General features: G+C 58.6%; 58 protein-coding genes (2 of these 58 running past the window's edge). 27 read left to right on the top strand and 31 right to left on the bottom strand.

Annotated elements, in window-relative coordinates; all coding sequences use genetic code 11:
- Positions 1-299: the 5' portion of a glutathione peroxidase gene (locus OZ656_RS01535; RefSeq protein WP_041654477.1), read on the bottom strand. 250 nt of this gene lie to the left of the window's left edge; the window shows 299 of its 549 coding nt (coding positions 1-299); the start codon lies at positions 297-299; the stop codon falls past the left edge of the window.
- Between the two features lie 185 nt (positions 300-484).
- Here OZ656_RS01535 and OZ656_RS01530 point away from each other — a divergent pair, with 185 nt between their 5' ends.
- The 9 genes from OZ656_RS01530 (at position 485) to OZ656_RS01490 (ending at position 11,738) form a co-directional block, all read left to right on the top strand.
- Complete coding sequence (locus tag OZ656_RS01530; protein ID WP_228285617.1) at positions 485-2,959, top strand: ExeM/NucH family extracellular endonuclease; 2,475 nt, start codon at positions 485-487, stop codon at positions 2,957-2,959.
- 22 nt (positions 2,960-2,981) lie between these two features.
- Positions 2,982-4,805 carry an NAD nucleotidase gene (gene nadN / locus OZ656_RS01525; protein WP_199453664.1) on the top strand — a complete coding sequence of 608 codons (1,824 nt, stop codon included), beginning with the start codon at positions 2,982-2,984 and terminating at the stop codon, positions 4,803-4,805.
- A 131-nt stretch (positions 4,806-4,936) separates the two neighbouring features.
- Positions 4,937-5,956, top strand: coding sequence for an LLM class flavin-dependent oxidoreductase (locus tag OZ656_RS01520; RefSeq protein ID WP_278349842.1), 1,020 nt, complete (start codon positions 4,937-4,939; stop codon positions 5,954-5,956).
- 13 nt (positions 5,957-5,969) lie between these two features.
- Entirely contained in the window at positions 5,970-6,509 is a 540-nt protein-coding gene (locus OZ656_RS01515; RefSeq protein ID WP_278349841.1) for a YqiA/YcfP family alpha/beta fold hydrolase, read from the top strand.
- Positions 6,510-6,650: 141 nt separating this feature from the next.
- Positions 6,651-7,679, top strand: a complete 1,029-nt coding sequence (gene dctP, locus OZ656_RS01510; RefSeq protein WP_014420276.1) for a TRAP transporter substrate-binding protein DctP — start codon at positions 6,651-6,653, stop codon at positions 7,677-7,679.
- 106 nt (positions 7,680-7,785) lie between these two features.
- Positions 7,786-8,379, top strand: coding sequence for a TRAP transporter small permease (locus OZ656_RS01505; protein WP_011783906.1), 594 nt, complete (start codon positions 7,786-7,788; stop codon positions 8,377-8,379).
- Between the two features lie 36 nt (positions 8,380-8,415).
- Positions 8,416-9,702, top strand: coding sequence for a TRAP transporter large permease (locus OZ656_RS01500; RefSeq protein ID WP_011783905.1), 1,287 nt, complete (start codon positions 8,416-8,418; stop codon positions 9,700-9,702).
- A 30-nt stretch (positions 9,703-9,732) separates the two neighbouring features.
- The gene (locus OZ656_RS01495; RefSeq protein WP_011783904.1) at positions 9,733-10,176 is read left to right on the top strand and encodes a universal stress protein; all 444 of its coding nucleotides are present in this window, start codon (positions 9,733-9,735) and stop codon (positions 10,174-10,176) included.
- 149 nt (positions 10,177-10,325) lie between these two features.
- Positions 10,326-11,738, top strand: coding sequence for a sodium:alanine symporter family protein (locus OZ656_RS01490; RefSeq protein ID WP_153739835.1), 1,413 nt, complete (start codon positions 10,326-10,328; stop codon positions 11,736-11,738).
- Positions 11,739-11,740: 2 nt separating this feature from the next.
- Here OZ656_RS01490 and OZ656_RS01485 read toward each other — a convergent pair whose 3' ends face one another.
- The 11 genes from OZ656_RS01485 to OZ656_RS01435 all read right to left on the bottom strand — a co-directional run bounded on the left by OZ656_RS01485 (position 11,741) and on the right by OZ656_RS01435 (position 24,845).
- Complete coding sequence (locus tag OZ656_RS01485; protein ID WP_379944905.1) at positions 11,741-13,942, bottom strand: diguanylate cyclase; 2,202 nt, start codon at positions 13,940-13,942, stop codon at positions 11,741-11,743.
- A 101-nt stretch (positions 13,943-14,043) separates the two neighbouring features.
- Complete coding sequence (locus OZ656_RS01480; protein ID WP_011783901.1) at positions 14,044-14,892, bottom strand: ABC transporter permease; 849 nt, start codon at positions 14,890-14,892, stop codon at positions 14,044-14,046.
- 4 nt (positions 14,893-14,896) lie between these two features.
- Positions 14,897-15,757, bottom strand: coding sequence for an ABC transporter permease (locus OZ656_RS01475; protein ID WP_278349840.1), 861 nt, complete (start codon positions 15,755-15,757; stop codon positions 14,897-14,899).
- A complete protein-coding gene (locus tag OZ656_RS01470) occupies positions 15,754-16,848 on the bottom strand; it encodes an ABC transporter ATP-binding protein (protein ID WP_278349839.1) in 1,095 nt (364 codons plus the stop codon). Before OZ656_RS01470 ends, OZ656_RS01475 begins: the two co-directional genes overlap by 4 nt.
- A gap of 5 nt (positions 16,849-16,853) precedes the next feature.
- A complete protein-coding gene (locus tag OZ656_RS01465; RefSeq protein WP_278349838.1) occupies positions 16,854-17,927 on the bottom strand; it encodes an extracellular solute-binding protein in 1,074 nt (357 codons plus the stop codon).
- Positions 17,928-18,078: 151 nt separating this feature from the next.
- Positions 18,079-19,119, bottom strand: a complete 1,041-nt coding sequence (locus OZ656_RS01460; RefSeq protein WP_153739830.1) for an extracellular solute-binding protein — start codon at positions 19,117-19,119, stop codon at positions 18,079-18,081.
- Entirely contained in the window at positions 19,116-19,886 is a 771-nt protein-coding gene (potC, locus tag OZ656_RS01455) for a spermidine/putrescine ABC transporter permease PotC (RefSeq protein ID WP_011783896.1), read from the bottom strand. The genes OZ656_RS01460 and potC overlap by 4 nt, the downstream gene beginning before the upstream one ends.
- Positions 19,883-20,740, bottom strand: coding sequence for a spermidine/putrescine ABC transporter permease PotB (potB, locus tag OZ656_RS01450; RefSeq protein ID WP_379944904.1), 858 nt, complete (start codon positions 20,738-20,740; stop codon positions 19,883-19,885). The genes potC and potB overlap by 4 nt, the downstream gene beginning before the upstream one ends.
- The gene (gene potA, locus OZ656_RS01445; RefSeq protein WP_153739829.1) at positions 20,733-21,854 is read right to left on the bottom strand and encodes a spermidine/putrescine ABC transporter ATP-binding protein PotA; all 1,122 of its coding nucleotides are present in this window, start codon (positions 21,852-21,854) and stop codon (positions 20,733-20,735) included. Before potA ends, potB begins: the two co-directional genes overlap by 8 nt.
- A 131-nt stretch (positions 21,855-21,985) precedes the next feature.
- Positions 21,986-23,056, bottom strand: a complete 1,071-nt coding sequence (locus tag OZ656_RS01440; RefSeq protein ID WP_197535988.1) for a TRAP transporter substrate-binding protein — start codon at positions 23,054-23,056, stop codon at positions 21,986-21,988.
- A gap of 112 nt (positions 23,057-23,168) precedes the next feature.
- Positions 23,169-24,845: a methyl-accepting chemotaxis protein gene (locus OZ656_RS01435; protein WP_379944903.1), complete on the bottom strand. Its 1,677-nt coding sequence runs from the start codon at positions 24,843-24,845 to the stop codon at positions 23,169-23,171.
- Positions 24,846-25,077: 232 nt separating this feature from the next.
- Between OZ656_RS01435 and OZ656_RS01430 the strand changes: the two genes are divergently transcribed.
- Positions 25,078-26,415, top strand: a complete 1,338-nt coding sequence (locus tag OZ656_RS01430; RefSeq protein WP_379944902.1) for a CHAD domain-containing protein — start codon at positions 25,078-25,080, stop codon at positions 26,413-26,415.
- Here OZ656_RS01430 and OZ656_RS01425 read toward each other — a convergent pair.
- Positions 26,338-27,171 (bottom strand): cation diffusion facilitator family transporter, encoded by an 834-nt coding sequence (locus OZ656_RS01425; protein ID WP_228285611.1) that lies wholly within the window; start codon positions 27,169-27,171, stop codon positions 26,338-26,340. The two genes, OZ656_RS01430 and OZ656_RS01425, sit on opposite strands and share 78 nt — an antisense overlap.
- Positions 27,172-27,263: 92 nt before the next feature.
- On the opposite strand from OZ656_RS01425, the gene OZ656_RS01420 reads away from it, so the two are divergent.
- Positions 27,264-28,145 (top strand): LysR family transcriptional regulator, encoded by an 882-nt coding sequence (locus OZ656_RS01420; protein ID WP_022993354.1) that lies wholly within the window; start codon positions 27,264-27,266, stop codon positions 28,143-28,145.
- Here OZ656_RS01420 and OZ656_RS01415 read toward each other — a convergent pair.
- Positions 28,124-28,381: a DUF3565 domain-containing protein gene (locus OZ656_RS01415; protein ID WP_041654470.1), complete on the bottom strand. Its 258-nt coding sequence runs from the start codon at positions 28,379-28,381 to the stop codon at positions 28,124-28,126. The two genes, OZ656_RS01420 and OZ656_RS01415, sit on opposite strands and share 22 nt — an antisense overlap.
- A complete protein-coding gene (rarD, locus tag OZ656_RS01410) occupies positions 28,378-29,274 on the bottom strand; it encodes an EamA family transporter RarD (RefSeq protein WP_011783887.1) in 897 nt (298 codons plus the stop codon). The genes OZ656_RS01415 and rarD overlap by 4 nt, the downstream gene beginning before the upstream one ends.
- A gap of 144 nt (positions 29,275-29,418) precedes the next feature.
- Here rarD and OZ656_RS01405 point away from each other — a divergent pair, with 144 nt between their 5' ends.
- Positions 29,419-29,799: a rhodanese-like domain-containing protein gene (locus OZ656_RS01405; RefSeq protein WP_014420261.1), complete on the top strand. Its 381-nt coding sequence runs from the start codon at positions 29,419-29,421 to the stop codon at positions 29,797-29,799.
- 5 nt (positions 29,800-29,804) lie between these two features.
- On the opposite strand, the gene OZ656_RS01400 is transcribed toward OZ656_RS01405, so the two are convergent.
- Positions 29,805-30,257, bottom strand: coding sequence for a YchJ family protein (locus tag OZ656_RS01400; protein ID WP_379944901.1), 453 nt, complete (start codon positions 30,255-30,257; stop codon positions 29,805-29,807).
- A gap of 154 nt (positions 30,258-30,411) precedes the next feature.
- On the opposite strand from OZ656_RS01400, the gene OZ656_RS01395 reads away from it, so the two are divergent.
- A complete protein-coding gene (locus OZ656_RS01395; RefSeq protein ID WP_278349832.1) occupies positions 30,412-31,368 on the top strand; it encodes a GGDEF domain-containing protein in 957 nt (318 codons plus the stop codon).
- Positions 31,369-31,384: 16 nt separating this feature from the next.
- Here the strand turns inward: OZ656_RS01395 and OZ656_RS01390 are convergent, their stop codons facing one another.
- Positions 31,385-31,930, bottom strand: coding sequence for an ABC transporter substrate-binding protein (locus OZ656_RS01390; protein WP_278349831.1), 546 nt, complete (start codon positions 31,928-31,930; stop codon positions 31,385-31,387).
- 465 nt (positions 31,931-32,395) lie between these two features.
- On the bottom strand, positions 32,396-32,821 hold the full coding sequence (locus tag OZ656_RS01385) for a hotdog fold thioesterase (protein WP_014420257.1): 426 nt from the start codon (positions 32,819-32,821) through the stop codon (positions 32,396-32,398).
- A gap of 134 nt (positions 32,822-32,955) precedes the next feature.
- Here OZ656_RS01385 and OZ656_RS01380 point away from each other — a divergent pair, with 134 nt between their 5' ends.
- Positions 32,956-33,417 carry a c-type cytochrome gene (locus tag OZ656_RS01380; RefSeq protein ID WP_379944900.1) on the top strand — a complete coding sequence of 154 codons (462 nt, stop codon included), beginning with the start codon at positions 32,956-32,958 and terminating at the stop codon, positions 33,415-33,417.
- Positions 33,418-33,427: 10 nt separating this feature from the next.
- Here OZ656_RS01380 and OZ656_RS01375 read toward each other — a convergent pair whose 3' ends face one another.
- Together OZ656_RS01375 and OZ656_RS01370 are read right to left on the bottom strand one after the other, a co-directional pair.
- Positions 33,428-34,111 carry a cytochrome b/b6 domain-containing protein gene (locus OZ656_RS01375; protein WP_278349829.1) on the bottom strand — a complete coding sequence of 228 codons (684 nt, stop codon included), beginning with the start codon at positions 34,109-34,111 and terminating at the stop codon, positions 33,428-33,430.
- A gap of 100 nt (positions 34,112-34,211) precedes the next feature.
- Positions 34,212-34,982 (bottom strand): ABC transporter substrate-binding protein, encoded by a 771-nt coding sequence (locus OZ656_RS01370; protein WP_023007752.1) that lies wholly within the window; start codon positions 34,980-34,982, stop codon positions 34,212-34,214.
- Positions 34,983-35,163: 181 nt separating this feature from the next.
- Between OZ656_RS01370 and OZ656_RS01365 the strand changes: the two genes are divergently transcribed.
- Complete coding sequence (locus tag OZ656_RS01365; protein WP_011783877.1) at positions 35,164-35,847, top strand: type 1 glutamine amidotransferase domain-containing protein; 684 nt, start codon at positions 35,164-35,166, stop codon at positions 35,845-35,847.
- 34 nt (positions 35,848-35,881) lie between these two features.
- Here the strand turns inward: OZ656_RS01365 and OZ656_RS01360 are convergent, their stop codons facing one another.
- The 9 genes from OZ656_RS01360 to OZ656_RS01320 form a co-directional block, all read right to left on the bottom strand.
- Positions 35,882-37,048, bottom strand: coding sequence for a benzoate/H(+) symporter BenE family transporter (locus OZ656_RS01360; RefSeq protein WP_278349828.1), 1,167 nt, complete (start codon positions 37,046-37,048; stop codon positions 35,882-35,884).
- A 129-nt stretch (positions 37,049-37,177) separates the two neighbouring features.
- Positions 37,178-38,524 carry an aromatic acid/H+ symport family MFS transporter gene (locus tag OZ656_RS01355; protein ID WP_278349827.1) on the bottom strand — a complete coding sequence of 449 codons (1,347 nt, stop codon included), beginning with the start codon at positions 38,522-38,524 and terminating at the stop codon, positions 37,178-37,180.
- 51 nt (positions 38,525-38,575) lie between these two features.
- Complete coding sequence (gene benD / locus OZ656_RS01350) at positions 38,576-39,355, bottom strand: benzoate diol dehydrogenase BenD (RefSeq protein ID WP_278349826.1); 780 nt, start codon at positions 39,353-39,355, stop codon at positions 38,576-38,578.
- Positions 39,352-40,383 carry a benzoate 1,2-dioxygenase electron transfer component BenC gene (gene benC, locus OZ656_RS01345; protein WP_278349825.1) on the bottom strand — a complete coding sequence of 344 codons (1,032 nt, stop codon included), beginning with the start codon at positions 40,381-40,383 and terminating at the stop codon, positions 39,352-39,354. Before benC ends, benD begins: the two co-directional genes overlap by 4 nt.
- Before the next feature lie 20 nt (positions 40,384-40,403).
- Entirely contained in the window at positions 40,404-40,895 is a 492-nt protein-coding gene (gene benB / locus OZ656_RS01340) for a benzoate 1,2-dioxygenase small subunit (RefSeq protein ID WP_222562761.1), read from the bottom strand.
- Complete coding sequence (locus OZ656_RS01335; RefSeq protein ID WP_278349824.1) at positions 40,892-42,265, bottom strand: Rieske 2Fe-2S domain-containing protein; 1,374 nt, start codon at positions 42,263-42,265, stop codon at positions 40,892-40,894. The genes benB and OZ656_RS01335 overlap by 4 nt, the downstream gene beginning before the upstream one ends.
- A gap of 118 nt (positions 42,266-42,383) precedes the next feature.
- A complete protein-coding gene (gene catA, locus OZ656_RS01330) occupies positions 42,384-43,325 on the bottom strand; it encodes a catechol 1,2-dioxygenase (RefSeq protein ID WP_278349823.1) in 942 nt (313 codons plus the stop codon).
- A 68-nt stretch (positions 43,326-43,393) separates the two neighbouring features.
- Entirely contained in the window at positions 43,394-43,684 is a 291-nt protein-coding gene (catC, locus tag OZ656_RS01325) for a muconolactone Delta-isomerase (RefSeq protein ID WP_041654465.1), read from the bottom strand.
- Between the two features lie 33 nt (positions 43,685-43,717).
- Positions 43,718-44,839, bottom strand: coding sequence for a muconate/chloromuconate family cycloisomerase (locus tag OZ656_RS01320; protein WP_278349822.1), 1,122 nt, complete (start codon positions 44,837-44,839; stop codon positions 43,718-43,720).
- Positions 44,840-44,945: 106 nt separating this feature from the next.
- Between OZ656_RS01320 and OZ656_RS01315 the strand changes: the two genes are divergently transcribed.
- The gene (locus tag OZ656_RS01315; RefSeq protein ID WP_113879552.1) at positions 44,946-45,848 is read left to right on the top strand and encodes a LysR family transcriptional regulator; all 903 of its coding nucleotides are present in this window, start codon (positions 44,946-44,948) and stop codon (positions 45,846-45,848) included.
- Here the strand turns inward: OZ656_RS01315 and OZ656_RS01310 are convergent, their stop codons facing one another.
- Positions 45,849-46,628 (bottom strand): IclR family transcriptional regulator C-terminal domain-containing protein, encoded by a 780-nt coding sequence (locus OZ656_RS01310; RefSeq protein ID WP_023007760.1) that lies wholly within the window; start codon positions 46,626-46,628, stop codon positions 45,849-45,851.
- Positions 46,629-46,824: 196 nt separating this feature from the next.
- Here OZ656_RS01310 and OZ656_RS01305 point away from each other — a divergent pair, with 196 nt between their 5' ends.
- The 4 genes from OZ656_RS01305 to OZ656_RS01290 are packed head-to-tail and all read left to right on the top strand — an operon-like array spanning position 46,825 to position 50,452.
- The gene (locus tag OZ656_RS01305) at positions 46,825-47,640 is read left to right on the top strand and encodes a CoA transferase subunit A (protein WP_113879553.1); all 816 of its coding nucleotides are present in this window, start codon (positions 46,825-46,827) and stop codon (positions 47,638-47,640) included.
- A complete protein-coding gene (locus tag OZ656_RS01300; RefSeq protein WP_278349821.1) occupies positions 47,640-48,428 on the top strand; it encodes a CoA-transferase subunit beta in 789 nt (262 codons plus the stop codon). Before OZ656_RS01305 ends, OZ656_RS01300 begins: the two co-directional genes overlap by 1 nt.
- Before the next feature lie 8 nt (positions 48,429-48,436).
- A complete protein-coding gene (pcaF, locus tag OZ656_RS01295; protein ID WP_014420239.1) occupies positions 48,437-49,639 on the top strand; it encodes a 3-oxoadipyl-CoA thiolase in 1,203 nt (400 codons plus the stop codon).
- Positions 49,640-49,663: 24 nt separating this feature from the next.
- Positions 49,664-50,452, top strand: coding sequence for an alpha/beta fold hydrolase (locus OZ656_RS01290; protein ID WP_379944899.1), 789 nt, complete (start codon positions 49,664-49,666; stop codon positions 50,450-50,452).
- A gap of 63 nt (positions 50,453-50,515) precedes the next feature.
- Here OZ656_RS01290 and OZ656_RS01285 read toward each other — a convergent pair whose 3' ends face one another.
- Positions 50,516-51,628 carry an S-(hydroxymethyl)glutathione dehydrogenase/class III alcohol dehydrogenase gene (locus OZ656_RS01285; protein WP_379944898.1) on the bottom strand — a complete coding sequence of 371 codons (1,113 nt, stop codon included), beginning with the start codon at positions 51,626-51,628 and terminating at the stop codon, positions 50,516-50,518.
- A 152-nt stretch (positions 51,629-51,780) separates the two neighbouring features.
- On the opposite strand from OZ656_RS01285, the gene OZ656_RS01280 reads away from it, so the two are divergent.
- The 7 genes from OZ656_RS01280 to OZ656_RS01250 all read left to right on the top strand — a co-directional run.
- Positions 51,781-53,103, top strand: coding sequence for a DASH family cryptochrome (locus tag OZ656_RS01280; protein ID WP_379944897.1), 1,323 nt, complete (start codon positions 51,781-51,783; stop codon positions 53,101-53,103).
- Positions 53,100-53,591, top strand: coding sequence for a DUF6231 family protein (locus OZ656_RS01275; RefSeq protein WP_379944896.1), 492 nt, complete (start codon positions 53,100-53,102; stop codon positions 53,589-53,591). The genes OZ656_RS01280 and OZ656_RS01275 overlap by 4 nt, the downstream gene beginning before the upstream one ends.
- Positions 53,582-55,225: a phytoene desaturase family protein gene (locus OZ656_RS01270; protein WP_379944895.1), complete on the top strand. Its 1,644-nt coding sequence runs from the start codon at positions 53,582-53,584 to the stop codon at positions 55,223-55,225. Before OZ656_RS01275 ends, OZ656_RS01270 begins: the two co-directional genes overlap by 10 nt.
- A 2-nt stretch (positions 55,226-55,227) precedes the next feature.
- Positions 55,228-55,863 (top strand): tRNA-uridine aminocarboxypropyltransferase, encoded by a 636-nt coding sequence (locus OZ656_RS01265; RefSeq protein ID WP_379944894.1) that lies wholly within the window; start codon positions 55,228-55,230, stop codon positions 55,861-55,863.
- A gap of 75 nt (positions 55,864-55,938) precedes the next feature.
- Positions 55,939-56,334, top strand: coding sequence for a YkvA family protein (locus tag OZ656_RS01260; protein ID WP_023010703.1), 396 nt, complete (start codon positions 55,939-55,941; stop codon positions 56,332-56,334).
- 90 nt (positions 56,335-56,424) lie between these two features.
- Entirely contained in the window at positions 56,425-57,201 is a 777-nt protein-coding gene (gene pomA, locus OZ656_RS01255; RefSeq protein WP_014420230.1) for a flagellar motor protein PomA, read from the top strand.
- Positions 57,202-57,203: 2 nt separating this feature from the next.
- Positions 57,204-57,325 carry the 5' portion of a flagellar motor protein MotB gene (locus OZ656_RS01250; protein WP_379944893.1) on the top strand. Its footprint extends 796 nt past the window's final position, so 122 of the gene's 918 nt are visible here — the first part of the coding sequence; the start codon lies at positions 57,204-57,206; its stop codon lies beyond the right edge, outside the window.

Below are 57,325 nucleotides of genomic sequence, written 5' to 3'. Positions count from 1 at the left end.
TCCGCCTCTTGCCGGAAGTCATCACTGGCAAATCCCACGACCGTCAGCCCCCGATCCTTGTACCGCTGGTGCAGGGCCTCCAGGCCTTCAAACTGACCGGTATAACCACAACGGCTGGCTGTGTTCACCACCAGCATCGGCTTGCCAGCAGCCACCTCGCACAGATTCACCGAATCCCGGGAGTGCAGCTTGCGCTGCTCGTGGTCCAGGAAATCCGGGCAATCCCGGGCAACGGCAGGCACCGTCAACCCTAGCAGTAAAAGCACACTCACACACTTCAAGACTGTCCAACGCATCATCGGCCCTCCTGTCGACAGATCCCCTGTATACGCACTGGATTACCAAACTGCTCAGGCGCGTTGTCCACATTGACACAAACCGGCAAAGCATCCTTCACAAAACTCTCATGTCATCGTCACACAGCACGGTCAGATTGTGGTGTCAAAACACACAACATAACCGAAACAAGGACAGTACCATGACGATGAAACCAACGCTGCTGGCAGCCGCCATCGGCGGCCTTCTGGCATCGACAACACAGGCATCGCTGGTCATCAGCGAGTATGTCGAAGGCTCCAGCAACAACAAAGCCATTGAACTGCTCAACACCGGCAATGCGGTGGTGGATCTTGCTCCCTGGGAGCTGCAGGTTTTCTTCAACGGCAGCGCCACCCCCGGGCAAACCTTCAACCTGGAGGGTTCGATTGCTCCGGGCAGCAACTTCGTTTTCGCGCATAGCGCTGCTGACCCGGCCATTCTCGCTGTGGCGGATCAAACCACCGGAGCCGGGCTGTTCAACGGTGATGACGCTGTCCTGCTCCTGAACGGCGGCACGGTTGCCGACAGTATCGGCCAGGTCGGCACAGACCCCGGCAGCTACTGGGGCTCCGGGGATACCCGCACTCAGGATCGCACTCTGCGCCGCCGTGCAGGCACCCTGGCCGATACCGATGCCTACGATGATTACGACCCGGCCACAGTCTTTGACGGCTTTCCCCAGAACAGCTTCGACGATCTCGGCGTCGCCGGCAACGATGACGATAACCCGGACCAGCCACCGACTGCGCCGGATCTGACCTGTGGTGCTCCCGCCACCCGCATTTCGGACATTCAGGGCGAAGGCGATATCAGCCCGGTTGCCGGCCAGCACGTGGTGATCGAAGCCGTAGTTACGGCCGCCTTCAACACCAACGATGGCCTTGGCGGCGTCTTTGTGGAGGAAGAAGCCTCAGACCGCGACGACAACCCTGCAACCTCCGAAGGCCTGTTTGTCTATGCGCCAACTCTGAACGCCGAGCCCGGCCAGCGCCTGCGGCTTGCCGGTGAAGTGACCGAATACGACGGCCTGACCGAATTGACCAACCTGAGCGGTACCGAAAACTGTGGTAATGCGGAGCTTCCACCGGCGGCGCAGATCTCCCTGCCCTGGGCCGATGCCACTGCTCCGGAAGCCTTTGAAGCCATGCGGGTACAATTCAGCGCGCCTCTTGTGGTGAACGACAACTACGACCTGGGCCGTTACGGCAGCCTGACCCTCGGGAGCGGTCGCCACTTTATCCCCACCAGTATCGCTGAGCCCGGAGCGGATGCCGCACTGGTGGCTGATCTGAATGCGCTGGACCGGATTATCCTGGACGACGCCAGTAACCGCCAGAACCCGGCCATCGTGCCCTACCCGACACCGCAACTGAGCGCCAGCCAGACCGTGCGCGCTGGCGACACCGTTCAGGATCTTGCCGGCGTTCTCGACTACCGTTTTTCGGAATGGCGTCTGCAGCCGACCGCGAGCCCGTCCTTCAGCCAGGCAAATGCACGTGTAACCGAGCCCGGCCTTGAGGATCGCGGTAACCTGGTGGTGGCTTCTTTCAACGTGCTGAACTTCTTCAACGGTGACGGCATGGGTGGCGGATTCCCGACGGCGCGGGGCGCAGACAACCCGGAAGAACTGGCCCGCCAGACCGAGAAGCTGGTCAGTGCCCTGGTCGCCCTTGATGCCGACATCATCGGCCTGATGGAAATCGAGAATGACGGCTACGGCCAGACCAGTGCCATTGCCGAACTTGCCGGGGCCCTGGGTTCCGAATGGCAGTGGGTCGATCCCGGCCTGGCACAACTGGGCAATGATGACATTGCCGTTGGCCTGCTGTATCGCGCCGACCGTGTCGAGATCGTTGGCACCGCCGCCACTCTGAGCGCGGCTCCTTTTGATCAGTTGAACCGCCAGCCCCTGGCACAGACCTTTCGGCTGAAGGATTCAGACGATGGCGTCACCATTGCCGTCAACCACTTCAAGTCCAAAGGCTGCGGCAGTGCCGAAGGCAGCAACGCTGACCAGAACGATGGTCAGGGCTGCTGGAATCCAGTACGGACCCAGGCCGCCCAGGCGCTGGCATCCTGGCTGGCAGACGATGCCACCGGAACCGGCGAACCGGATGTGTTAATCATCGGCGATCTCAACGCCTACGCGAAAGAAGACCCCATTCGCGCCCTGGCCAGTGCCGGCTATACCGATCTACTGGCGGCCTACGTTGGCGAGCAGGCGTATTCCTACGTGTTCTATGGCCAGGCAGGCTACCTGGACCACGCTCTGGCCAATACCGCCCTGGCCGGCAAAATTGCCGATACCACCGTCTGGCCGATCAATGCCGATGAGCCCCGAGCCCTGGACTACAACACCGAGTTCAAGACGCCGGAGCAGCAGGCCAGCTTCTACGCACCGGACGCTTACCGGGCCTCTGACCATGACCCTGTGATCGTTGCCCTGAATCTCGATACCAGAACCCCCGCAGACCGCGCCGACCTGAACGGCGATGGCCGCGTTAACGGCCGGGACCTGTCCCGCCTGGTGCTGGCGATGCTGTTCGGCAAAGCCACAGCTCCGGCTTACGACATTGACGGTGACGGGCGCATTAACCATTACGACCTGATCGCCCTGATTCGCGTGCTGACCAGCCGCTAACCCCCACAACGGAGATAGAGTAATGATTCGGCAAGGACTCTGGCTGGCAATCCCGCTGATTGCCCTGACCGGCTGTAACAGTGATAACGACGACGCGCCCGCCACGGAAACCGAGCGCTTTACCGTTAACATCTTGCATATCAACGACCACCACTCCCATCTGGAAGCGGGCTCACAGTCCCTGGATATCGCTGGTGAAGAAACCGAATTCAGCGCCGGCGGCTTCCCCCGGGTGATCGCCAAGATCAACGAACGAACCGCCGAACTGGACAACGTGCTGAAACTGCATGCCGGAGATGCCATGACCGGCACCCTGTACTTCACCTCCTTCGAAGGTGAGGCCGATGCCGAGCTGATGAACCAGGTTTGTTTTGATGCCTTTGCACTGGGCAATCACGAGTTTGATCGTGGTGACGAAGGGCTGGTGAAATTCCTCGACTACCTGGCGGCAGGCAGCTGTAACACGACGGTTCTCGCGGCCAACGTCAAACCGGCCATCGGCACCCCTTTGGCCCCGGTGGCCCAGGACGATTACATCCAGCCGTACACCATCAAGAACATTGATGGCCAGCAGGTGGCCATCATCGGCATCGACATCGCCACCAAAACCCGCAACAGCTCAAGCCCGCTGGCAAGCACTGAGTTTCTGGACGAAACCGAAACCGCCCAGGCCATGATTGATGAGCTGAACGACCAGGGCATCGACAAGATCATCCTGCTGACCCACTACCAGTATGCCAACGATCTGGCACTGGCCGAGCGCCTGTCTGGAGTGGATGTCATTATCGGCGGAGATTCCCACACCCTGCTTGGCAACTTTGACGCCTACGGCCTGAGTGCCTCCGGCCCCTACCCCACCGAAGTGACCAATGCCGACGGCGACAAAGTGTGCGTGGCCCAGGCCTGGCAGTATTCGCGTGTGCTGGGTGAACTGAGCGTGACCTGGGAGAACAATGGCACTGTTTCCTCCTGCTCCGGAACGCCACACCTGCTCCTGGGCAACCCCATCATCCGTGATGACGGCACCGACGATGGCTACCAACCCCAAGGCGAGGAACTGGCCGCCATTCGGGCAGCCATCGAGGCGGACCCGCAACTCAGCCTTGTGACGGACGACCCGACCGGCGCTCAAACCCTGGCCACGTACGCCAACCAGTTGGACAGCTTCCGCAATCAGGTCATCGGTACCGCATCCGAGGACCTGTGCCTGGCCCGAATTCCCGGCCGGCCATACGGCGATGACACCTGCGCCAACGAAGACCCGAACCGTGGGGGGGATATCCCGAACCTGGTGGCTCAGGCCTTCCTGTTCCAGAGCAAGAATGCCGATGTTTCGATCCAGAACGCCGGCGGCGTTCGCACCGACATTCTGGCCGGCGATATCACCATTGGTGATGCCTACAACCTGCTGCCGTTTGCCAATACCCTTACCGATCTGCCCATGACCGGAGCAGAAATCAGACAGGTGCTGAATGAAGCAGTGGATTTCGCCCACGTTGAAGGCGGCTCCACGGGTGCCTACCCCTATGCCGCCGGTCTGCGCTGGACCGTCGACATGACCAGGCCTGCTGGCGAACGCCTTTACGACATCGAAGTTCGGCCCCGGAGTGAAACCACCTGGCGCGCTCTGACCGACGCTGAAACCCTGAACGTCGTCACCAACAGCTTCACCGCGGCTGGCCGTGACGGCTACCTGACCTTCGGAACCGTCAGCGAGGATGGCCGAGCCACGGATACCTTTCTGGACTATGCCCAATCCTTCGTCGATTACGTCAAGGAAGAGGTAACCCTCAGCAAGCCCGTCCAGGGCGAGTACTCCACTCAGATGTACACGCCAGCACCGTAACGAGTGCTTGCAGGAGCATCCGGCACTAACGGATGCTCCTGCCCCTCCTGTCATTACCCTTGAAGAAACCGTCCGCTGGCGTCATTGTGAAACGCTGAACACCGTTGTTTCTTCACAGGTACCGGAACCCCATGTCCAGAACACCCGATTACTCCCTGCTCGAACTGGCCTCCGTGCGCGAGGGCGACTCCGTAGCAACGACACTGGCCAACAGCGTGCGTTACGCCCAGCATGCGGAGGCACTTGGCTTCAAGCGTTTCTGGCTGGCAGAGCACCACAATATGGAAGGGATTTCCAGTTCCGCCACCTCGGTATTGGTGGGGCACATCGCTGGCAAAACCGGGAGTATCCGGGTGGGCTCCGGCGGTGTCATGCTGCCGAACCATCCACCGCTGGTGATTGCCGAGCAATTCGGCACCCTGGAATGTCTCTATCCGGGCCGAATCGATCTCGGCCTTGGCCGCGCGCCGGGCACCGATCCAGTCACCGCCCGGGCACTGCGACGGGATGGTCTGGGCGCCGAGCAATTCCCGGAAGACGTAGCCCGTCTGCAGAACCTGCTGGGGCCGCTGCAACCGGGCCAGCCGGTGAAAGCCATTCCCGGTGCTGGCACCAATGTTCCCATCTGGCTGCTGGGCTCCAGCCTTTACAGCGCGCAACTGGCGGCGATGCGGGGCCTTCCTTATGCCTTCGCCGGCCACTTCGCACCGCGTCTCTACCGGGAAGCCCTGAAGGTCTATCGCGAGAACTTCGAGCCCTCAGAACAGCTGCGACAGCCCTATGCCATGCTGGCCATTCCCGCTATCCCGGCGGCCTCAAAGGACGAAGCGCGGCATCTGGCCACCACCAGCTACCAGCGCATTCTGGCCCTGTTTCGCGGGCAGCCCCTGTGGATGCGACCGCCGGTAGAATCCATGGACGGACTCTGGAATCCGGCCGAGGAGGCCGGTGTGCGGGACTTCCTGAAACTGCAGATCATGGGCAACAGTGAAGACCTGCGCCGGCAACTCGACGACCTGCTGGCCGACATTCAGGTGGACGAACTGATGTTCACCATTGATATCCACGACCCGGACAAACGCCGACAGGCCCTGGATATCCTGGCCGAAACCCGTTCCCCGCGAACCGACTCCGACGCAACCATCAACTAGGCAGAACCTGATCATGGCTCAACCGGCATTCTATGTTTTTCTCTCCCACGGTCTGGAAAGTGGCCCCGGCAGTACCAAGATCCAGGCCCTGAAAACGGTGGCTGAAACGTTTTCAGGCGTTTATGCCGAGGCGGTGGATCATCGCAGCACCAAAGATCCTGCCGAACGCCTGGAGCAGATGCGCCACGCCATGGCATCTGTCGGTGCAAGGCCCGAACAGACCATCCTGGCAGGCTCCAGCATGGGCGGCTGGGTCTGCGCCCGGACCAGCGAACAGGCTCCGGTCAGGGGCTGCTTTATGCTGGCACCGGCACTGGCGCTACCGGATTATCCGGAGTCCAACCCGGTGATTGGCGCCCGCCACGCTCGCATTATCCACGGCTGGAACGACGATGTGGTACCGGTAATGCCGGTTCTGGAGCTGGCCCGGAGGCAGCAGATTGAAGCCCTGGTTCTACCCGACGGACATCGGCTGGAAAACAGTGTCCAGCGGGTGGCAGAGGAGTTCAGAAGGTTCCTGTTCCTGTGTGTTGAAAACCCGAATCCATCCTGAATTCATGCACTTGCAATTTGGCTTAATCGGCTATTTGCGTGCAGCTTATTTCCCCGGTTTCCTTGCGAAAACCGCTTTGATTTGCCAGTCTTTAATAATGTAACAATGGATTAACGTAAAATAACGAGCGGAGACAACCCGATGAGCAGCACAAGTAAATTCAGGAAACTGGCTGGTATTTCAGCGCTGGCATTTGCCGGCCTGACCGCGGCAAATGCCGTGAATGCCGCCAACTGGCGCTACGCCCATGAAGAATACGAAGGCGACGTTCAGGACGTATTCGCGTACAAGTTCAAGGAATACATTGAAGAGAATTCCGACCACACCCTGCAGATTTACCGTTTCGGTGAGCTGGGTGAGTCTGACGACATCATGGAACAAACCCAGGCCGGTATCCTGAACTTTGTAAACCAGTCTCCTGGCTTTACCGGCTCTCTGATCCCGGAAGCGCAGATCTTCTTTATCCCGTACCTCATGCCCACCGACATGGATACCGTGATCGAGTTCTTCCGCGAGAGCGAGGCCATCAATGAGGACTTCCCGGAGCTGTATTCTGAAAAAGGTCTTGAGCTGCTGAAGATGTACCCGGAAGGGGAAATGGTAGTGACCGTTGATGAGCCGGTGACCTCTCCGGAAGACTTCAACAACAAGAAGATCCGGGTAATGACCAACCCGCTTCTGTCCGAGACCTACTCTGCGTTTGGTGCTACCCCAACCCCGCTGCCATGGGGTGAAGTATACGGTGCGTTGCAGACCAACATGATCCAGGGTCAGGAGAACCCGATTTTCTGGATTGAGTCAGGTGGTCTGTATGAGGTTTCCCCGAACCTGGTATTCACCGGCCACGGCTGGTTCACCACCGCCATGATGGCGAACCAGAACTTCTACGAAGGCCTGTCTGATGAAGACAAGAAGCTGGTTCAGGATGCCGCGGATTACGCCTTCGAGGAAATCATCGTACACATCGATGGTCTGGCGGACGAGGCCCTGGAAAAGATCCAGTCCAACAGCGACGAAGTTACCGTGACCCGTCTGACTGACGAACAGATTGAAGCCTTCAAGGCCCGCGCGCCACAGGTGGAAGAGAAGTTCATCGAAATGACCGGTGAGCGTGGTAAAGAGCTGCTGGAGCAGTTCAAGGAAGATCTGAAAGAAGTTCAGAACGACTGAACCTCGCCAAACGGTTGCCCCCGCTCCGGCGGGTGGCAACCCAGCTTTAACCCCGCCCCGCCGGGGATTCTTCCCGCCGGGAGCGACATGTTCTGGAGCAGAATCCATGTCCGAGAATTCCCCGGAGATCGAAGACGATACCGGTCACTATGAGTCCGGCTTGCCTGGCTTTCTGGGCACGATTGACGTCTGGATTTCAAAAATCGAAGCCGTCATGCTCGCCGCTGGCGTGATTCTGATGGCGGTAAACACCTGCGCCAATGTTATTGCCCGTTTCGTGTTCAGCGAGGGCCTGTTTTTCTCCGGTGAAATCAACCGGATTCTGATCATTCTGATTACCTTTGCCGGCATTGGCTACGCCGCCCGGCACGGCCGCCATATCCGCATGTCCGCCATGTACGATGCCTTCCCGACCAAGGGCCGCAAGGTACTGATGATCATCATCGCCCTGTTTACCTCCGTGGTCATGTTTTTCCTGTGCTATCACTCCTTCGAGTATATCCAGACCCTGTACAGCCGAGGTCGGATTTTGCCAGCGCTTGGTTTTGAGATCTGGTGGATTTACATCTGGGCCCCTGTCGGTTTCGCCATTACCGGCATCCAGTACCTGCTGACCGCCATCAAGAACTTCACTACCAAAGACGTGTACCTGTCGACGGGTGTGGTGGATGGCTACGCCGATACCGAAACCGAAGTCTGAAGCAGCGTGAACCCATAGGTTAAGGAAAGACACACCATGGCAACTATTATGATGATCGTCATGATCGGGCTGCTGCTTCTGGGCTTCCCGATGATGATTCCGCTAACCACTGCTGCCGTCATCGGCTTCGTTATGATGTTCGATGGCTTCGGGCAGATGGGCACATTCATCCAGCAGATGATGGGTGGCATCCGGCCAGCGTCGTTGATTGCGGTACCCATGTTCATTCTGGCGGCCGATATCATGACCCGGGGCCAGTCTGCGGACCGCCTGATCAATATGGTCATGGCCTTTATCGGCCACATCAAAGGTGGCCTCGCCATCAGTACCGCCACCTCTTGCACCCTGTTCGGGGCGGTGTCTGGCTCAACCCAGGCCACCGTGGTCGCAGTGGGCTCACCGCTGCGCCCGAAAATGCTCAAGGCTGGCTACTCCGATCCCTTCACGTTGGCTCTGATTATCAACGCCAGTGATATCGCCTTCCTGATCCCTCCCAGCATCGGCATGATCATCTACGGGGTCATCTCGGAAACCTCCATTGCCGAACTGTTCATTGCGGGCATCGGCCCGGGCATCCTGATTTTGTTCATGTTCTCGATCTACTGCCTGATCTACGCCTACAAGAACGATGTTCCAACTGAAGCCAAGGCCAGCTGGAAAGAACGGGCGATGTCAGTCAGGGATGCCTCCTGGCCCCTGATGTTCCCGGTGATCATTGTCGGTGGTATCTACGGTGGTATTTTCAGTCCCACCGAGGCAGCTGCAGTCTGCGTGCTCTACGCCTTCCTGCTGGAATTTGTGGTCTTCCGGTCGCTGAAACTGAACGACATTTACAAGATTGCCAAATCCACCGGGCTGATCACGGCTGTGGTGTTCATTCTGGTGGCCGTGGGTAATGGCTTCTCCTGGATCATTTCCTTTGCCCAGATTCCCCAGGCCATCCTGGAAGCGGTGGGCGTCAACGAGGCCGGGCCTGTGGGCGTGCTGATTGCCATCTGTGTGGCCTTCTTCATCGCCTGTATGTTCGTCGATCCCATCGTGGTTATCCTGGTGCTGACACCGATCTTTGCGCCCGCCATTCAGGCCACCGGGCTGGATCCGGTGCTTGTCGGTGTGCTGATTACCCTGCAGGTGGCCATCGGTTCTGCCACGCCACCCTTTGGCTGCGACATTTTCACCGCCATTGCCATCTTCAAACGGCCCTACATGGAAGTTATCCGGGGTACGCCTCCGTTCATATTCATGCTGGTGGCGGCTGCCGGCCTGATCATCGCCTTCCCGGATATTGCCCTGTTCCTGCGTGACATCGCGTTCAGGGACTAGATCCACAGCCACTGATCAAAGGAGAACAACATGTTTAAACGGATTCTGGCCGCTGTGGATGGTTCCAAAACCTCACTCAAGGCACTGGATAAAGCCATTGAACTGCAGAAACTGATCCCGGACGCCGAGATCTACATCCTCTGTGTGTACAAGCATCACAGCCTGTTTGAGGCGTCGTTGTCTATCGGAAGGCCCGACGACATGGACATCCCGGACAAGGTGCTGTCTGAGTATGCCAAAGGCGTAGTGAACCACGCCAAGGAGCTGGCCAAGGAGCATGGCGCCACCAAGGTACGCGGTTTCGTCAAAGCCGGCCGGCCCTCGAAGGTGATTGTGAAATTTGCCCAGGACAAGGAGGCCGACCTGATTGTAGTGGGCACCAAGGGCACCAACAGCGACAAGGATGGCACCTTTCTGGGCAGCGTCTCGCACCGGGTTGCCTCCCAGGCCAAGTGCCCGGTGCTGGTGGTCTGAACCGGCGAAACCCTCCCCGCAGTACCGCCGGACAGCATATTCCTTGCTGTCCGGCAATCACGGATTTCCGCAGTCTGCTTGATTTTTCACCGTGCTAGACTGCCTCGCCTCGGATTACTTCTCATTCACAAATCACAAGGCGTCTAGCCATGACTGCAATTGTTGATTTTCTCAACTCGATCCTCTGGGGCTATGTCCTCGTCTATGGCCTGCTTGCCGTCGGTGTATTCTTTACCATCCGTCTGGGCTTCCTTCAGTTCGTCAATTTCGGCGAAATGGTCCGCGCCATCCGTGGCTCCCGGGAAAGCGATGTACACGGGATTTCTCCGTTCCAGGCCCTGTGCACCAGCCTGGCTTCCCGGGTGGGTACCGGTAACCTTGCCGGGGTTGCGGTTGCCCTGTACCTGGGCGGCGCCGGTGCCATTTTCTGGATGTGGATGGTAGCCCTCGTCGGTATGGCCACCGGTTACGCTGAAAGCACTCTGGCCCAGCTGTACAAGGTTCGCGACGGCAAGGGCCAGTACCGGGGAGGCCCGGCGGTGTACATTGCCAAAGGCCTGAAAGCGCCCTGGGCCGCGGCCATTTTCGCGGTCTGCCTGATTATCTCCTTCGGCCTGGTTTTCAACGCCGTACAGGCCAACTCCATTGCCGATGCCATGCAGGGCGCCTTTGGTGCGCCCAAGCTGGGTGTCGGCGTGGTCATCGCGGCTTTTGCCGGCATTGTCATCTTTGGCGGTCTGCGCAAGATCGTTCGCTTCGCTGAGTTTGTCGTGCCGTTCATGGCCGGCGCCTACGTACTCCTGGCGCTGGGCGTGATGGCCCTGAACATTACCGAAGTCCCGGGCATTCTGGCGCTGATCGTAAAAAGTGCTTTTGGCCTGGAAGAGGCCGCCGGCGGCGCGGCAGGCTCCGTTACCGCTGCCATGCTGAATGGCATCAAACGCGGCCTGTTCTCCAACGAAGCCGGTATGGGCTCGGCACCCAACATTGCCGCGACCGCAACCCCGGCTCCGCACCATCCCTCTTCACAGGGTCTGGTTCAGGCATTCGGTGTCTTTATCGATACCATCATTGTCTGTACGGCGACCGCCGTGATGATCCTGTTGGCAGGCGTTCTGGAGCCGGGTTCCGGTGTGACCGGCACCCAGTTGACCCAACAGGCCATGGAAGTACACCTGGGTGAGTTCGGGGGCTACTTTATCGCCATCGCGATTCTGTTCTTCGCCTTCACCTCCATTGTCGCCAACTACACCTACGCCGAGAACGCTTTGATCTACCTGCGCGGTGGCAACACTCTGGGCTTGACCCTGTTGCGGCTCGCTGCGCTGGGCATGGTGATCTGGGGTGGCTACGAAGCGGTGGTCACGGTATTCAATGCGGCGGACGCATCCATGGGGCTGATGGCCACCATCAACCTGATTGCTATCGTTCTGTTGTCCGGCACGGTTGTGAAACTGACCAAAGACTACCTGGCTCAGCGCAAGGAAGGCCTGGTGCCGCACTTCAAGTCCAAGGACTATCCTGAGCTGCACGAAAAGATCGACAGCAATATCTGGCATTGATGTCAGAGCGTGGCCGCAACTACTCGGTTGCGGCCCGCTTCCTTGGCCTGATAGAGCGCCTTGTCGGCGGCCCGGAACAGCTCGTCATACTCCGCGCAGTTTTCCGGCCAGCAGGCAATACCGGCTGAAATGGTCAGGCTGCCCAGGTTTTCATTCCGATGCTCCACCTGCTCGGCTGCAATGGCCGCCCGCAACTGCTCGGCCCGCTGACGGGCTTCCTCAAGGGATGCCCCCGGCATCAGCACCGCAAACTCCTCACCGCCGTAACGACATACGGTATCACTGCCGCGAAAGTAGGTACCGAGCACGTCACCGACCATTCTTAGCGCCTGATCGCCGGCCTCGTGGCCGTGGCAGTCATTGAACTGTTTGAAGTGGTCGATATCGAAGATCAGCAGGCAAAGCGGCCTGTCGGATCTGGCCGACACTTCCCGCTCATGGCGAAAGAGTTCATCAAAGTAGCGACGATTTTTCAGGCCGGTCAGACTGTCCTCATAGGAGAATCGTTGCAATTCAGCCCGCAAGGCCAGACCAGACAAGGTAATGCCAATTTTCTCAACCGACTGGTATACCCAGGCAATCACCCGTGCGATGCCATAGTCTTTCACCACTGGCGGCAGATCCGGGCGCTCCAGCATCAACACCCCTTCAGGCCGATTGCCGGAGCGGGCAGACTCTACCCGCAGGAAGAAACACATTTGAGCCGGTAAATCGTAGCTACGCACCGGCAGTACGGTTTCAGTCAGGGCAGAAAGATTCGACCCCAGTGACGCCGGGAACACGTCCTCCGGGGCGCTGCCCCAGTGAACCACGCGGTCGTAATGCCCATCGACGCCTCTTCGATAAAAGCAACCGGTCATGGGCAGGTAGAGTTCCGGCATGGCTCTTAACAGGGGCTCGAAGGCTTCCTCAATGCCGGCGCAATCCTGCAGGGCAGCAATGACATCCGCCAGCTTCTGGCTTTTCTTGCTTTCCAGTGCCAGCAACCGGGCCCGGGCAACTTCCCTTTCTGCCAGTGACTCAGCGCGGGCGGTGCGCTCCTGAACCTTCTGTTCCAGCCGGATGTTCAGTTGCTGGAGCTCTTTCTGGGTCTTGCCGTAGTGCCAGACCGAAATGCTGACCACCGCCAGCGAGAAACCCAGCGCGCCCCAGCTCACCGGCACCCGGCCCCAGGGCAGGAACCCGTGAGCAACGGCCATATCGACGATCAGCAGCACGGCCAGCACACCACAGGCCACCACCAGCACCTGCTGCTCCCGGAACAGCACGCAGAAGCGAGGCAATACAGCCCCAGCCATCAACACCAGGGAGACCAGAAGCAACACATCAAACACCGGGAAGGTCGACGAAAGGTCGACCGCGCCGACCAACGCCAGGGCCAGGGCGCTCACCGCCAATCCAAGATGAATCCACACCAGCCAGCTGATCAGCGCCGGGCGCGCAGCGCCCAGCCATTGCCGCAACAACAAGGCCAACGCCATAGGAATCAGGTAGTAAGAGCCGGCCGCGAGGTAGTCCCACAACAAAGGTTTGTAAGCAATCAACAAGCTCGCCTGGCTCTCAGCCAACAGCATCACCGAGGTCAGGAATGAAAACAGAGCAATGCTGGCGAAACTGCGCTGGCCCCTTTGGATTACGGCGAACACCAGAGCCAGAAAAGCTATCAGAGCCGACAATGCCGAGACTACCAGTTCCTCAGCAGCTCCCCCGAGGAGGTATACCGTCAGATCGGCATGATCGGTAATCCCGACCTCCCCCCATAACCCTATGTCGGTGTAATTCGAGAATATCCGGAAATAGAGCGTCTCTCCCTGATAATCCTCGGGTAGCCGTATTTCATGCCAGGGCCATCCCTCAAAACGGCCCCTTCCCTCTTGGTCAAAGGTGCCATATTGATAGAGCAATTCACCCCGAAACCAGGCCTGCACAATGATGTCGACGCTATAAACATAAAGGACAGGCTGGTACCAGCTACCTTCCGGCAATTGCACCCTGAACCAGGCATGCTCACGACCATCGCGGCCAGGAGGGTTCGATGGAAAACCAATGTCGTGCCAGTGTTGTGGAGAGTCTTCAAGGATCCACAATGGCGTGCCATCAGGCAAAAACGGGGAATCTCCCCAGCGATACTGCCACCCTTCATCCACCGGCTGGATAGCGGCAAATCCAGGCTGGGACAGACAGACCCCGAGGGCGATGATCACCAGCAGAAATCTGATGCGACAAGTGGACGCGTGCAAAGCAGAACCCGCTTTCAGGAGTGATCGTTCCAGTATAAACCGTAAACGCCAGATACAGAACTTTCTCAACTTTTTTGTCGGAGGGTAAACAGCGCAAGCAACGCAGACACCAGCATCAGAAACAGCGCCACCGCGTTCAACACCGGCGTTGAGCCTTCCCGCAGACGATTGAACAGGGCCACGGTGAGCGGGGTATCACTACCGGTGAGCATGACCGTGGTATTGAAGTTCTCGAAGGACATCAAAAACGCCATTGCCGCGGCCCCGAGGATGGAGGGAAGCAGCCACGGCAGGGTAACCGTGAACCACGCCACAAGCGGCGTGGCACCCAGATTGAGGGCAGCCTCTTCCAGCTGTCGGTCGAATTTGCGCAGCCTGGCCGCAATCACCAGAGTAGCCAGGGTGGTAATGAAGGTGACCTGCCCCATCACCACCAATGTCAGCCCCGGCCGAAACAAGTCCAGCTCGATACCCCACAAGCGGGAGACATCGTTGGCCATGCCACTGTAGAACACCAGAATGGATACCCCGAGAATCACGCCCGGAATCACCAGCGGCAGCAGCATCAACAGATACAGCAGCTCCTTGCCACGAAACTCCACCCGCTCGAACAATACTGCATTCACGCAGCCAAGCCCCACACTGACCAGCGTCACCCAGAACGCAATTTTGGTACTGACCCAGAGCGCACTGAGCAATCCGTCGTCGTGAAACAACCCGGTACGCCCGTCGGTTCCGTCGGCCAGATACCAGTCCAGGGTAAAACCCTGCCACGGTAATGACGGGAACGGCGAGTCGTTGAATGCGAACACGGCCGTCACCAGCAAAGGCAACGCCAGGTACAGGAAGAAGGCCAACAGATAGCTCAGGTAAAGGGCATCAAACAACCGGGAACGGGGTACAGAACGGATCATGACATCACCCCATAACCTTGCGCAGGGATTGGCCGGTCAGCTTCAGGCCCAGCCAGACCAGCAGCGACGACAATACCAGTAGCAAGACCCCCAAAGCCGCCCCCTGCTCCCAGTTAAACCGGGTGATGAACTGGGTGAAAATCTGCTGGGTAAACCAGGCACTGTCTTTGCCCCCCATCAGAATCGGCGTGAGGTAACTGCCCAGGGTGAGCATGAACACCACAATACAGCCGGAAACAATGCCCGGCATGGCCCAGGGAATCACCACCTCACGCAGCACGGTAGCGTGGCCGCCGCCCAGATCGTAGCCGGCCTCAACCAGGTTCTCGTCCATGCCGTCAAGCGTGGTCACCAGCGGCACCACCATAAACAGCAGGCCGTTGTAGACCAGGCCGATGATCACCGCGACATCGTTGTAGAGCATCTCCACCGGGCCATCCACCCAGCCCAGCGCCTGCAGCCAGGAACTGAACAGGCCGCTCTCCCGCAACAGGATCATCCAGCCGTAAGTACGCACCAACTCGCTGGCCCAGAACGGGATCAGGCAAGCCAGGAATAGAATACCCTTGCTCCTCCCTCGGGCCAGGCGGGCAATGTACCAGGCAATGGGAAAGGCAATCAGCAGGGTGAGGAAGGTGGTGAACAGGGACATGAGCCCGGTACGCACGAAGGTACGCCAGTAGTAGGATTCACTGAAGAAATTCTGGTACTGCTCCAGCCCCCAGGCCAGGGTATCCCAGCTTTCCCGTACCTGGAACGACACCCGCAACATCTGCAGATGGGGCACCAGCACCAATAGCACTATCCAGAGCAGGAAAGGCGCCAGTAACAGCCACAGCGAGAAACGGCTAACCGAGCTATTCACTGGTGCGCAGCTCCAAATACCCGGGCCAGGTCCGGATCCCACGACAGCTCAAGGTGGCCGTCCTGCGTCAGCGCCGGCGCCGAGCCGTCCTGGGGGAGTCGTGCAAATAGTGCCTGGCCATTGCTTTCGACTTCAACCCGGCTGTTGGCGCCATCAAACAGCGTGGTCCGGACTCGGGTCTGCAGTGAGGAGGAACCCGCGACCGCAGCCGTTTGCGAAAACGACAATGATTCCGGCCGAATGTACAATTCTGCCTGGGCACCAGGTGCCAGGCCCGCCGATGCAGCCCGACCGCGTACCACCGCACCATCGCTCAGACGAACAGCCGCCACATCATCGGCCACGGACACCACCGTCCCCGCCAGGCGATTGTTGTCGCCGACAAACCCCGCGACAAACGGCGTTGCCGGCTGCCGGTAAAGCTCCTCCGGCGGCGCCACCTGCTCGAAGCGGCCATTTTTCATCACCGCCACCTGATCCGACATCACCATGGCTTCGGACTGGTCATGGGTGATGTACACAAAGGTGGTGCCAAATTGCTTTTGCAGGTGTTTGAGCTCCACCTTCATCTGCTCCCGAAGTTTCAGATCCAGGGCACCGAGAGGCTCATCCAGCAACAACAAGGTGGGTTCGAGCACCAGGCAGCGGGCCAGGGCCACGCGCTGGCGCTGGCCACCCGACAATTCCTGGGGATTGCGATTCTCCAGTTCCGGCAGCCCCACCTGTTCCAGCACCCGTGCAATCCGCTTGCGGCGCTCGGCCGCGGGCACCTTCTTGCGTTTCAGGCCATAGCCAATGTTGTCACCGACGGACATGGTGGGGAACAGCGCCAGGTGCTGGAACACCATGTTCACCGGGCGCTTGTTAGGCGGCACCTCATTCATGCGCTGGCCGCGAATGAAGATATCCCCTTCATCCGGCTTGTCGAAGCCTGCCAGCAGCCGCAGCAGGGTGGTCTTGCCACACCCCGACGGCCCCAGAATGGAAAAAAAGGTGCCCGCAGGAACATCCAGCGACACATGGTCCACCGCCGCGTTATTACCAAAGCGGCGGACCAGTCCGCTGCAGGACAGGTCAGACTCTGTTGCCATAAGGATCAGTTGGCTGCCTGGACGCGATCCAGCACCTGCCCTTCCATGGCTTCCAGCCCCGGCGGTACCGGCGGATACCATTTGATGTTGTTGATGGCTTCTTCATCGAAGCTCAGGCGATAGGCATCCCGCAGCTCAGCGCTCACAAACTCATCGGCGCCTTTGGAGGCCGTGAAGTTGCCGGAGGCATTGGTGATTTTGGCCGCAATTTCCGGCTGCATCACAAAGTTGATCCACTTGTAGGCGGCTTCTTCGTTCTCGCTGCGGCGCGGGATGGCAAAGGTATCAATCCAGCCCAGGGCTCCGGATTCCGGCGCCACAAAGCGGATGTCCGGGTTCTCCGCATTCAGCTTCCAGCCGCCGGCATCCCAGGCCATGGCAGCGGTCACTTCTCCGGTACGAAGCAGCGACAGCAGTTGGTCGCCACCGGTCCAGTAGGTTTTCACGTTGTCTTTGCAGTCGATCAGTTTGTCTTCCACTTTCGCCAGGATGGACTGGTACTCGTCCCGGTCTTCATAGGCCGCAAATGGATCCATGCCCATGGCGAAGGCAAAGCCGATCAGCGTCGGCCGCTTCAGGCGGTAACTCACTTTGCCAGCCACTGCCGGGTCACACAGGTCGGTGTAATCGGTAACGGTGTCCGCGACGGAACTGTGCACAATCAGGCCACTGGTCCCCCAGACCGAGGGCACACCGTAAGATTGACCATCCAGAGCCGTCGACTCCTGAGTCGCCTTCACCATCGACGCCTGCAACTGGCCGGTATTGATGCGGCTATAATCAATGGGCTTGTAGATGTTGAACTGGCGCTGTACGCCCACGATACGATCCTGGCTCGGCTGGGCCAGATCAAAACCGGCGCCGCCGGTGGCCCGAAGCTTGGAGATCATGTCCTCGTTGTTGGACAAGGTGATCTTTACATCAATTCCGGTTTCTTCCTCGAACTGGGCGACCACCTCATCCGGGGCGTAGCCTCCCCAGGTAATCAGGCGAAGTTCTTCCGCCAACAGGTTGCCGGAAGCTGTGGTTGCGGCCAGCAGGGTGGCCAGTGCTGATATCCGTGTCTTGCGCAGTGCCATGGTCGTTCATTCCCCTGAAACGGTGTTATGCGAACTCGCTAAGGTTTTGTTATCAGGAAGTTATAGACCATGTATTTCAGTTTAGTGAAACCTGGACAATAAAAAACGGAGGCCGAAGCCTCCGTTTTCCAGGTTCATGATGCTCTTCCGGTTACTGACCGGACTTCAACATTTCCCAGTATTTGGCATACACCTGCAGCGCCTCGTCGCCAATGTCGGTCTGGAACTCGGCATTGATCATGTCGGTGGCGTTGGGGTAGCTGGCCCGGTCGTTCGCAACGGCGTCATCCAGCAGATCCCGGGCCGCCAGGTTGGGTGTGGCGTAGCCGATCTCTTCGCTGATCAGGGCCGAGATTTCCGGCTGCAGCACAAAGCTGATGAACTGGTGAGCGGCTTCCGGGTTCTTGGCGTTCTTGGGAATCACGAAGCTGTCCAGCCAGGCGATGATGCCTTCTTCCGGATACACGTATTCCAGGGAATCCAGAGTATCGCGGCCCATGACGGCTTCGCCGTTCCAGATCATGCCCACGTCGGTTTCACCTTCCAGGTACGGCATGCGGGGGGCATCCGAATTGAAGGTGCGCACAGAGGGCATCAGCTCGGTCAGCTTCTCGTAGGCTTCCTCGATTTCCTTCGGGTCAGTGCTGTTACCGGAGTAACCCAGCACCCGCAGGCCAACGTGGAACACTTCACGCATGTCGTTGGTCAGCATGACCCGGCCTTCAAAGCGCTCATCCCACAGGTCCGCCCAGGCTGTCACTTCGCCTTCCACATCGGCGGTGTCCACGGCAATGCCGGTAGTACCCCACAGGTATGGCACGCTGTACTGGTTGTCCGGGTCGATATCCAGGTTCACCAGTTCCGGGTCCAGCTGGTCAAAGCCTTCGATCTTGCTGCGATCGATGGGCATCAGCAGGTCTTCCTGCCGCATCTTGCTCACGTAGTAGGTGGAGGGCACGGCCAGGTCGTAGGCGGCGCTCTCATCCAGCAGTTTCAGCCGGGCATACATGGCTTCGTTGCTGTCGTAGGTGGTGTAGACCACCTGGATACCAGTTTCCTCAGTAAAGCGATCCAGAACTTCCTGGGGCATGTACTCAGACCAGTTGTACAGGTTCAGAACCTTGGGCTCCTCAGAACCACTGCAGCCAGTCAGGCCCACCGCCAGCAGGCCGGCCAGTGCCAGTTTCTTCATCGTTTGCTCCTTAACAGTATCCATTGAGACAAGATCAACATGACCAGTGAGAATACCAGTAGCAGGGTGCCAAGGGCATTCACTTCGGGCTTCAGGCCCACCCGCACCATGGAATAGATGCGCAACGGCAGAATTTCATAACTCGGGCCACTGACAAACGTACTGACCACCACGTCGTCCAGTGACAGTGTAAACCCCAGCAGCCAGCCCGCCAGCAGGGCCGGCATGATCACCGGAATCAGGACCGTGCGGGTCATGGTGAAATCGTTGGCGCCCAGATCCCGGGCCGCCTCCGGCAGGCGTTCGTCAAACCCGCTGAGCCGAGCCATCACGGTGATGACCACAAACGGCAGGCAGAAGGTAACGTGAGCCAGCAACAGGGATACATACCCCAGCTGCAGCCCCACCAGCAGAAACAGCGCCAGCAGCGAAATCGCCAGGACAATTTCCGGCGACATCATCACTACAAACAGCATGCCATTGAGAACTTTCTTGCCCCGGAACCGGTATCGGTGCAGTGCCAGTGCGGTGAGCGCGCCGATCAACGTCGACACAGTGGCCGCGGAGAGCGCCAGCCAAAGGGAATTCCACATGGCCTGCACCATGGCCCGGTTGTTCAACAGGGCTTCGTACCAGCGCAGGCTCAGGCCACCCCATTCGTAACCGGTGCGGGAATCGTTGAAGGAGAATACCACCAGTACCACGATAGGCACGTAAAGCAGCAGATACACCAGCGTCAGGTAGGTGCGGGGCAGCCAGCGATTCATACACAGTCCTCCCCGATCCGCCGTTTACTCAGGCGGTGGGCGAACATCAGGAACGCCATGGCCAGGGTCAGCAGGATGCTGGCAGCGGCACCAAAGGGCCAGTTGCGGGCATCCAGAAACTGGTTCTTGATGACGTTACCCACCAGCAGGTTGCGGGAACCGCCCAGAATATCAGGCACAAAGAACAACCCCATGGCCGGCAACAGCACCAGCATGATGCCCGCCAGCACCCCCGGCAGGGTCAGCGGCACGATCACATGGATAAACGTGGACAGGCGCCCCGCGCCCAGATCGTGCGACGCCCTCAGGTAGTCCTCCCGCAGGTCTTCAAACACCGAGTAGAGCGGCAGGATCATGAACGGCAACAACAGATACACCAGCCCGATAATCACGGCTCCTTCGGTATACAGCAGCTGCATGGGCTCCTCGATCACCCCGAGCGACATCAGCGCGTTGTTGAGCAGGCCATTGGTGGCCAGGATCAACTTCAGGGCGTAGGTTCGCACCAGGGAATTGGTCCAGAACGGCACGATAAGCAGGAAGATCAGCAGCACCTGATTGCGTTTGCCGACCTTGGACAACGCCCACGCAAACGGGTAGCCGATCAGCAGACACACCAGCGTCGTCATGGCCGCCATATACAGGGAGTGCAGGAACACTTCCAGGTACAGCGGATTGAGCAGTTGCCGGTAGGCATCCAGGGTCAGCGGCAGCGAAATGAAGGAGCCCGGGTCCCGGGTCATTACACTGGCACCGACCACCAGCAGGTTGGGGGTCAGCACCAGAAACAGCAACCAGCCCCAAACCAGCACCAGCACCGCCGTACGGAACGGCTGCTGTGTCAGGCTACGCATCGGTGCCTTCTTCCTCTGGCAGAGCTTCCGGCTCTGTGGGTAACAGCCATTCCCAGCCATCAACCCAGCTCACTTTGACCGGCTCGCCAAGGCGATAGTCGAAGGTAGGGTCGTCTTCGTCGAAGAATTCCGACGCCAGCACCTCGGTGCCATCCTCAAGATGAATCACCGAATCCAGGGTACTGCCCTTGTAGTTACGCTCTACAATCTTGCCAGCCACACCATCCTCATCGTCCGGCGCCAGTACCCGGATATCCTCGGGGCGCAACAGCACATGCAGAGACTGGCCACCGGAGACCGGGAAATCCGGCTTGCGGAAGGTACGTTTCAGGCCGAACACATCCACGGTGATCGTGTCGTCGCCGTTGGCTTTGTCCACCCGGCCCGGGAAGAAGTTGGTTTCACCGACAAAGCGGGCGGTAAACAGGTTAGCCGGTCGCTCGTAGACTTCCCGCGGCGTCCCCAGTTGCTGGATCAGGCCATCTTTCAGCACCACCACCCGGTCAGACATGGACAGGGCTTCTTCCTGATCGTGGGTGACAAACACAAAGGTGATGCCCAGCTCCCGCTGCAGGCGTTTGAGCTCCACCTGCATGGTGCGGCGCAATTTGTAGTCCAGCGCCGACAACGGCTCATCCAGCAGCAGTACCTTCGGGCGCTTGACCACCGCACGGGCAATGGCCACCCGCTGTTGCTGGCCACCGGACAACTGATGCGGCTTGCGCCGGGCGAAGTCCTCAAGCTGGACCATGGCCAGGGCATCCTCGACCCGATCCCGGATTTCCTGCTTTGGCCGTTTCTCCATTTTCAGGCCATAGGCCACGTTGTCGAAGACCGACATGTGAGGAAACAGCGCGTAGTTCTGGAAGACCGTGTTCAGCGGCCGGTGTTCCGGCGGGGTGTGAGTCAAGTCCTGATCGCCCAGCGCGATGGTGCCGTCATCCGGATGCTCGAAACCCGCCATCATCCGCAACAAGGTGGTCTTGCCGCAACCGGAAGGTCCCAGGAGGGTAATGAACTCGCCGTCAAAAATGTCCAGATTCAGTGAATCCAGCACTTTTTTGCCGTCGAACTGTTTGGTGAGATTGCTCAGAGATAGCAGTGTCTGTTTCATCGGCCCTGCCCAAAGTTTGAGCGGCGTATTTTTCCAGAAACAGACGCAAACAAAAAGGGGCGTCGGGATATTCCCTGACCACGCCCCTCCTGTTTTCCAGCCTTATCAGGCCCGATTGTCACGCAGCGTTTTTACTGCTCCGCGACACTGTTCAGATACGCCTTGTCCGAAATATTGGTCCAGGGGCGCACCTGCTTAAGGTATTCACGCTGTGAGGTGATGATTTCGTTCGCCAGTTCGTCTTTCTCGGCAAATTCATCCAACAGGCGATTGGTGGTTTCTCGCAGGGCAGTAATAACTTCCGGTGGAAACACCTTGTGGGTCACATCCGGGTATTCCTGCTTCATCTTCTCCCACGCCACACCGCTTTCGTGGGTGCTCTGGATATACATGTCATACGCTGCGGTACGCATGGAGACCCGCAGGATGGCCTGCAGATCAGCCGGCAGCTTGTCCCAGGTTTTCTTGTTGATCAGGAACTGCACTTCGGCATTGGGCTCCTGCCAGCCGGAGTAGTAATACTTGGCAATCTGATGAAAGCCCATCTGCAGATCCAGCGCCGGGCCAACCCATTCAACGGCATCGATGGTGTTGCGCTCAAGCGCGGTATACAGCTCGCCCGGCGGCAGGTTGGTGACCGCCACGCCCACTTCCGACATAACCTCGCCGGCAAAGCCGGGGGTGCGCATTTTCAGGCCTTTCAGGTCCTCCAGAGACTTGATCTCTTTCCGGAACCAGCCACCCATCTGATTGGCCGTGTTGCCACCCGGGAAGGACAGCAGCCCGAAGGGTTCATATACCTTCTGCATCAACTCCATGCCGTCGTCGTGGTAGAACCAGGCATACATCTCCGGTGCAATCATGCCGAAGGGTATGGTGGTGAAGTACATGGCGTTGGGAATGGTGCCCTTGTAGTAATAAGAGGCGGTGTGGCCCATGTCGTACTGGCCGTTACGGACCAGATCGAAAATACCGAAAGGGGCCTTGTGCTTGTTGGAGGAATCAATCCGGATCTTCAGGCGGCCGCCCGACATTTCCTCGGCCATGGCCGCCATGTTGCGGGGCGCATCCCCCAGCAGGCCAGAATTGGGACCCCAGGTTTCCGCGAGACGCAGGGTATAGGTTTCTTCAGAGACCGCGAAAGGACTGGCCAGCAGGCCAAGAGTGCTGACCGCCGCCAGCAGGGTTTTACGCAGGGACATAGTGTTGGCTTCCATTGTTATCGATTTTTGATTCAAACATGCCGGAATGAACCATCATAACGACGAAAGCCGACCGCGCCAATGTGGCGGGCCGGCTTTCTTATGAGGGTAATCAGACCTTGAACTGGCCAACCAGCTCGCGCAGATTCTCCCCCAGCCGGGCCAGTTCGTGGCTGGCCTCATTGGTCTGGGTCACGCCGGTGTCACTGCGCTGGGCCGCGTCGACAATCCGCACCACGTTCTGATTGATCTCTTCTGCCACCTGGCTCTGCTGTTCAGCGGCCGTCGCAATCTGAGTCACCTGATCGTGGATCTGGGTCACTGACGTCACGATGGTGTTCAGTGCACTGGTGGCGTGATTGATGCGCTCAACGGTCGCTTCTGAACTCTTGCGGGAGTTGTTCATGCGCTCCACCGAAGCTTTGGACTCCGCCACAAAGCCATCAATCATTTCCCGGATCTGATCAGCCGATTCCGCTGACCGCTTGGCCAGCTGGCGCACTTCGTCGGCAACCACCGAGAAGCCGCGACCGTGCTCGCCGGCCCGGGCTGCCTCAATGGCAGCGTTCAGGGCCAGCAGGTTGGTCTGCTCGGTAACCGCGTGAATCACATCCAGCACCTGCTGAATATCGTTCGACTTCTCGGCCAGGGCATTGATGCTGCGGGCGGTATCTTCCATTTCCTGGGACAGCTGATTGACCGCGCCCTGGGCACTGTTGATGGTCTCGCCACCCTCTTTGGCCATGCGGTCCGCATCGGAAGCTGCGCCTTCCACCTCATTGGCGTTGCCGGAAATCTGCTGAATCGTTGCCGCCATTTCGTTGATGGCCGAAGCAATCTGGTCGGTTTCTGAACCCTGTTCCTGAACCGATTGACGGGTTTCATTCGCCACCCTGCTGAGTTCTTCAGCTGCCGACGCCACCTGGTCGGTGGTTGAGCCGACCTCACGGATGGTGTCCTGAATCTTGATGACAAAATGGTTGAAGCGGCGACCCAGAACGGCCAGCTCATCTTTACCATCTTCCGGCAGGCGCTGGCGCAGGTCGCCCTCTCCGTCGGCAATCTCCCGCATCATGTCGCTGACCTTGTTCAGCGGCGCAGTCACGGTGCGGCCAATGACCAACCCGATTACCAGTGAAATCACCACCACCACAATGGTCAGCAGTAAAATGAAGCCCATAGCAGATGTCATGGTTGCATCAATTTCTTGCCGGGCAGCGGCCACCGCTCTCTGAACATCGGTTACATACACGCCGGAACCTATCATCCAGTCCCAGCCCTGAATGATAGTGGAGTAGGAGACTTTCGGTTCCACCTGGCCGGTAGCAGGGTTGGTCCACTCATAAGGCATGAAGCCATCGTCACCTGCCGCGTCAAACAACCCGCGAACCAGCTTTTGGGTGTTCGGATTGGTAGTCGGGCCTTCCTTGGAGGGGTCCGGTGCATAGGCGAGATTGAACAGACTGCGATCGTAGGCGAAGACATAGTTATTCTGACCGAACTTGATTGACCGCAACCGCTCTCGCGCCTCTTCCTGCGTCTCCTGCTCCGAAAAACCGGGAGTGGACTTGGCCTCAAGCACCACGGATTTCGCGGTTTCAACCAGATTTTTCAAACCTTCCTTGCGCGCTTCCAACAGTTCCTGCTCGAGGCGTTGCAACTCTGCCTCTCCATTGGCCCGGATCTGGTTCGCCGTAATCCATGCAATTGTTCCAGCCGTAATCAGTACAGGCACCAATACACCAATCAGAAGCCGTGTTCTGATGGTCAGGTTGCTCATGAAGGTCATGGTCTTCGCTCCGGGGTCATTTCTTGTAATCCTTTGATTATGCACAAACGCAGCCCGCACTCCGTTGCAGTTTGTTAAAAGCTGTATACCAAACGCAGGTCAGGAACAGGTTTTTATGTAAACAAGCCCGTCATATCAGCGTCATACGTCTAAATACGTATCGGCCGTCATGTAAACGACTTGAGGCTGTGTCAGACTAAGGTCTGAACATTCAGCTCATGAGCAAGCATGCATGAAACGGCTTTTTCTTATCCGCCACGCCAAATCGAGCTGGAACGACGACAGCCTCTGCGACCAGGAACGCCCACTGAATGACAGAGGCCAAAGCCAGCTTGCGCCGCTCGCGCGGGCAATGAAATGCCTGGGCGCGCTGTCCGGTGCCATTTATGCAAGCCCCGCTGTGCGAGCCCAGCAAACGCTGGCAGGTGCACTCAGCGTCAACGACCAGCCGGCCCATGTCCGCACCGAAGATGAGCTTTACACCTTCGACTTCCGGCGTCTATTACGCTGGCTGCAGAATCTGGATAACGCTCAGAACCGCATCACCCTCATCGGCCACAACCCGGCATTACTCGAACTGGCCGCCTTTCTGGTACCCCAGGCTCCGTTCGAATTGCCAACCGCCAGTATCCTGGAGATCCGGCTGCCGGTAAGGCACTGGAAGAAAGTGGACAAAAACAAGGGTGCACTGGAAACCTTCCTGACGCCTCGTGATTTCAGTTACAACGAATTCCGGCGCAAGAACCGAAAAGCCAGTCCCGGCGCCACTGATCTGGACCAGAACACACTCCCGGAGGTTTTGCAGCAGCTGAACAATCAGTTGGAACTGCTGACCCCGGGGGTCATTCTGGGGCTGGATGACGAATTTCTGCACCAGTACCGCATTGCCCTTCGCCGCAGCCGGGCCATTGCCGAACCCCTGGCCGAGATTACCGGCGATCGCCAACTACAGGAGCATATTCGCGAACTGAAGCGACATGCCCGTGCCACCAGCGCCCTGCGGGATCTGCACGTATTTCTTCAGGATATCCCCGAGCTGTGCCACGACAACCCACAACTCTGCACCACGCTGACCGACTCGGCGCGGCTCAGGGCATCTAAAGCACAACGCAAACTGGCCAAACGCCTTGGCCAGAAACGCTACCAGCAAAGCCTGTCGCGCTGGCGAGACTATATTGAGTCAAAATCTTTTCATAAGCTGGCTGCAAACCTGCGGAAAAAAGACATCCATGCCGCGACAAACCGGCGCATGAAGCAGTTCAACCGGAAAACCGCAGAACTGCTGCACACCGCTCCGGATGAAGCCCTGCACCAGCTGCGCAAGAACCTCAAGCGTATCCGCTATCTTCTGGAACTGGATGCCCGGTACAGCAAGCCATTCCGGAAAGAGCTACGCCAGCGACAGGATCTGTACGGCCGTTTCCAGGATCTGCATGTCCAGATCGAGCTGACCCGGCGATTCCTCGCCGACCATCCGGAGTGCGACGGGGTGTCACTGACTGGCAAACTTGAGCAAGAGAAAGCCAATACCCGCAGGCAAATACTGGCTATGGGAGGGCTGAACGTCTGAGGCCTCAAGAAGAAGGTTCGGGCCGAGCTTGGCCACCCGGACCTGTTCCGGATTCAGACCCAGATCTTCCAGCGTTTCATGGATGTCTTCGAGCGCATCCTCTTTGGGCGCCGCCAGCAACAGCTCCCGAACTGATTCCAGAACCATCTTCACAGGCACCGTCATGAAGTAGACCGAAATCACCAGCATCATTACCGGGTCGGCATACACGGCCAGCTCCGCCCAATGACTGCGTTCCAGCAGCCAGGCCGCGCCAAAACCAATCATTACGGCAGCGCTTAGGGCACTGTCCATCAGCCACTGGCGCTGTTCCGCCTGCACCAGCCCCGAACCATTGCGCAGAGTTGACCACCGTAGATACGCCCAGACCGCCAGGCACCCCACCACGTTCACCGCACCAAAGATCATTGCCATGTCCGCCGCCACGGCACGACCACCCTGAAGCAGCGACACCACCGCCGATACCAGCGACAAGATACACACCACCGCAATCACCAGACCTTTCACGGCGATCACCAAAGGCTCCACGGCCCCCATCCCGAATGGGTAATCGTCATTGGCCGGCCTGCGCACCAGACGGGCGGCATAGAGTGACAGGAGCGACAACCCGAGGCTGATCAGGGAATAGGCACCATCGAAGAGAATAACCAGGGAATCGACCCAAAGACCCCAGGTAATACCGGCGAGCGCAAACAGGCCCGCGCCCACTGCTGATAATGTCAGCGCCAGGTTTTCCCGCGCCAGAGAAGTAAACATTTTGACCTCCTGAGAATTGCTGCCATATTAGCGGCATCATTCAACAGGTGTGAGTCGCTGAGCGACGGAAAATCCGTCGCAAAGAGCAAACCATGAAAACGTCACAGATCAAGACCTTCCTCTCGGTTGTGCGCAACGGCAGCGTGGCCGCGGCAGCCCGGGAGCTGAACCGCAGCCGCACCACCGTCAGTACCGTGCTGGCGTCCCTGGAGGATGAACTGGGGGTGGAGCTGTTTGAACGCAGCGGCAATCAACTGCACCTGACGGCCATCGGCCAGTCCATCCTGACCGACTGCCGCCGATTCGACCAGGTTGCCAGCCAGATCAGGGCTCGCTGCCAGCACCACCTGAGTGGTGCCGAATCGGTCCTGCGCATTGCCCGGGACGATGCCATTCCGGAAGATATCTGGCGCGACATTCTGCGCCGGCTGAAACAACGCTTCCCCCAGACCAGCCTGTCGGTTTACCTGGCCTCGCCCCGGGAACTGGCGCCGCTGGTTCGCAACCAGTCCGTGGATGTGGCCTATGGCCTGATGCCGGAATTGCTGAACGAAGGTTATCAATGGTTTCGGGAACTGGCTGATGTGCGCATGCTCACCGTGGCAGCTCCGGACCACCCCCTGAGCCAACTGAAAAGGGTCACTCAGGACGACCTGGTCAGCCACACGGAAATCACCCTGGCCTACATGCTCGATGCCCAACTGGTGGCCGAATCCCCGGAAACCGCCAACTACCTCGCCTTTACTCAATACGAACTGATGCGTGATGCGGTGATTGATGGCGCCGGCTGGGCGGATTTACCCTTACCCCTGATTGCTGAGGCATTGCGCAAGGAACAGCTGAAAACCATCCACCACCGCAGCGCCCGCTGGTGGAAAGTGTTCAGTGCGCTGGAGTCGGAGCAGGCGCAAGGGGGCGCCGTGGTGGGCTGGCTCGCCAACGAACTGGAAGCCTATCTGGAAACCCTGGCCTGATTGGGAGACTGAGGTCCTTCCGGACTATCCGGACGGACATCCGCTGGCGCATGGTCATCGCATTTCCGGCAATCCAGCTCAACTCCCAACATGGATTGCCGGCCTTCCACCGTGACAACCCAGGGCCGGTTTACCCAGGGCGGATCATGGCGCACGTGCTGGTTATGACCGCACGCCAGCTGCGCTACCCAGTGGTTTTCATCGTCTTTGTGATAGCCGCTGATGGGGTGTTTCATGCCGAAGCCTCTCTGTTCGATCGGCCCACCCAGGCCGACCACGAGTATATCGCCAACGCCACCCAGATCATCACAAAGCTCACCAGTTTGGCCGTGCTGAGCGGCTCATGGAAGATATACAGCGCGATCAGGAACTGGATTGTGGGGTTGATGTACATAAGAAAGCCCACGGTTGACAGCTTCAAACGGCGCGCAGCCCCGGCAAAGGCCAGCAGCGGGATGGCGGTCACGGCGCCACTGGAGGCCAGTAGCAATGCACTGTAGGTGCTGTCCGAAAAGTGTGACAGCCCCTGCGACGACAGCCAGGCCAGGGTCAGCAGGCCCAACGGCAGCAATAACAGCGTTTCAACAAACAGACCGGAAAGACCATCAAGTTCCACTTTCTTGCGCATCAGGCCATAGGTGCCGAAGCTGAACGCCAGTACCAGCGTAATCCACGGCAGCTCGCCCAGCAGCAACAGCTGATAGAGAATCGCAACCGCCGCCAGACCCACCGCCGCAGCCTGCAGCCGGGAAATACGCTCACCCAGGATCAGCAGCCCCATGGCCACATTTACCAACGGCGTCAGGAAATAGCCCAGACTGGCCTGTAACACATGGCGGGTTTCCACGGCATAAATATAGATACCCCAGTTCAAGGCAATAAACACGGCACAACCCAGCACATACCCCAGCCGGCGCGGCTGTCGCAGTGCCGCCACCACCGGCGGCCAGCGCTTGAGTATCGAGATGACCACGGCCAGAAACAGGCAGGACCAGATCACCCGATGAATCAGCACCTCCCAGGAAGGGATCCCCTTGAACAGGGCAAAATACAGGGGAAAGCTTCCCCACAGGGTGTAGGCACCTAACCCGTAGACCACGCCTTTGGTGGTGTCATTCAGCGGTTTCATAGCTTCCTCATTGTCAGGCCCGTCAATCTAGCACAAACCCGCTAGCCAAAGGCTCATGCCTTAGTCACAGACAACCTATAGGTGACTCGCCCGTGGTAAATGCCTTAACCTGAAAAGACACACCCACGCTCAAAGGGAACTGCCATGAAGACTGCACACGACCTTGTTGCCGAAGCCAAAAAAGAGATTCAGGAGGTGCCGCTGGCCAACGCCGAGGCGGCCATTAAAAATGCCGATTTGCTGCTGGATGTGCGGGACGCCGATGAATACCGCTCCAGCCATATTCCGGGCGCCGTGAATATTTCCCGGGGCATGCTCGAATTCAAGTTCACCAACGACCCCGCGCTGGAGAACCGGCAGATGAAAATTGTGCTCTACTGCAAAACATCAGGCCGTGCAGCACTCAGCGCCAAAGCGCTGAAAGAGATGGGCTATATGAACGTGCAATCCATTGAAGGCGGCTTTGACGCCTGGCTGGAAGCGGGTAAAGAGGTCGCTCAGCCGGATCTGCCGAAGTTCGAATAGAACGTTTAGAGGCAACAGGCCTTGAACTTGCGGCCACTGCCACAGGGGCAGCGGTCGTTTCGGCCGGGCTTCAGCACTCCCTCGCTGGTTTTGCCCTCACGATAGAACCAGCAGCCATTCTCTTTGCTGAAGTCTGACTGCTCCTCCAGATAGCCCCAAGCAGAACCGGCACGATAGACCGCCCGGAAGTGAACCCGGCCCGTGTCAACACCGGCACTGGAGGAGAGTACCTGCAGCGAAACCCATTCCGGTGAGCCGGAAAGATCCAGTTCAACCGGCCTGGTCTCCGGATGCCAGGTTGCCAGCAGATAATCGGCATCTTTCACCACAAAGGCACTGAACCGGGAACGCATCAACGCCTCCGGCGTGGTGGCTGGCGCGCCTGCATGGCAGGGCTGACAACACAGCAGGTAAGTTTCTCCGCTACCGCAAGGGCAGTTTTCCCCGAAACGATTCATGGCTTTCCACATCCTCATGATTCAAACATTTCATCAGCCAATCCCGGCCGACATAGGTAATGTCCGCAAACCGTACACACTTTTGCAGACAGCATCGTATGACAAACGCCATACTGGAAATTAAACTGAATAAAAAGCAGACAGCGTACACCCCATGAAATCCGGCATTCCGTCACTGAATCTGCCCGTTTACCGGGATCAGACACCGCCAGCCACCGAGGAGACACCCCCGGACGGTCTTCAGGCCGTGCTCGATAATCTGGATGCCCTGGTGTACGTCTCCGATTTTACAACACACGATCTGCTGTACATGAACGCTTACGGCCGGCAGATCTGGGGTGACATTGGCAACCGAAAATGCTGGCAAGTGCTTCAGGACGGTGACGGCCCGTGCAGCTTCTGCACCAATCACCTGCTGGTCAATGATCAGGGCGAGCCCAACAAACCCCATGTCTGGGAGTTCCAGAATCAACTGGACCAACGATGGTACCAGTGCCGTGACCAGGCGATCCGCTGGACCGATGGCCGCCTGGTGAGGTTGGAGATTGCCACTGATATTACCGAACGTAAACAGATGGAGCTGGAGCTGCGGGCAGCCCACGAAAAAGCCAGGGCAGCAGCGCTGGAGGATGAACTTACCGGGCTGCATAACCGACGCGCGTTCTTCGAGTTCGGAGAGCAACTGCTGAACCAGTCTGCCAGGCATCAGACACCACTGACTCTGGTCATGATGGATCTGGATCACTTCAAGATCATCAACGATACCTACGGTCACCAAGCGGGCGATGAAGTGTTGAAGCAGGTCAGCGGGCTACTGAAAGCCCGGATTCGGGATTGCGATATTGTGGCCAGAATGGGCGGAGAGGAATTCGCCATTCTGCTACCGGACACCGACATGACGATGGCACACGTGTTGGCGAGCCGCTTGCTGGCCTTGCTTTGTAATCTGGTGGTGTCTTACGAGAAAAGCAGAATCTCGCCGTCGGCAAGTATCGGAATCAGTAGCCTGGGAAACGGCGACCGCAGACTGGAAGATCTGATGTGTCGGGCAGACGAGGCCATGTACCAGTCCAAGGCCAAAGGAAGAAGCAGAGTGACACTGGCCACCTAAACCCAGGAAGGCCTCGCTAACGGCCCTCCTCGGTATACCGGATGAGATACTCTTCAATCAACTCTTCCAGCCTGCTCTGCTCCGTCAACTCCAGCAACCTGGCCGCAAAAGCCTCTCGCAAGGCTTTGCTATTGCAGCGGGAAAGTTTCGGAAACGCGAAGAACAGGCCTTCTCTGCTCACAGGGGGCTCCAGCGCCACAAAGTCATCCGACATGCCATACCGGGCCAGCTTCGCCCGCCCCTGCAACAACTCGTACAGTACATAATCGATACGACCGATATCGGCCATCAGGTAGGACTGGTGAATGGAGCGGACGCCGAGGATATCCAGGTGATCGGCGGCAAAGCTGTCGAACCGCTCACCGAAACTGTTGTCGATCAGGGTGCTGCCTTGTTTCCCCTCCAGGTCCGGCCAGTGCCGATACTCAAACATCCTTCGCCGCGGCACCCAGACATTGGTATCGAGGTGCATCATGGGCGGCAGAATATAATCCAGGTAGCCCAATCTTTCTGCCGTGATAAAGGCCCCGGCCACCAGCTCGATCTCCCCCAACTCTGCCAACCGCTGTACCGCGCCCAGGACCCAATGTTGCGGACATTGACCTTGATACCCAGAGGCTCCACCAACTCCCGCAGGAAATGAGGAACCGCGCCATTTAAAAGATCCGGCGACTCCACGCTCGGCCATAGGAGAGGCGGATACTCCGGATTACCACTCACTCTCAGCGTTGAACACTCAGACAAAGGGGCCGCTCGCAGACCAAAGGATGCGCATAGCAAAAAGAGCGACGCATACCAGAACCTGTGCGCTTTCGAAGACACCCTGTTACAACGAATTTTCAGCACAGTGAAACCTTCCCGTGAGGAATAACCTCATGGCATTTAGTTAACATCCTCAACTATTTTAAGTATAGCAGGGCGACAGTCCCGGCAAACGATTTTCTTTTGATATTAATCAAGGATGGCGAGCTTATTTCGCAAATCGACGCGCAAGGTCGGAATCAGGGAGCCATCGCTCCCTGTTTTCTTACGAGCGGCGGGTTACCGCCATGGTCAACCTGGAAATGCAGGTCACCTTCCCTTGATCGTTTTCCAGGCGGATTTCCCATACTTGCGTTGCACTGCCGATGTGTATGGCCTTCGCCGTGCCATAGACCCATCCCCCGGTAACAGGCCGAATATGATTGGCATTAATATCCAGCCCCACCGCGACCGTATTTTTATCTTTCAGGCAACAGTTGGCAGCCATGCTGCCCAGCGTTTCCGCCAACACGACGGAGGAACCACCATGCAGGATCCCGAATGGCTGAACCGTGCGCTCATCCACCGGCATCCGGCCTTTCACATAATCGTCACCGATTTCGAGGTATTCAATGCCCATATGACTGACCGCGGTGTTTTTGCTGGCCTCTGTCATTTGCTCAAGATTAGGGGTAACCGTCCAGATCGACATCGTGCAACTCCTCAGATTGAACTTTCGTTTCTTATAGCTGTCAGGAATGAGTCTATACAGGTAGCATGCTTATAACCACGCCTTTATAGAGCATTTTTGCATTATCACCAATCACACCAAGAGAGGGACCTGGAATGAATAAACGTTTTGTTTCCGTTGCGGTGCTTGCGGCCGCGATCTCAACCCCGACCGTGGCCCAGATGAGCGTGGAAGACCAGATCGAAACCCGCCAGGCCGCCTACCAGTTTGCGTCCTGGAACATGGGCAAAATCAAGGCCCAGACCGTGGATGGCTCCGCAGCGTTTGACCAGAACCAGGTTGCCGCAGCCGCCAAAGCCATTGCAGCCGTGGCCAACTCCGGCATGAGCGTGCTTTACAGCCGTGACAGCGCCAATGACCGGGCCGAGAACACCCGCCTCAAGCCCAGCTTCTTTGAGGAGCCGATGAAGGTTCAGGAAATTGCGGTCAGCTTCGTCCGTGAAGCCAACGCACTGCAGGAACTGGCTGCAGCCGGCGACCAAGCCGCGATTGCACGCCAGTTCGCCAAAGTCGGTGAAACCTGCAAGGCTTGCCACGACAACTTCCGCGCCAAGTAGGCCAAGGGGCTTACCAACCCAGATTCTGGGGCGGTGGCGGCGGTGGCGGAATCAGTCCGCCACTCGCCGCCCAGACCACAGCAACGGCAATCGCCAGTGCAATGATCATTGCCAGCCAGCCACCGCCGCTGGCGTCTTTCAGCTCTGAGCTCTGAACCTGCTTTCGGCCAGTCACCATCGGCTTTACCAGATTATCCTTACGCACGTGGGTGTAAAACAGCACCGCCAGGACATGAAGGGCAACCACGGCGTACAGCCCCCATTCCATGAGACGGTGCCAGCTGCTCAGGGTATCGCTCCAGCCCGACGACACCAGCCGGTAGAGTGGGCCGTTAAAGGCAATTTCATCATTGGAAAATAAACCGGTAACAGCCTGAAAACCGAACAGTCCCAGTAACAACAGCACCGACCAGGCACCAAGGGGATTGTGGCCTGCGCCCTGCCACTGGCCCCTCAGATAACGGATCATCGCCCCTGGCCCCGATATAAACTGACTGAAGCGCGCGTAAGTGGAGCCCACCAGCCCCCAGACCACCCGGAACGCCAGCAAGCCAACAACCGCCAGTCCAAAACGCTCATGCCAGGCCATCCAGCCAGCGCCCAGTTTGACCGTCACCACTGCCCCAACCACAGCAATTAGCAGAAACCAGTGGAACAGCCGGGTGGGGAGATCCCACAATCGAATCGTCTTCATACCAGTTCCTTTGCCAAAAACTGTCAAACGATCACAGACAAAGGTAAGCACCCTAAGTTCCTTTTAGTAGGGGAGCATCGGTATAAACCATGGAAATCGATCAATAGGCTTTTTGTTCCTGGTACTTCAGCACAAGGTCTTCCCGAATCCCCTCGCGTTCAATCAATTTCAGGGCTGCCCTTATATCTTCTGCATACCGGCGGGCAGGAGACTGGTTCGAAACCGCAATCCAGGAGCGGTCACCCGGCACGAAGAACGGTGAAATGTTCGCTTCTATACCCTGGGCTCTCAGCGTATACAAACCAACCAGCTCGGGGGCCACCACGACATCAACCCGCCCTCTTTGAAGCATCATCATCAGGTTTTCGTAGTGGGCCGCAGACTCTTTATGCAGAGCCTGATCGTTGTCAAACCGGGTAAAGTAACGGGCGCCCTCCAGAATACCGATGACTTTTCCCGGCAGATCGCTGTATCGCTCAATACGGTTACTCTCGCTCACGTAGAAAAACAGACGCCGCTCCGGCGGAAAAGCCGGAGCCACGAAGGTCATGAATTCTTCCCGTTCTTCGGTACGCAGCGGCCCCAGCATGACATCCACCTCACCCCTGCGCATCAGCAGCAGGATGCGCCGGAATGGCGCCTCCCGGTACTGCACACGCCAGCCTAGCCGGTCGGCAATTTCCTCGAATAGCTCAAGATAAAGACCGGATTTTTGCGACGGCTCGAGAATACGGTAGGGCGGCGAGTGGTCAACGCCAACGGTCACCGTCAGTGGCTCTACTGTTTCAGTGCCCTGTTGTGAAAGAACACCAGGCGCCCAAAGCAGCATCAGAATGCCGGCAAGCACGCCTTTCAAGGCAATCCACCTCATATAAATCCGTCCTGGTCCATGACGTTACATGTGCGATAACTACCCTCGCAGTATAGCCGTTAATGAGCATCCAATATGCCAGTGCTAACGTACTGACGGTTGAAAACCGAGCGATCATCACAATTTGATGTAGTGAGACGAACGAAATACACCCGGACTCCCGACAGGAGGGTCGACTGGTATGAAGATTCTTATGGTACTAACCTCCCACGACCAGATGGGCGACACCGGCCATAAAACCGGTTTCTGGCTGGAAGAATTCACTGCGCCGTTCTACGTATTCAAAGACGCAGGCGCCGACATCACCCTCGCATCCCCTAAAGGCGGCCAGCCACCGGTTGACCCGAACAGCGAGGCTGAAGATGCACTGACCGAGTCCACCCGGCGGTTCAGTGAAGACACCCATGCCCGGGAAATGCTGGCCAGCACCAGAAAACTGGCCGACGTGGACATGAATCAGTACGACGCCATCTTCTACCCCGGTGGCCATGGCCCGCTGTGGGATCTGGCCGAGGACGACAAGTCGATAGCCCTGATCAAAACCGCTTACGAGCAGGACAAGGTGATCGGCGCCGTATGCCATGCTCCTGCCGTGTTCAAGAATGTGTTTATAAAACCGGACCAGAACATCGTGGGCGGCCGTGAAGTCACCGGTTTCAGCAACACCGAAGAAGACGCTGTGCAGCTCACCAATATTGTGCCCTTCCTGCTGGAAGACATGCTCAAGCAGAACAACGCCCGTTACAGCCGGGGCGATGACTGGGCACCGCACATTGTGGTGGACGGCAAGCTGATTACCGGCCAGAACCCGGCGTCTTCCGAAGGCGCTGCCAAGGCTGTGCTGCAGGCCCTGCAGCAAGGCTGACGTCCCGATTGGGCTGGCGCCTGCCAGCCCAATTCTATTTCCCGCCGTTGAGCACCCGGTAACAACCGTAACCGATCACCACCCCCCAGAACGCCGACGACAATCCGATCAGCGATAATCCGGACGCGGTCACCAGAAAGGTGATCAGCGACGCCTCCCGGTGACTGACCTCCTCCAGTGCGGCAAACAGGTTATTGGCAATAGCCCCCAGCAATGCCAGGCCCGCCAGCACCGCCACAAAGGCCGAAGGTAATGAAGTAAACAAGGCGACAATGGTGCCGGCAAACAGTGCTCCCACCAGATAGAACACGCCATTAAATACCCCGGCCACATAACGCTTGTCCGGGTTTTCATGAGCATCCTCGCCCGTACAGATCGCGGCGGTAATGGCCGCCACCACCGTGGTAATGCCGCCGAACAGCGCCATGGGCAGGGACACAAGGCTGGCCACCGCAATCACCGGCTTGGCTTTCACCCGATAGCCCGCGCCCCGGAGAATGGCCATGCCGGGCAGGAACTGGCCCGTCAGGCTCACCAGCACCAGGGGAATGGCCAGGCTGAGGGTAGCGCCAAAGCTCCATTCCGGTGTGATGAGTCTGGGCTCCGCCAGGTTCAGGCTTACACCGGCCAGGGAGGCATTCTCCAGCACTACCGCCAGGATGATCCCGGCCATCAGCAAAAGCACCAAAGTGTATTTCGGGGTAAAGCGACGAAACACCACATAGGCAACCAGCATGCCGATGGCCAGGGCCGGCGTGGTTTCAATGGCAGCAAAGGCGCCCAGACCAAACTGAAACAGGATGCCCGCCATCATACCCGCCGCCACCCCTTTGGGAATGACGCGCACAAACGCATCGAAGGTGCCGGAAACACCAATGACAAAGATAATCAGCGCGGCGGTGATGTACGCCCCCACGGCTTCGTTAAGCGAAAGCTCCGGAAACAGTACCACCAACAACGCCGTCCCCGGCGCCGACCAGGCCGTGACTATAGGTGCTTTGAGCCATATCGACAGGAAAATGCCCGAAACCGCCGCGCCCATGGAGATGGCCCAGACCCAGGAGGTCATCATCTCCGGCGACACATTCGCTGCCGCTCCGGCCTGGAAGAAAATCGCCAAAGGCCCGGCATAGGACACCAGCACCGCCAGAAATCCTGCGGCAACCGCAGACACAGAAAAGTCCCGAAACAACTGGGGCATGTTCAGCTCCTTGTTATTGAGTTCTGTTTGAGCTGTGTAACAGCAAAAAAGCCCCGGTCACGATCGTGCCGGGGCAAAGAGGGGTCCGAATGACTGACTGTCCCTCAAGGTCACCTCAACGCTGATTCATCAGTTACTGGTTGCCAGGCTCACCTCTGCGTTCTCGCGCGCCCGCGCCGGGCCAAATTGCCGGCCCACCAGAGCGATGGCGACGGTGGCAATGGCGCCGGGAATCGCCAGGGCCAGGAAATTCATATGGTGCGGCAAGGCCAGAGCCAGCAGCGTACCGCCAATCATGGGCCCGACAATGGCGCCATTACGGCCAATGCCCGATGCCCATCCCAGGCCGGTGGAACGGATACTGGTGGGGTAGTACTGGGCCACATAGGCGTAGAGCAGGATCTGCGAGCCAATGGTGGTGGCACCGGCCACGCCCATCAGGGTATACAGGAACCACATCGGACTCTCATAGCCGAGCATGACCAGCGACACCGAGGCCAGAATAAAGAAGCTGACCAGCACCGTGCGCAGGGACAATCGATCTGCCAGCCAGCCGCCGCCCACAGCGCCGAAGATGGCACCGATGTTCAACACCATCAGGAACATCAGGCTGGAGCTCAGCTCATAGCCTGCCAGAGACATTAGCTTCGGCAACCAGGAGCCCAGAGCATAGACCATCAGCAGGCAGCAGAAGAAGGCAATCCAGAACATTACGGTGCTGAAGGCACGACCGCCCCGGAACAATTCCAGAACCGGCGCCTTGCTCTCGGTCGTGGGCGGCACGGTCAGGGTATCCATTTCGTTGATGTTGTGTACCGGTGCCACTTTCTGCAGGATGCTGCGGGCCTCCCCTTCACGCTTCTGTGCCATCAGAAAAGCCACGGATTCCGGCAGGAACTTCATCATCAGCGGCAACAGCAGCAGAGGCACCACAGCCAGATAGAACATGATTTCCCAGCCAAAATTCGGCACGATCCAGATGCCCAGACCCGCCGACATCATGCCACCGACGGCATAGCCTGAAAACATCAGTGCCACCAGGGTGCTGCGGCTCTTTTTGGGTGAGTACTCGCTCATCAGCGATACCACATTGGGCATGACCCCACCGATGCCCAGACCGGCAATAAAACGCAGAATACCGAACTGCCAGGGCGTGGTGGCGAAGCCGTTAATGACGGTGGTGAGACTGAACAGCACCACACACATCAGGATGGTTTTCTTGCGCCCGAGCCGATCAGAGAGCATGCCAAAGCCCATGGCGCCGAACATCATCCCAAACAGGGCACTGCTGCCCAGCAGCCCGGCCACATAGGGGTTCAGGTTCCACTGCTCCATCAGTAGTGGCAGTACCACGCCGTAGATCACCAGGTCATAGCCATCAAAAATGATGATCAGGGTGCACCAGAACAACACCTTCCAGTGGAATCTGGTAAAGGTGGCGTTATCGATAACGTCGTTGACGTCTATATTTCTCATGGGTCTGTCACTCCATATCTTGTTTTTGTCGGAGGTTGGGTTGGATGCCCGTCAGCCGCAGTCACCCCCGGCTACAGGCAGGATGGTTCCGGTGATGTAGTTGGCGGCATCGGACGCCAGGAACAGGATCGGCTGCGCCTGCTCATCCAGCGTGCCGTAGCGATGCATGAAGCTGGTGGCGTTGGTCTGGTCGATCAGGGTCTGGTACCAGGCCTGTTCTCGCTCGCCCTGTTCCTCGGTGTTGCGCGGTGTCAGCCGGGGCGGTGCCTCGGTGCCGCCCGGCGCCGTGGCATTGACCCGAATGCCGTGCTCGGCATACTCGAAGGCAAGATTGACGGTCATGGCGTTGACCCCGCCCTTGGCGGCGCCGTAGGGCACCCGCATCAGACCACGGGTGGCCACCGATGACACGTTCACGATGGCACCCCCTTTCTGCTCCACCATGTAAGGCAGAACCGCACGGCAGCACCACAGGGTCGGGAACAACGAACGCTGGATTTCCTTCTGAATCTGCTCCGGCTGGTAATGCTCGAAGGGCTGGGCCCAGATGGTGCCACCAACGTTGTTGATCAGGATGTCGATGCGGCCATACTGCTCGTGGGCTTTGGCCATCACCCTTTCTGCGCCTTCCCAGGTTTCCAGGTTGGCCTGCACGGCCAGGACTTCAACGCCCTGGTCGCGCAGCTCGCCAGCAACGCCCTGCACGTAGTCCGCGATGTCCACCAGTACAAGACGGGCACCTTCGTCGGCGGCCAGTTCGGCCACCCGCCGGCCAATGCCCTGGGCGGCGCCGGTCACCACCATCACCTTGTCGGTGAAGCGCGGGGTCATGCCACTTTCTCCTCAACGACCGATACGCTGGGGGTGAACTTCTCGTAGTGGAACGAGTTGGGCTCAATTCCCTGTTCCCGGAAATAACCCAGCACCGCATCGACCATCGGAGGTGGCCCACACAGGTAAACGTCCACATCACCATCGTTGATGGGGGCGTCTTCCATGTGGTTGGTCACATAACCCTTGCGTGGGTGCATGCTTTCGTCGCTGGCCACCACGGTCTTGAAGGTGAAGTTGTCTATGGCTTCGGCAAATGCTTCCAAAGCTGCCAGTCCCACCAGGTCATCGTCGTTGGTGACGCCGTAGATCATGTGAGTGGGCTGCTCGCAGCCCTTTTCCTTCAGGCTTTCGAGCATGGCCAGGAACGGCGCCAGGCCGGTACCACCGGCCAGCATCAGCACCGGGCGCTGCACCGGGCGCAGGTAAAACACGCCCATGGGGCCGGTCAGGGTGACCTTGTCACCAGTCTTGGCCTTGCCTACCAGCCAGGAGCTCATCAGGCCCCCGGGCACGTTGCGGATCAGGAAGCTCAGTTCGCGGCTGCCGGGACGGGAGCTGAACGAGTAGGCGCGGGTTTCCTCGGTACCCGGCACCTGAATATTCACATACTGGCCCGGCAGGAAGCCGATATCCGCATCTGCGGTGATCTTCAGCTCGATGGCGGTCGGGGAAATCAGGTTGACCTCGCCCACAGTACCGGTCACGGACTCGTTACCGGCCTTGCTGCACAGCGATGCAGCGGCCGGAATTTCCACCACACAGTCGCTGGAGGGCACCATCTGACAGGTCAGCACCATGCCCTGCTCGGCTTCCTCGTCAGACAGCGCCTCGTCGATGTACTCGTCGCCCATGTCGAACTCGCCCTGATGGCAGGAACCCTTGCAGGTACCGCAGACACCGTCGGAACAGTCCATGGGCAGGTTGATCTGGGCCCGATAGGCGGCGTCGAGTACCGTTTCACCCTCATTGCAGGTGATCACGCGGGTAACGCCATCTTCAAAATTAAGCGCGATGTTGTAACTCATGATGATGCTCTCCCCATCAATTACAGGTGGTAGATATCAATGACCTGATTGATGTAGTCGTTTTTCAGAACCACTTTCTTCCCGGTAATCAGCGGCTGTTCGCCACTGCAGTCGAGGGTGTAGAAAGACACGCCGAAGAAGCTCTGGGTCTTGTGGTAGCGGTGGCTGTTGGTCTGCCAGTTGAACCGGATTTTCACGGTGTCGCCGTTCCGCTCCAGAATTTCCAGATTGCTGGTCAGGTGCACGGTGCGCGGTTCCGGAATGGAACTGGCGCCGGAGCGCTCGGTTTTCAGTCGGTAGACGCGATCTTCCAGGCCGTTACGGTTCGGGTAGTAGATCAGCGAGATCTCGGCCTGCGGGTCCTCGGTCAACTCGTCGTTGTCGTCCCAGGCCGGCATCCAGTAGGTGGCATCTTCGTGATAGCACTTCAGCCACTCATCCCACTGGCGGTCATCCAGCAAACGGGCTTCCCGGTAGATAAAGGCCTGGATCTGCTCGTATGACATGCTCATGCGGAAGCCTCCTCTGACAGCGAAATAAAGCGTGCGCGCTCGGTTTCAATGGCCTTGGTCATCTCCTCCACCCAGTGCTGGTGATGGGTGACGTAAAGACCTTCGTCTTCCGGTTTGGCGCCACTGAGAATCGGCTTCATATCGATGCGCTTGGCCCAGTCGTCGGCACCTTCTATCCAGTGCTGTGCACCACGGCTCATGTCATTCCACTTCACCCCCTTGGCGTAGTAACCCTCCTGACAGCCCCGGAATTCTTCCAGGTCGTCCGGGGTGCCCATGCCGGAGACGTTGAAGAAGTCTTCGTACTGGCGAATGCGCTTGGCACGGTTCTCGGCAGATTCACCCTTGGGCGCCCAGCAGTAGATGGTGATCTCGGTCTTGTTGACGTCGATCGGGCGTAGTACCCGGATCTGGGTGGAGAACTGGTCCATCACGTACACGTTCGGGTACAGGCACAGGTTTTTGGTGGTGCGCACGATAAAGTCCGCCTTCGCCTCACCCACTTCCTGTTCGAGGCGCTCCAGCTGGTTGTAGACCGGGCGCACTTCCGGATTGGTCAGGCGGGTCCACAGCATCATGTGGCCGTTTTCGAAGGAGTAGAAGCCGCCTTCGTTAGACCAGCTCTTGGCGTCCACCGCCTCGGTGCCACCCTTCTCATAGTTGCGCTGGCCCATGGTAGACAGGTAGTTCCAGTGCACGGTGCTGACGTGGTAACCGTCGGCGCCGTTCTCGGCGGTCAGTTTCCAGTTACCCTCGTAGGTGTAGGTGGACGCACCGCGCAGGATCTCCAGGCCTTCCGGCGCCTGGTCCACGATGGCATCCAGCACCTTGGTGGTCTCGCCCAGGTACTCTTCCAGCGGCAGCACATCCGAATTGAGGCTACCGAACAGGAAACCTCGGTAATTCTCGAACTTCGGCAGTTGTTTCAGGTCGTGGGAGCCGTCCACGTTGAAGCTGTCCGGGTAACCACCTTTCTTCTGATCCTTGGCCTTCAGCAGCTTGCCGTCGTTCTTGAAGGTCCAGCCGTGGAACGGGCAGGTGAAGGAGGTCTTGTTGCCGCGCTTCTTGCGGCACAGGGTGGCCCCGCGGTGGGTACAGGTGTTCAGAATCGCATTGAGCTCGCCATCCTTGGTCCGGGTGATGATCACCGGCTGACGACCCACCGTGGTGGTGTAGTAGTCGCCCGGATTCTCAATCTGGCTTTCATGAGCCAGGAAAATCCAGTTGCCTTCGAAGATGTGTTTCATCTCCAGCTCAAACAGCTCCTCGTCGGTGAAGATGCTGCGATCACAGCGGTAGTGGCCGGTGGTCGGGTCGGCTTCTACCGCCCCACGGATCTGCTTTTCAAGTCTGTCGAGTTGGCGAGTCATGTTCGTCACTCCCTCTTGTTGTTGTGACTACCGTTTTTTCGGGCGCGAGGGGCCCCGGTGCCGGCCCGCATGTACGGGCCGGTCGGATCACAAAACGTGTCAATTAAAGGTTGATGGCTTAAGCGGCTTCGCCTTCCAGCGCACGCTTGCGCTCGTGGCGGCTCTGCAGCTCTGGCTTGTCGGTGGAGACCAGCTGGATGTTGAATTCCACTTTGGTGAACGGTTTGCTCAGGCCATACCCCTCGGCCTGCGCCGGGTCGTCAATGCGGTTGGCTTCGACTACCAGCTCTTCGCGGGTTGCGAAGGCAAAGTCGTCGTAGGTGTACTCGTCACCCGCCAGGTTGATCTGGGTGGTCAGGTGCTTGAAGCCGGACTTGGAGATAAAGAAGTGGATATGGGCCGGGCGGTTGCCATGGCGACCAAGCAGGTTCAGCAGCGCCTGGGTGGAACCTTCGGGCGGGCAGCCGTAGCCAGCCGGGATGATGGACTGCGCGGTGTAACGGCCGTTTTCATCGGTGCGAATACGGCGGCGCAGGTTGTACTCGCTCTGGGACTGATCAAAGTAGGAGTAGTTGCCCATGGTATTCGCGTGCCAGACATCCACCACCGCGTTGACCAGCGGATTACCATTCTCGTCCGTCACCTGGCCGGTCAGGATCATGGTCTCGGCGTTTTCATCCGAGCCGTCGTCCATGCGGGCAAAACCTTCGCTCATGGGCGCACCGGCCACGTACAGCGGGCCTTCGATGGTGCGCGGCGTGCCGCCCGCCAGGCCGGCCTGCTCGTCTTCGGCATCCATGCGGATGTCCAGGTATTTGTCCATACCCAGGCCCGGGGCCAGCAGGGCCGCCTCGCCGTTCTTACCCAGGTCGCCAACGTAATACACAGCCTGCCAGAACTCTTCCGGAGTCACATCGAAGTCTTCAATCAGCTGGAAAACATCGTGCATGAAACGGTGAACAATCTTCTTCACCCGCTCGTTTCCACCGTCCTGGTTGAAGCCGGCGACTTTCTCCAGCAGGTCCTTCACATCGGCTGTTTGCATGGTTTTAACGGTCATGGTGGTTCTCCTCAGTATTATTCTTGTTGCTCAAATCAGGTCATCAGATGGCAACGGTGTGTTTGCGTTCAGCGATCATCCTCATGGATCGACGACGGGTGCCGGCACAGGGGCGCGACGGTGATGTCCATATAGGGGAACAAAGGCAGGTTGCTGATCAGGTCCTGCAGCTCGGCGTTGTCGGCCACATCAAAAATGCTGACGTTGGCGTAGCTGCCAGCCACCCGCCACAGGTGACGCCACTTGCCCTGCTGCTGCAGGTCCTGGGCGTAGGCTTTCTCCCGGGCCTTGATGTCTGCCGCCACGTCGGCGGGCATGTCGTGAGGGATATTCACCTTCATCTCGACTTTGAACAGCATGTGCATTCCTCCGTTTACTGAATCTTTGTCGGCTCAGGCCTTGCGGCGATACCGGGCCAGCTTGTCTTCATCGATTTCGATGCCGAGGCCCGGGCCCTGCGGCAGGTCAACGCCGTTGTTATGGAAATGCAGCGGCTTGGCCACGATGTCGTCTTTCATCAACAGCGGGCCGAACATCTCGGTGCCCCAGTGCAGGGTTTCCAGGGTCGACCAGGCATGCAGAGAAGCGGCGGTGCCGATGGTGCCTTCCAGCAGGGTGCCGCCGTACAGACCAATGCCGGCAGCCTGGGCCACCGCGGCCTGTTTCAGTGCCTGTACCGGTCCACCGGCCTTGGCGATTTTCATGGCCACGGCACCGGAGAAACCGGCAGCAGCCAGGTTGTAAAGATCTTTGGCATCGGCCACGGCCTCGTCGGCCAGAATGGGCAGATGGAATTTCTCAGACAGACGCACCAGCGCGGCGTGATCCTTCATCGGCGTTGGCTGCTCTACCAGGTCGATACCAGCCGACTGCAATTCGGCCATGCCTTTGGCCGCAGTCGCTTCGTCCCAGGCCTGGTTGACATCCACACGGACACTGGCGCTGTCACCCACGGCTTCTTTAATAGCCGCCACATGACGCACATCGTCCATCACCGGACGGGCACCGATCTTGAGCTTGAAGTCACAGTGACGACGGGTTTCGATCAGCCCCAGGGCTTCTTCGATGTCTTTTCGGGTATCACCGCTGGCCAGGGTCCAGAGCACCGGAACATGCTGATGCAGGGCCCCGCCGAGCAGGTCTGAGACCGGGCGATTCAATCGCTTGCCCTGCAGGTCCAGCAGCGCGGTCTCGATGGCTGACTTGGCCAGGTTGTTACCGCGGGTCGAGCGGTCTAACATTACCCTCAGGGTATTGATGTTGCCGGCAGGCTGGTTAATCAGTTGCGGTTTGAAATAGGTTTCAATCGTAATCTTTACGCTTTCGGGGCTTTCCGGGCCGTAGGCCAGACCACCGATGGTGGTCGCCTCACCGAGACCTTCCAGGCCATCAGAATCCTTCACCCGCACAATCACCATGGTCTGAACCCCCATGGTTGTCATGGATAGCTTGTGCGGGCGGATGGTCGGGATATCGACCAGAATCGCTTCGATGGACTGAATGGTGGCTGACATGGCTGCTCCGAATCGCTAGGTAAAAATCCTGTGATTCGAACACTACGAAGTTTCACCAGCGTGAACCAATATTGATTAAGTAATAACCAATACCCTGGAGGTATGGATGGAGCTGAGACACTTGCGCTACTTCGTCGCAGTGGCCGAAGCCGGCAACCTGACCCGCGCTGCCGAAAAACTGTTTATTGCCCAGCCACCCCTGACCCGGGCCATCAAGCAGCTGGAAGAAGAAGTGGGCGTGGAATTGTTCATTCGCAAGCCCCGCGGCCTGGAGCTGACCACCGGGGGTGAATACTTTCTGGAACAGGCCAAGCAAGTGCTGGACAAGGTTAACGCCACCGTCGATGACACCCGCCGGATTGCGCGGCACCGGAAAACTCTGTTTTCGATCGGCTTCGTGCCCTCAGTCTTTTACGGCCAGCTGCCGCTGATGGTGCGACGGCTGCGGCAGAACAAGAATCTGGAAATCGTGCTCCACGAGCTGAAAACCCGGGAACAGGTTGAAGCCTTGAAAGCGGGCAAGATCGATATCGGCTTTGGCCGTCTGAACATTCAGGACCCGGACGTCGAGCAGGAACTTCTCTTCGACGAACCGATGATTGCAGCGGTGCCAGCCAACCATCCGCTTACTCGGCACCCACCTTCAATGAAAGAGCTCTCAGAGGTGCCTATGATCACCTTTCCAGCGGGTGCCGGGCCGAACTTTTCAGATATTACCCAGGGACTGTTTCACCGCCGCGGCCTCAGGGTGAATGTAATACAACAGGTCAATGATGTTCAGACGGCGCTGTCGCTGGTGGCCTCTGACATGGGCTTCACCCTGGTGCCAGAGCAGGTGCGCCGTCTGCAACGGGAAGGTGTGGATTACATGCCGCTGGAAGACGACAATATCACCACGCCGGTGATCGCTTCCCGTCGGCGCGGCGAGAACCCGAATGCGGTCATGCGCCTGACCAACACCATACTGGCAGAACTGGTTGAGAACCGGCTGACCGGCCGTTACCCGTAATCAGCGAGCCGTCTGCCGAACCTTGTCGGCCACCAACTGCAGCCTGGGCAAATAGGTATTGAGCAGGGTATCCATATCGACACGGGCCGCGTTGGTACTGATATTCAACGCACCCAACAGTTCTCCGCTGGCGGTAAACACAGGCACCGCCACCGATCTCAGGCCCAGATCCAGTTCCTGATCCACAATGGCATAGCCCTGCTCGCGCACCTTGCTGATTTCTTCACGCAAAGCGTTCCTGTCCGTTAGCGACGACGAGGTGTAGCGTTCAAGCCTGATCCGTTCAAGACAGGCTTCAAGCTCCGGTTCCGGTAACTGCGCCAGCAATACCCGCCCCATCGAGGTATAGGCCGCTGGCAGTCGGGTACCCACCGACAGTGTAATCGCCATCAGCCGGTGGCGCGCGGCCGAACGCACGACATACACCACCTCATCGCCATCCAGCACCGCCAGCGAAGACGACTCTCCCAGCTCCGCCGTGATGTCTTCCAGGTACTGCTGGATCACCGCCCGGTACTGATTGGAGGCCTGATAGGCATAACCCAGCTGCAGTACCCGGGGCGTCAACTCGAACTGCCGGCCGCTACGCTTCACAAATCCCAGAGCGTGGAGGGTCAGCAAAAACCGTCTGGCCTTGGCGCGATCCATATCCGTACGCGCCGCCACTTCGCTCAGGGTCATTCTGGGGTGGTCGGCGTCAAATGCCTGCAGCACCTCCAACCCCGAGGCCAGCGCTCCAACATAATCCCGGTCCCCCGGCTTCAGTATCGATTCGTCCATTCCGGCTCCTTCGCCCTGCAAAGCTCGATATCCGAGCATGGTAACAGCTGGTTCGCACTCCGAACATCCGTGCATTTTTGCCAACTGGTGAAAATTTGTACTTGACGACCCAAAACCAATCGCGCCATTATGTTCGCATATTAAACTTATGTTCGTGTTACGAACTAATCACAGAAGTGACACAGGAGGCACTGCGATGGCCGAGTTTCTTCCCCTCAAGGAAGCGGTGAGCAAATACATCAATAACGGTGACACCGTGGCGATGGAAGGCTTCACTCACCTGATCCCGTTTGCTGCGGGCCACGAAATCATCCGCCAGGAAAAGCGCGATCTGACTCTGATCCGCATGACCCCGGACCTGGTTTACGACCAGATGATCGGCGCCGGCTGCGCGAAAAAGCTGATTTTTTCCTGGGGCGGCAACCCCGGCGTGGGTTCCCTGCATCGACTGCGTGACGCGGTGGAAAAAGGCTGGCCTAACACGCTGGAGATCCTGGAGCACAGCCACGCCGCCATGGCCAACGCCTATGAAGCCGGAGCGGCCGGCCTGCCGCTGGCCGTCTTGCGCGGCTATGTGGGGAGCGACCTGCCCAAGGTGAATGACCAGATCAAGTTCATCGAATGCCCGTTCACCGGAGAGCGCCTGGCAGCGATACCCTCCATTCGCCCGGATGTAGCGGTAATCCACGCCCAGCGGGCTGATCGCAAGGGCAACGTGCTGATTGAAGGCATTGTTGGCATTCAGAAAGAGGTCGTCCTGGCCGCCAGGCGCAGCATCGTCACCGTTGAGGAAATCGTGGACGACCTGGGCGCGTCGGTAAATGCCTGCGTGCTCCCGTCCTGGGCGATCACCGCCATTGCCGAGGCCCCCCAAGGCGCCAAGCCGTCCTATGCCCTGGGCTACTACGACCGTGACAACGCTTTCTACAAGGACTGGGACGGCATCGCCCGCGACCGCGAGACCTTCCAGGCCTGGCTGAAAGAGAACGTTTTCGAGAAAGGAGCTGCGTGATGAGCCTTGAATTTACCTCTTCCGAAATGATGAGCGTCACCGCTGCCCGGGCGCTGACCAACGACATGACCTGCTTTGTGGGTATCGGCCTGCCCAGCGAGGCCGCCAACCTGGCGCGCCTGACCCACGCCCCGGATGTCACATTGATCTACGAATCCGGCACCTTGCAGACCAAGCCGGACGTGCTGCCTTTATCCATCGGCGACGGCGAGCTGTGCGAATCAGCCCTGACCACCGTCTCCGTACCTGAAATGTTCCGCTACTGGCTGCAGGGCGGCCATATCAGCGTCGGCTTCCTGGGCACCGCACAGATCGACCGCTACGCCAACCTGAACACCACTCTGATCGGCGACTACCGCGAGCCCAGGATTCGCCTGCCCGGTGGCGGTGGCGCCCCGGAGATTGCCACTAACGCCAAGGAAGTGTTCATTACCGTAAAGCACTCCAGGCGCACCTTCGTGAAGGACGTGGACTTCGTGACCACCGTCGGCTTCGGCCGTGACGGCAAGGCCCGGGACAACGTCCCGAACATCGGCCGCGGCCCCACCGTGGTGATCACCGACTTGTGCATCCTCAAGCCGGATCCGGAGACCAAGGAACTGGTGGTCACCTCCCTGCACCCGAATGTGACCCGGGAAGACGTGATCGAGGCCACCGGCTGGGAAATCCGCTTCGCGGACCAGCTGGAAACCACCCCGGCGCCAACTGCCGAAGAACTGGAAGTACTGCGAGACCTGAAAGCTCGCACCAATGCTCATCACGCTTCAACTCAATCTGGCCAACAGTAAGGTGCACCATGACTGACGTATTTCTTTGCCACCCCCGCCGTTCCGCCATCGGCCGCTTTGGCGGCACCCTGGCCAGCGTGCGCCCGGACGACCTGGCGGCGCATATCTTCAAGGCCGTGCTTGAGCAGGCTCCGGAACTGGACCCCGTCGCCATCGACGAAGTGATGATGGGCAGTGCCAACCAGGCCGGTGAAGATAACCGCAACGTCGCCCGCATGTCGGCGTTGCTCGCAGGCCTGCCCACCTCCGTACCCGGCACCACCCTGAACCGGCTGTGCGGTTCCGGCATGGACGCCGTGGGCACCGCCTTCCGCGCCATCCGCGCCGGTGAAATGGAGCTGGTATTGGCCGGTGGCGTGGAGTCCATGTCCCGTGCTCCGTACGTGATGGGGAAGGCTGACAGCGCCTTTTCCCGCGGCCAGAAAATCGAAGACACCACCATCGGCTGGCGCTTCGTGAACCCGCTGATGAAAAAACAGTACGGTGTGGACTCCATGCCCGAGACGGCGGAGAACGTGGCCGAACAGTACAACATCTCCCGCGAAGATCAGGATCTGTTCGCGTTCCGCTCCCAACAGAAGACCGCCCGGGCACAGCAGGAAGGCGTCTTTGCCGAAGAGATCGTGCCGGTATCTATTCCACGCCGCAAGCAAGACCCGCTGGTGTTTGACACCGACGAGCATCCCCGCGCCAGCACCCTTGAAAAACTCGCCGCCTTGCCCGCGCCGTTCCGGGAGAACGGCAGTGTGACCGCCGGCAACGCTTCTGGCGTCAACGACGGCGCCGCCGCCATGCTGGTCGCCAGCGAAGCCGCGGTTAAGCAGCATGGCCTCAAGCCCATGGCCAAAATCCTGGGCATGGCCACGGCCGGTGTGGAACCACGCATCATGGGCATTGGCCCGGTACCGGCGGTTCAGAAGCTGCTGAAGAAGCAGGGCATCAGCCTGAATGACATCGACGTGATCGAGCTCAACGAAGCTTTTGCCGCCCAGGGCCTGGCCGTGCTGCGTGAACTGGGCATTGCCGATGACGACCCCCGGGTAAACCCGAACGGCGGCGCCATCGCCCTTGGCCACCCGCTGGGCATGTCTGGCGCGCGCCTGCTACAGACTGCGGCGCACCAGCTGCAGCGCACCGGTGGTCGCTATGCCCTGTGCACCATGTGCGTGGGTGTGGGTCAGGGTATTGCTACACTGATCGGACGGGTCTGACCGGGCCCGGTTTGAGGAGATATCATGGCATTTCTGAATTACAACAACCGCACCATTTGCTATCGCCTGCTCGGTCATTGCGAAAAGCCATTGTTGGTGCTGGCGCACCCTCTGGGCATGACCCAGGGGGTGTGGGACGACATGCTGCCGGCACTGCTGGAGCGTTTTCGCGTTTTGACCTGGGACCTGCCCGGTCACGGTGCCAGCAGCGCCTGGCCGGAATCTGCCGGAGACATCACCCCGGAAGACCTGGCCCAGGAAGCCCTGATTCTGGCAAAAGAGGCGGGCAGCACCCGTTTTCATTTTGCCGGCACATCCATAGGCGGCGTTATCGGCCAGCAGCTGGTTGCCGAGCACACTGACCGGCTGATTTCCGCGGTTCTCACCAACACCGGCGCCATCATTGGCACACCGGAAGCCTGGGGACAACGCGCTGCCAATGTTCGGGAGAAAGGCCTGGCAGCCATGGCCGGAGAGATCGTGCCCCGCTGGTTCGGACCGAACGCCAGCCGGGAACAGCCGGCGCTGCTGGACGGCTGGAAAGTCATCATGGGGCGGGGCGACGCCAACAGCTATGCCCTGTTGTGCGAAATGCTGGGTAAAGCCGACTTCCGGGAGAGGCTACGGGGCCACAAGGTACCGTTATTGCTGATTGGTGGTTCAGAGGATCTGGCAACACCGCCGGAGTCCCTGAAAGCACTGGCCCAGTTCAGCGGCGCGCCAGAGCCGGTTATTCTGGACGGTATCGGGCACGTGCCTTCCGTTGAATGCCCTCTGATTCTCGCCTCGCAACTCCTGCAAAGCCTGGATTAACCGGGGGGGGCGGGCGAACGCCCGCTCCCCGGGAACTCTGGTTCACTTCTGTCCCATGCCAGGTCAGAAGTGAATCACCGACCGGATGCTTTTACCCTCGTGCATCAGGTCAAACGCCTTGTTGATGTCTTCCAGCTTCATTTCGTGGGTGATAAACACATCCAGCGGGATCTCACCTTTCTCGGCTTTTTCCACATAGGATGGCAGCTCGGTACGGCCTTTCACGCCACCAAAGGCGGAACCGCGCCAGACCCGGCCGGTTACCAACTGGAACGGGCGGGTACTGATTTCTTCACCGGCACCGGCCACTCCGATGATGGTGCTTTCACCCCATCCCTTGTGACAGGCTTCCAGCGCGGCGCGCATCAGCTTCACGTTGCCCACACACTCGAAGGTGTAATCGGCACCGCCATCGGTCATTTCGATGATGACTTCCTGGAGCGGTTTGTCGTAGTCGTTAGGGTTAACCACATCGGTAGCACCCAGCTGTTTGGCAATATCAAACTTGCCCGGGTTGATGTCGACTGCAATTATCCGACCCGCCTTGGCCATGGTTGCGCCGATGATCGCCGCCAGGCCGATGCCGCCCAAGCCAAAGATAGCCACAGTCGCGCCTTCCTCAACCTTGGCCGTGTTCAGCACCGCCCCAATGCCGGTGGTTACGCCGCAACCCAGCAGGCAAACCTTGTCCAGGGGCGCTTCCTTGGGGATTTTGGCCAGGGAGATTTCCGGCAGTACGGTGTACTCTGAAAACGTGGAACAGCCCATGTAGTGATACAGCGGCTGGCCCTTGTAGGAGAACCGGGAGGTGCCGTCTGGCATCACACCCTTGCCCTGGGTTTCGCGCACCGCGCCACACAGGTTGGTCTTGCCGGAGGTGCAGAACTTGCATCTACCGCATTCGGCGGTGTACAGCGGGATCACGTGGTCACCCACTTCCAGGTCGGTCACACCCGGCCCTACGGCTTCAACAATGCCGCCGCCCTCGTGGCCGAGAATGGTCGGAAACAGGCCTTCGGGATCGGCGCCGGACAAAGTGTAAGCATCGGTATGGCACACGCCGGTGGCCACGATCTTCACCAGCACTTCGCCTTCTTTGGGCGGCGCCACATCCACTTCCACAATTTCCAGCGGTTTGTTGGCCTCAAACGCCACAGCTGCGCGGGATTTGATCACGTTCACTCTCCTGTTGTCCGATTGTTCCGGCGGGCCGAAATGCATTAACGTTGAACTGTAGCACGCTTGTCGCGGACAGGCCTGCCTCTGAGTCAATCTCATACGCAACCCCTGTCGTATGGTTTTGTGTCGTCGATGATGAGGAATACATCTTGCGAACGCTCTACTGGTTTACCCGCGACCTTCGATTGCATGACAACCCGGCCTTGCTGGCCGCAGCCCGTTCAGACATGTTGTTGTGTGTCTTTGTAGTAGACCCGCGCTGGTTTACCGGTGACCGGTTGCAGTGCCGTGCCCTGGGTGATCATCGTTGGCGCTTCCTGTGGCAAAGCTTGATGGCACTGGAACGTAGCCTGCGGCCTCTGGGGCAACGAATGCATATCGCCTGGGGCGAACCGGAAATCGTTCTGCCAGAGCTGGCCCGGGAGCACGGCGTGCAGCGTTTGATCCGCTCACGCCTACCCGGCACCGAAGAAGCCGCGCAGTGGCAGGCCCTCAAAACCCGCCTGCCGGAGGTGACGTTTCAGCAGTTCGAAACCCTGGGCATGTTCACGGAAGGTCAGCTTCCCATGGAACTGGCAGAGCTGCCCGATACCTTCTCGCAATTCCGCAAGCAGGTGGAGAAAGCTGAGCAACCGGACCACACCCTCAGGATCCGAACCGTCAGCGCCCTGCCACCACCCCCGGGATTCCCCGAAGATAACCGGGGCCAGTGCCCGCCGATACCGGAACCGATACATCGGTCACCATTCACCGGCGGTGAGGAAGCCGGCCTGGCACAGCTGCAAGCCTTCGTATTCGGACAACATCGCATTGCCGACTACAAGGAAACCCGCAATGCGCTGGAGGACTGGGACTCATCCTCCAAGTTCTCCCCCTGGCTGGCGAACGGCTGCCTGTCAGTGCGGGAGGTGGTCGCCGCCATCGAACAATACGAACGTCAGCACACCCGTAACGATTCGACCTACTGGCTCTGGTTTGAGCTGCTCTGGCGCGAGTATTTCTACTGGTATGCCCTTAAACACGGGGGGCGGTTGTTTAGCCGCGATGGCGTGCAACGTAAACGCCGCCCGGTGACCTTCTATGGCCATCGATTCAAGGCCTGGTGCGAGGGTAATACCCAATACCCGATTGTCAACGCGGCCATGAATCAGTTGCGGGAAACCGGCTATATCAGCAACCGCGCACGCCAGCTGGTGGCCAGCTGCCTGGTCAATGAACTGGAACTGGATTGGCGTTACGGTGCCGCCTGGTTCGAACAGCAATTGGTGGATTACGATGTTGCCAGTAACTACGGAAACTGGCAGTACCTGGCCGGCGTCGGCGCCGATCCCCGCGGGCTTCGGCAGTTCAATCTGGACAAGCAGGCGCAACAGTACGATCCTGAGGGAGCCTTCGTACATCGTTGGCAGGGAGAGGCTCAACAACCAGTGGGCCTGCATACCGTGGACGCAGCAGACTGGCCAATATCATGACAATACCTGTTAGCCAACCAGAAAGAGTACTGGCCCGGATTCTGGATACCAGCCAGCCAGACACCCTTCTGTATTGCGGCGACACCGCCAGCCGGGTCAGCGAGGTGTGGCACGGGCAACGGGAAGCCGTTCGCTTGCTGGCGCTGGACACCGCGGACCCGAACGCCCGGCTGCCACTGGATTTCGTGCCCGACCTGGCCATTATCACCGACACCCTGGAACATCTCCCCTACGAAGAAGGGGCGCTTTTACTGGGACAGTTACGCAACTATGGCACCCATCAAATTGCGGTATTGGTGCCCCAAACCACAGACTGGGGCTTTACCGACTTCATCGCCCTGGGCTTTCAGCGTCATGCCGATATCGAAAGCGAGAACGGCGCACTCACGCTCTATACCTACAATCTGGATACTTACAATCATAAACGGGCCTGGAACAATCCCGATAACTGGGCCAATCCGGAAATGTGGGGAAAAGCGTGGTGGTAGATACAAATTCGAAACCCTTGAAGCCCAGTACAATCCGAATCGGTACCCGTTACCGCGCGAGCCGGCTCGATGGTCCCTATGATGCGGTAGTGATCGGCTCCGGTATCGGCGGTCTGACCACCGCCGCCTGCCTGTCCAAAGCAGGCTACAAAGTACTGGTGTTGGAACAGCATTACACCGCCGGTGGCTACACCCACAGCTACGCCCGTAATGGCTACGAGTGGGATGTGGGCGTGCACTACATAGGCGACATGGGCGCGCGCCACACCCTCGGCCGCCGGCTGTTCGATTACATCACCGACGGCAAGCTCGAATGGGCACCGATGGATGAAAACTACGACCGGTTCTTTCTGGGCGACAAAGTGGTCAACCTCAGGGCCGGCAAGGAAGGCCTGAGGCACTCGCTACTGGCGTCCTTCCCGGACGAAGAAGAGGCCATCGACCGTTACCTGGCTCTGCTCGGCAAAGTGGCCGATGGCATGCAGTGGTATACCCTGTCCAAGCTGTCGCCCGCTCTGGCAGGCCCACTGGTCTCCAGGGGGCTAAAGACAGTGCTGCCGGACTGCTTCAACCGCACCACCTATGACGTATTGCGGGAACTGACCGATAACGAGGAGCTGATTGGCGCCATTACCGGCCAGTGGGGCGATTGTGGGGTAACCCCGAAACAGTCGAGCTTCATGGTGCACGCGCTCATTGCCAAACATTACCTGTACGGCGGTTTCTACCCCGTAGGCGGTGCCTCGGAAATTGCCAAAACCATCATCCCGGTGATTCAGTCCGGCGGTGGTGACGTGCTCACCTACGCCGACGTGAAAGAGATCCTGGTCGAAAAGGGCAAAGCCGTGGGTGTGCGCATGGCCGATGGCCAGGACATCCGGGCACCTTTGGTGATCAGTAACGCGGGTGTGATCAATACCTTCGAACGTCTGATACCCGAGTCCGTCGCCGACAGCATTGGTTATCCCGGCAACCGGGAACACATCAAGCCCTCAATGCCCCATATCGGTCTGTATATAGGCCTTAAAGGCACGCCAGAACAGCTCGGTTTACCGCGCACCAACTTCTGGATTTACCCGAGCGCCGACCACGATGGCAACGTCGAACAGTTCCTGAAAGATCCCCGGAACACGCCCTTCCCGGTAGTCTACATCTCGTTCCCGGCAGCCAAAGACCCGGATTACCAGAACCGCTGGCCCGGCACCTCCACCATTGAAATTGTGGCGCCCACCACCTGGGAAATGTTCGAGCCGTGGCAGGGCTCCACCTGGGGCAAACGGGGCGAGGATTATGAGGCTCTGAAGGCTCGGATCACCGAGCAGCTTCTGGAAGTCATGTACGAAAAACTGCCCCAGCTTCGAGGTAAAGTCGACTATGTGGAAACCTCCACACCACTGTCGACCGCCTGGTTCTGCCGCTATGAGCAGGGTGAGCTGTACGGGCTGGACCACACGCCAGAACGTTTCGAGCAACGCTGGCTGAGGCCGAAAACCGACATCCCCGGACTGTACCTGACCGGGCAGGATATTCTTACCTGTGGCGTGGTCGGGGCAATGATCGGCGGGCTGGTTACAACCCTGGCCGTTCGCGGCCTGAAAGGCGCGGGGTTGGCCAAGCGCATTTTCGTGGGTTAAGCGTGGCCAGAGCACTGTGTACCCGCTGCGGCCTGCACCCGAACACCTGCGTATGCGAGGTTTGCGAGCAGGTCGACAACCGCCATCGCGTCATCATTTTGCAGCACCCGTCAGAAGTCGGTCACAGCAAGGGTACGGTGCGAGTACTTCAGCAGTGCCTGACCCGGCTGGAGGTACTGGTCGGCGAGAGCCCTGAGTCGTTTTCCGGTCAAGGCTTGGAGCGTCTGTTAACCGAAACCCGTTCCGGACTTCTGTTTCCATGTGCTGACAGTCAGCCCGTGGAGAGCAACGCGGCAGGCCAGATCGACCAGTGGCTGGTTCTGGACGGCACCTGGCGTAAAGCCGCTAAAATCCTGTACCTGAACCCGCAGCTCCGGCAGTTGCCCTGCTTTCATTTCGCTGATCCACCGGCTTCGCGTTACCGTATCCGAAAGGCACCAAAGGCCGGGCAACTATCAACCGCAGAGGCCGTCGCCTACCTTCTTACACTAACCGAGCCCGCCACGGATACTGAGCCATTACTCAGAGCTCAGGACGCACTGATTCGAAACCGGCTGGCCTTCGTTCCAGGCCACCACAAAACCAAAGGCCATGAAGCGCCCGATCCTGAATTCCGAGGAGATCTCACGAATCATTGAAATAACCTGGGAAGGTGACTAACCAGCACGATTTCGTTATGTTGAGGCGATCGCTGAGCAAAGTGGTGACAATGTATGGCATGGATCTCGGATAAAACGGCTGCAAACGAGTTGAAAGAGCAAAGTGCCAAGGTTCACAGAGGCGACCTTGAGGCCCTGCTTGAACGACAGAAAGCCGTTGAAGAGAAAGTCAAAAACAGCGGCAGGCTGAATCGTTTCTCTACCGATATCAAGCTGATGTTCTCGCTGATTCGCGATTACTGGTACGGCCACTACCGGGCCATACCCTGGAAGTCCATCGCTGCGGTCGCCGGAGCGTTGCTGTACGTGCTGAATCCGCTGGACCTGATTCCGGATCTGATCTTCGGCTTCGGCCTGGTTGATGATGCCGGTGTGGTTGCCTTGTGCCTTAAACTGGTCGAATCCGATCTGCACCGCTACGCTGCATGGAAGGAGCTTCACTCATCATAGGATGAGGGAGCAACCGGGCATTGATTAATAATCAACCAGGGAGTATTCTCCCGCCCCCTTAATCGTCACCTGCACAGTTCTGGAGTTACTGTGGATTTCGCCACCCTTATCGGCCTCGTCGGCGCCATTCTTCTGATTTCTTCGGCCATTATCCTGGGCGCATCGCCAGGCATGTTCATCAATCCGCCATCCCTGCTGATTGTGATCGGCGGTACCTTGCTGGTGGTTCTGGCCAAATTCAGTCTTGCCCAGTTTTTTGATGCCTTCAAGGTGGCAGCCCGAGCGTTCAAATTCAAACTACCCGAAACTCAGGCCAGCATCGAAGAACTGGTGGAGATTGCCAGCATCGCCCGAAAAGAGGGCGTTCTTGGTATCGAAGGGAGGGAGGTCAGTAGTCCATTCCTGGGCCAGGGTATTCAGATGCTGGTGGACGGACAGGACGGCAACACCATCAAGCAGCTCCTCAACAAGGAACGCCTGATGACACTGGAACACAACCGGTCGGGCGCGAAAGTGTTCACCGCCATGGCAGATGTGGCTCCGGCCATGGGTATGATTGGCACGCTGATTGGCCTGGTGCAGATGCTGTCCAACATGGAAGATCCCAAGTCTATCGGGCCGGCCATGGCCGTAGCCCTGCTGACCACGCTCTACGGCGCCATGATCGCCACAATGATCGCTACCCCCATTGCCGACAAGCTGTCCCTGCGCATGACGGAAGAGGCGCGCATGCAGTCGCTCTATATTGATGCCCTCGTTGCCATCCAGGAAGGCACCAACCCGCGCATTATCGAGCAGATGCTGTCCAGCTATCTTTCGCCCAAAGAGCGGGCCAGAAACGGCGATGCGGAAACGGCAGGCGGTTAAACATGGATGATTTGCCAGAAGAGGAAAAGCCCGGGATTCCTGCGTGGGTTGTCACATTTGCCGACCTGATGTCGCTGCTGATGTGCTTTTTCGTATTGCTCCTGTCGTTTTCGGAAATCGACGC

It is taken from the genome of Marinobacter sp. LM1, from assembly GCF_042763285.1.
Taxonomy (GTDB): Bacteria; Pseudomonadota; Gammaproteobacteria; order Pseudomonadales; family Oleiphilaceae; genus Marinobacter; species Marinobacter nauticus.
Note: the sequence above shows the minus strand (reverse complement) of the source record. Positions and strands in the feature narration are given on the sequence as shown.

Coding starts and splice junctions, on each gene's coding strand:
- OZ656_RS01465 (WP_278349838.1), bottom strand. CDS start 17,927: ATGGCACTGCGCAAGACACGGATATCAGCACTGGCCACCCTGCTGGCC.
- OZ656_RS01435 (WP_379944903.1), bottom strand. CDS start 24,845: ATGACCTTCATGAGCAACCTGACCATCAGAACACGGCTTCTGATTGGT.
- OZ656_RS01520 (WP_278349842.1), top strand. CDS start 4,937: ATGTCCAGAACACCCGATTACTCCCTGCTCGAACTGGCCTCCGTGCGC.
- OZ656_RS01400 (WP_379944901.1), bottom strand. CDS start 30,257: ATGAATCGTTTCGGGGAAAACTGCCCTTGCGGTAGCGGAGAAACTTAC.
- OZ656_RS01335 (WP_278349824.1), bottom strand. CDS start 42,265: ATGACTCGCCAACTCGACAGACTTGAAAAGCAGATCCGTGGGGCGGTA.
- OZ656_RS01420 (WP_022993354.1), top strand. CDS start 27,264: ATGAAAACGTCACAGATCAAGACCTTCCTCTCGGTTGTGCGCAACGGC.
- OZ656_RS01405 (WP_014420261.1), top strand. CDS start 29,419: ATGAAGACTGCACACGACCTTGTTGCCGAAGCCAAAAAAGAGATTCAG.
- OZ656_RS01395 (WP_278349832.1), top strand. CDS start 30,412: ATGAAATCCGGCATTCCGTCACTGAATCTGCCCGTTTACCGGGATCAG.
- OZ656_RS01305 (WP_113879553.1), top strand. CDS start 46,825: ATGGCCGAGTTTCTTCCCCTCAAGGAAGCGGTGAGCAAATACATCAAT.
- OZ656_RS01385 (WP_014420257.1), bottom strand. CDS start 32,821: ATGTCGATCTGGACGGTTACCCCTAATCTTGAGCAAATGACAGAGGCC.
- OZ656_RS01480 (WP_011783901.1), bottom strand. CDS start 14,892: ATGATCCGTTCTGTACCCCGTTCCCGGTTGTTTGATGCCCTTTACCTG.
- dctP (WP_014420276.1), top strand. CDS start 6,651: ATGAGCAGCACAAGTAAATTCAGGAAACTGGCTGGTATTTCAGCGCTG.
- catC (WP_041654465.1), bottom strand. CDS start 43,684: ATGCTGTTCAAAGTCGAGATGAAGGTGAATATCCCTCACGACATGCCC.
- OZ656_RS01290 (WP_379944899.1), top strand. CDS start 49,664: ATGGCATTTCTGAATTACAACAACCGCACCATTTGCTATCGCCTGCTC.
- OZ656_RS01495 (WP_011783904.1), top strand. CDS start 9,733: ATGTTTAAACGGATTCTGGCCGCTGTGGATGGTTCCAAAACCTCACTC.
- OZ656_RS01370 (WP_023007752.1), bottom strand. CDS start 34,982: ATGAGGTGGATTGCCTTGAAAGGCGTGCTTGCCGGCATTCTGATGCTG.
- OZ656_RS01360 (WP_278349828.1), bottom strand. CDS start 37,048: ATGCCCCAGTTGTTTCGGGACTTTTCTGTGTCTGCGGTTGCCGCAGGA.
- potB (WP_379944904.1), bottom strand. CDS start 20,740: ATGCGTAGCCTGACACAGCAGCCGTTCCGTACGGCGGTGCTGGTGCTG.
- OZ656_RS01275 (WP_379944896.1), top strand. CDS start 53,100: ATGACAATACCTGTTAGCCAACCAGAAAGAGTACTGGCCCGGATTCTG.
- rarD (WP_011783887.1), bottom strand. CDS start 29,274: ATGAAACCGCTGAATGACACCACCAAAGGCGTGGTCTACGGGTTAGGT.
- OZ656_RS01500 (WP_011783905.1), top strand. CDS start 8,416: ATGGCAACTATTATGATGATCGTCATGATCGGGCTGCTGCTTCTGGGC.
- OZ656_RS01425 (WP_228285611.1), bottom strand. CDS start 27,171: ATGTTTACTTCTCTGGCGCGGGAAAACCTGGCGCTGACATTATCAGCA.
- OZ656_RS01320 (WP_278349822.1), bottom strand. CDS start 44,839: ATGTCAGCCACCATTCAGTCCATCGAAGCGATTCTGGTCGATATCCCG.
- OZ656_RS01430 (WP_379944902.1), top strand. CDS start 25,078: ATGAAACGGCTTTTTCTTATCCGCCACGCCAAATCGAGCTGGAACGAC.
- nadN (WP_199453664.1), top strand. CDS start 2,982: ATGATTCGGCAAGGACTCTGGCTGGCAATCCCGCTGATTGCCCTGACC.
- OZ656_RS01505 (WP_011783906.1), top strand. CDS start 7,786: ATGTCCGAGAATTCCCCGGAGATCGAAGACGATACCGGTCACTATGAG.
- potA (WP_153739829.1), bottom strand. CDS start 21,854: ATGAAACAGACACTGCTATCTCTGAGCAATCTCACCAAACAGTTCGAC.
- OZ656_RS01470 (WP_278349839.1), bottom strand. CDS start 16,848: ATGGCAACAGAGTCTGACCTGTCCTGCAGCGGACTGGTCCGCCGCTTT.
- benB (WP_222562761.1), bottom strand. CDS start 40,895: ATGAGCATGTCATACGAGCAGATCCAGGCCTTTATCTACCGGGAAGCC.
- OZ656_RS01365 (WP_011783877.1), top strand. CDS start 35,164: ATGAAGATTCTTATGGTACTAACCTCCCACGACCAGATGGGCGACACC.
- pcaF (WP_014420239.1), top strand. CDS start 48,437: ATGACTGACGTATTTCTTTGCCACCCCCGCCGTTCCGCCATCGGCCGC.
- OZ656_RS01380 (WP_379944900.1), top strand. CDS start 32,956: ATGAATAAACGTTTTGTTTCCGTTGCGGTGCTTGCGGCCGCGATCTCA.
- OZ656_RS01315 (WP_113879552.1), top strand. CDS start 44,946: ATGGAGCTGAGACACTTGCGCTACTTCGTCGCAGTGGCCGAAGCCGGC.
- OZ656_RS01355 (WP_278349827.1), bottom strand. CDS start 38,524: ATGAGAAATATAGACGTCAACGACGTTATCGATAACGCCACCTTTACC.
- OZ656_RS01490 (WP_153739835.1), top strand. CDS start 10,326: ATGACTGCAATTGTTGATTTTCTCAACTCGATCCTCTGGGGCTATGTC.
- OZ656_RS01415 (WP_041654470.1), bottom strand. CDS start 28,381: ATGAAACACCCCATCAGCGGCTATCACAAAGACGATGAAAACCACTGG.
- benD (WP_278349826.1), bottom strand. CDS start 39,355: ATGACCCCGCGCTTCACCGACAAGGTGATGGTGGTGACCGGCGCCGCC.
- OZ656_RS01440 (WP_197535988.1), bottom strand. CDS start 23,056: ATGTCCCTGCGTAAAACCCTGCTGGCGGCGGTCAGCACTCTTGGCCTG.
- OZ656_RS01310 (WP_023007760.1), bottom strand. CDS start 46,628: ATGGACGAATCGATACTGAAGCCGGGGGACCGGGATTATGTTGGAGCG.
- OZ656_RS01260 (WP_023010703.1), top strand. CDS start 55,939: ATGGCATGGATCTCGGATAAAACGGCTGCAAACGAGTTGAAAGAGCAA.
- OZ656_RS01460 (WP_153739830.1), bottom strand. CDS start 19,119: ATGAAGAAACTGGCACTGGCCGGCCTGCTGGCGGTGGGCCTGACTGGC.
- catA (WP_278349823.1), bottom strand. CDS start 43,325: ATGACCGTTAAAACCATGCAAACAGCCGATGTGAAGGACCTGCTGGAG.
- benC (WP_278349825.1), bottom strand. CDS start 40,383: ATGAGTTACAACATCGCGCTTAATTTTGAAGATGGCGTTACCCGCGTG.
- OZ656_RS01375 (WP_278349829.1), bottom strand. CDS start 34,111: ATGAAGACGATTCGATTGTGGGATCTCCCCACCCGGCTGTTCCACTGG.
- potC (WP_011783896.1), bottom strand. CDS start 19,886: ATGAATCGCTGGCTGCCCCGCACCTACCTGACGCTGGTGTATCTGCTG.
- OZ656_RS01515 (WP_278349841.1), top strand. CDS start 5,970: ATGGCTCAACCGGCATTCTATGTTTTTCTCTCCCACGGTCTGGAAAGT.
- OZ656_RS01300 (WP_278349821.1), top strand. CDS start 47,640: ATGAGCCTTGAATTTACCTCTTCCGAAATGATGAGCGTCACCGCTGCC.
- OZ656_RS01530 (WP_228285617.1), top strand. CDS start 485: ATGAAACCAACGCTGCTGGCAGCCGCCATCGGCGGCCTTCTGGCATCG.